This window comes from Acrocarpospora macrocephala (assembly GCF_009687865.1).
GTDB lineage: Bacteria > Actinomycetota > Actinomycetes > Streptosporangiales > Streptosporangiaceae > Acrocarpospora > Acrocarpospora macrocephala.
Map to the genome: position 1 here is coordinate 1 of NZ_BLAE01000023.1, position 57,671 is coordinate 57,671.

Consider the following 57,671-nt stretch of genomic DNA (forward strand, 5'->3'; position numbering starts at 1 on the left):
CGGCACCACCGACCTGGACCTTCTCGCCCCCGCCTGCACCTGGCCCAACCGCGACAAAGCAACCCACCCCGACCGCTACCGCACCCGCCGCAACCACGACGGCACCTGGACCCTCCTCTACCACGGCAAAAGCCGCTTCGCCGGACGGTTCCGGCGCTGAAACCGGACCGGCACGAGAGCGCCACCCACCCAGGCCGGGAACCCAGGGGGTTGAGGGAGTTCTCCGATCCTGAGACAGCCGGAGAAGCGTCGATCCTGGCCGCCATGCGTAGCCACGCGATCGGCGCGCCACCATGCGTAGCTACGCGATCGGCGCGCTACGCCTGCTGAACTTCACCAACATCGCCGAAGGCACCCGCTGGGCACGCGACGACTTCCACAACCCGCTCATCGCCCTCGGCCTCACAAGGTGAGAATTCCTTCGACCCTGGGTACCAACCCGAGCTTGTTCCTGAGGCTTTCGGTGGCTGCGAAATACAAGGCGTCCCAGGTCTGGATGGTTTGGAGAGCTGATTTGTTGAAATCGTTGCGGGTTGGCGGTGGACGGTGTATCAACGACGCGGGTGATCACTTTGGTTTCGTATTATGTCGACCTTGCCATCGGTCTCATTCTTGCCTTTCTGTTGCTGTCGCTTCTGGTCAGCGGGCTGAATGAAGGTCTTGTCCGGCTGCTCGGGATCCGTAGTAAATTCCTGTGGGCCTATCTGCGTGACACGCTCGATGGTGGCGAGGTCGTGGAGAAGGTCCCGGGTGTTCTGCGGTGGCTGGATGCCCGGCTCAAGGGCTTCAGCCGGTTCAGCAGAAGGCTGCGCAGCGCGCTCGCCGATCTTCTGCCACCCCCGAAGCTGATCCGCTCACGCTTGCCCGCGACCCTTCTTGGCGTCTTCGCGAAACTCCCCTTCGGCAAGGACCCGCGCCCCGCCTTCAGCCCTTACCCGGCCCCCGTCCACAGCCCACCCCTGGCCGCGGCCGCCGACTCCCTCGTCGCCGCAGAGGTCAAAGCCGCAGAATCATTGGCAGGTTCAGCAGGAACAGCCGGTTCAGCAGGAACAGGAGACCTGGCAGGGACGACGGAGGCACCCGGAGCGACAGGCACCCCAGCAACAGCCGGAACAATGGGGACGCCGGAGCCCACGGTATCGGACGGATCTGCGGGGGCATCTGAAGCGGCGGGAACAGCAGGGGCGACAGGGACGGAAGAGTCCATCAGACCAGCCGTAACGATGGAATCACCCTTAGCGGCTGAAATGGCAGGAACACCAGGAGCGGCAGGCGCCACGGCTGGAACGATAGGAACGGCGGAGTTCACCGGATCGGACGGACCCACGGGCACGCCCGGAGTGGCGGGAACGGCGGAATCCACCAGAGCAGACGCAACGGCGGAATCACCCTTGGCGGCGGGAACGGCGGGGACACCGGACTCCACGGGACTGGACGGAACGGCGGGGGAACACGGGTCGGGAGCGGCAGGGGCAGCTGGATCGGTGGGCATGGGCGGGTCGACAGGCACTGTGCTACCGTCGGAGATCTTGATCGCTAGTTCGCCTGCCGACCAAACGCTCCGTTCCCTTGGGATCGTGGATTCGTCGCAGGCCGCTGGCGGCGGGCTCGCCGGGGCGGTTGTGGGCTCGGCCGTCGATTCGGCGCATGGTGCGGAGCATGCCGATCCGCGGGAGCACGGTGAATCCCTTACCGACCTGCTGCATGAGCGCCTTCAGGAAATCGACGAGGCCAAGCACGGCAAAACGACCATCGCTGAGATCCCGCCGTCACGCTTCTCTGTGGCTCTGCTGGAAATAGCCTCCGACCGTGGGGGCATCGAACCTCTGCTCAGCCAACTCCAAAGACTCAAGAGTCCGCTCTACCGCCCCATGGCCGCCATCTGGGAAAAATCCGGCGGCACCCTCCCATCCCTGACTCCTGTGCCGCCAACACCGGCTGTAATCACACCACCGGCGTCCGCTCGTACCCCTTTCACCGACTCCGGCGTGCCGACGCCCGGCACGGCAACCGCGCCTGGCGAGGTGGCCACTGCCAGCGCGGTCGACATGGAAGCGTTCCGCAAGGGCGTCGAGGACTGGTTCGACGGCGAGATGACACGGCTCACGCTGCTCTACCGCAGATATGTCCGATGGGCGGTCGGCGTCCTCAGCCTGCTGGTCACGCTTCTGTTCAGCATGGACGCCTTGGAATACGGCAAGACCCTGCTCAACGACAACGCCTACCGGAGCGCGGTGGCCGCCTTCGCCGATCAGGGCGAACAGGCTCTCGCCCCCATCAAGGCGCAGTGCGAACCCGACAAGGACATCTACACCTGCGTCACCGAAGTCCTCAGCACCCCCGCCTTCGTCAAGATCTTCGCGCACGCTCCCGTCAGCGCCACCATCCCCCCATCCGGCAGCCCCGCCTGGACCTGGCGCGGCGGCGACTGGTGGGACCGCCTGGTAACCCCCAGCCACTGGCCGGGCTTCCTCCTCACCCTCGTCGCCCTCCTATTCGGCGCCCCTTTCTGGTGGGACATGTTCCGCCGGGTGACAGGCCTGAAATCCCGCTCCACCACCTCCACCACGAAGTAGCCCTCCACGCGGAGGCGGCTCGGCGCGGGCAGACACCGTGGACCAAGGGAGGGCGAGCGCGGGCGGATATCGGAGGCAAGGGGGAGGGTGCAAAGGAGAGGTCATAGGGGGTGAGATCTTCGTGGGGGTCGGTTGTATGGGGGTGTTTGGGGGGTGATATTTCGGGCTGGTGATCCCCTGGCCGCATATTTCGGGGCTGGGGTGCCAAGTAGGGCGGTATGGATGTTGGGGGCGTGCTGCTGGTGGTTGTGGTCGTCACGGCGTTGTCCTTTGACTTCACCAATGGGGTTCATGACACGGCGAACGCCATGGCGACGTCGATCGCGACGGGGGCGTTGCGGCCGAAGGTGGCGGTGGGGTTGTCGGCGGTGTTGAACTTCGCGGGGGCGTTTCTGTCGTTGAAGGTGGCGGCGACGATCGCGACGGGAATCGTGGAGACGGGGGCGATCACGCTTACCGTGGTGTTCGCGGGGTTGATCGGGGGGCTCGCCTGGAATCTGTTGACCTGGTATTTCGGGATTCCGTCGAGCTCGTCGCATGCGCTGATCGGCGGGGTGGTGGGGGCGACGCTGATCGCGGCGGGGGCTTCGGCGGTCAAGGGGAAGGAGCTGGTCTCGCACGTGCTGATCCCGGCCGTGCTCGCCCCGCTGACGGCGATCGTAGTGGCCACCCTCGGCACCTTCCTCGTGTACGTCATCACCAGAAGAGTCCCGGAAGGCATCCGGAGCCGGGGGTTCAGGCTGGGGCAGATCGGATCCGCGTCGCTGGTCTCGCTGGCGCACGGAACCAACGACGCGCAGAAGACCATGGGCGTCATCACGCTCGCGCTGATCACCGGTGGGGTGATCAGGCCGGACGCGGGGGTGCCGTTCTGGGTGATCGTGGCCAGTGCGACCTCGATCTCGCTGGGCACGTATCTGGGTGGCTGGCGAGTGATCCGTACCTTGGGCAAGGGCCTGACGGAGATCGAGACGCCGCAGGGATTCGCGGCCGAGAGCTCCTCGGCGGCGGTGATCTTCTCCTCGTCGCACTTCGGGTTCCCGCTGTCCACCACCCAGGTGTGCGCCGGTTCGGTGATCGGCGCCGGTCTCGGGAAGCGGCTGGCCGAGGTCCGCTGGGGGGTCGCCGCCCGGATGGGCGTGGCCTGGCTGATCACCCTCCCGGCGGCCGCGCTGGTCGGCGCGCTGGCCTGGGCGAGCGCGAACGGCATCGGCGGCAGCCTGGGCGTGCTCACGGTCTTCTGCGTCTCCGCCATGCTGTCCGGCGGCCTCTATCTGTTGTCCCGCCGCGCCCCGGTCAACGCCGGCAACGTCAACGACAAGTGGACCGCGAAGGAGCGGTCGGCATGAACGACTGGCTCGACCTGGCCGCCCTGGGGCGCGTTCTCGTCGCCTCCTTGGTGGCGGGCGCGGGCCTGGTCGCCGTGTTCTCCCTGGCCCTCGTCGGCTTGTCCGCCGGGAAGGTCATCGGCCGTGCCGGAGCGGGCGTGTGCCTGTTGGTGGTCGTGGCGGGTGTCGTCCTCGGCCTGCACGTGATGCTGCAGAAGTGACTCAATCCTCGTAGAACACCCGCTCGACGACGAGGCGGGCGCGGCGGGTGGCGCGGCGGTAGTCGTCGATGAAGTCCTCGGAGCCGTCGGGCGGGTAGCCCAGGGTGCGGGAGATGAGGGCGCGTTCCTTGACCAGGCCGGGGATGCTGTCGGCGGCGCGCCCGCGGACCAGCATGATGGCGTCGCGGACGCGGGAGGCGAAGCGCCAGGCGTCGACGAGGGTGGTCTCGTCGCCGGGGTCGAGCAGGCCGGCGGCGACGGCGGCACGCAGGGTGTTCAGGGTGGTGGTGGTGCGCAGGGCGGGGACGCGCCCGGCGTGCCGGAGCTGGAGCAGCTGGGCGACCCATTCCACGTCGGAGAGGCCGCCGCGGCCGAGTTTGGTGTGCAGGGTGGGGTCGGCGCCGCGCGGGAGACGCTCGGCCTCCATCCGGGCCTTGAGCTTGCGGATCTGGAGCACGGCTTCGGCGGAGATGCCGTCGGCGGGGTAGCGGAGCGGGTCGATGAGGTCGACGAACTCGGCGCCGAGGGCGGGGTCGCCGGCGCAGAAGCGGGCGCGCAGCAGGGCCTGAGCTTCCCAGTGGGAGGACCAGCGGTCGTAGTAGGCGCGGTAGGAGGACAGCGTCCGTACCAGAGGGCCTTGGCGGCCTTCGGGGCGCAGGCCCGCGTCGACGCCGAGGGGCGGGTCGGGGGCGGGGAGGGAGAGCAGGCGGCGCAGTTCCTCGGCTACGGCGCGGGCGGCGTCGGTGGCGTCCTTCTCCTCGGCGCCGGGGATCGGGGAGTGCACGAACATGACGTCGGCGTCGCTGCTGTAGGAGCATTCGAAGCCGCCGAGGCGGCCCATCGCGATGACCGCGATCCGGGTGGGGAACTCGCCGCGGCGTTCCACCGCGACCTTGTTGATGGCGGCGTCCAGGGCGCCCTGGATGGTGACGTCGTTGAGCGCGGACAACGCCTGGCCCACGGTTTCGATGTCGATGTAGCCGGCCAGGTCCGCGCCTGCCGTACGGAAGAGTTCGCGGCGGCGGAGGGCGCGGATGGAGGCGACGGCGGTTTCGGCGTCGGAGCCGTGGCGGGCGACGGTGGCGGCGATCTCGGCGTGCAGCGCCTCGACGGGGCGGACGGCGAGGTCGGTGGCGGAGCCGAGCATGGCGACCGCGTCGGGAGCGTGCAGCAGCAGGCCGGTGATGTAGCGGCTGGTGCCGAGCAGGAGGGCGAGTTGCTCGGCGACGGCGGTCTCGTCGCGGAGCAGGCGCAGATACCACGGCGTGGTGCCGAGTTTGTCGCTGATCTGGCGGAAGCCGAGCAGTCCGGCGTCGGGGTCGGGGGCGTTGGCGAACCAGCCGAGCATGACCGGGAGCAGGGTCCGCTGGATCGCGGCGCGGCGGGAGACGCCGCTGGTCAGCGCGCTGATGTGGCGCAGCGCCCCGGCCGGGTCGGCGTAGCCGAGGGCTTCCAGGCGGGCTTGGGCGGCGGTGGTGGACAGGCGGGTCTCCTCGGAAGGGAGCCGGGCGGCGGCCTGGAGCAGCGGGCGGTAGAAGAGCTTCTCGTGCAGTCGCCGTACTTCGAGGGCGTGCCGCTTCCAGGTGGTCGTGAACTGGCCGACCGGATCGGTCGCCATGCCGAGGCCGCGCCCGATCCGGCGCAGGTCGGCGACGTCCGACGGCACCATGTGGGTACGGCGCAGCCGGTGCAGCTGGATCAGATGCTCGACCTGCCGGAGGAACGTGTACGCCTCCGCCAGCGCCTTCGCATCCTCCCGCCCGACATATCCCCCACGGGACAGCGCGGCCAGCGCCGACAGGGTGGCCCGGCGGCGCAGCAGCGGATCCGAGCGCCCGTGCACGAGCTGCAGCAGCTGCACCGCGAACTCGATGTCCCGCAGCCCGCCGGGCCCGAGCTTGATCTGCCGTTCCGCCTCGCTGACCCGCACGTGCGCCTCGACCCGGCGGCGCATGGCCTGCACGTCCTCGACGAAGTTGTCGCGCGCGGCGGCCTGCCACACCATCGCGTTGACGGCCTCGACGTAGACGCCGCCGAGCTCCAGGTCACCCGCGACCGGGCGGGCCTTCAGCAGCGCCTGGAACTCCCACGTCTTGGCCCAGCGGCGGTAGTACGCGAGATGGCTGTCCAGCGTCCGGACCAGGGGTCCCAGCTTGCCCTCGGGGCGCAGGTTGGCGTCCACCTCCCAGAGCGCGCCCTCGGGCGTGGTGGTGGAGCAGGCCCGCATCATGCTCTGGGCCAGCCGGGTGGCGACCTGGAGGGCGCGGGTCTCCTCGACGCCCTCCTTCGGCTCGGCCACGAAGATCACGTCCACGTCGGAGATGTAGTTGAGCTCGCGCGCGCCGCACTTGCCCATCCCGATCACCGCGAGCCGCACGTCGAGCGCCTCGGGCACCTCGGCCCTGGCGATGGCCAGCCCGGCCTCCAGCGCGGCGCCGGCCAGGTCGGCCAGCTCGGCGGCGGTCCCGGCCAGGGTGATCTCGCCGGTCACGTCCCGCCCGGCCAGGTCCAGCAGCCTGCCCCGGTAGGCGGCGCGCAGCGCGTCCATGGCGGCGGTCCCCGGCAGTCCTGCGACCGGTTCCGGCAGGTACGCGTCCGCCCCGACCGCGAACAGCAGCTCGTCGCGGGCGCTCAACGGGTCCTCGTGCTCGTGGCGGCGCAGCTGCTCCGGGTGGCGGACCGCGTGGTCGCCGAGGGCTGCGCTGAGGCCGAAGACGGCGATCATGCGGTGCCGGAGCGCGGGGTCGGCGCGGAAGCTTCCGAGCACGCTCGGATCGCGCTCGACCAGCCGGTTCAGGGCGGTCAGCGCCAGATCCGGGTCGGCCGCGGCGATCAGATCCGCGAGCAGGTCGAGATCGCCGACCGCCTCCGGTCCGAGTTCGTCCAGCAGCCGTTCGGCCCTGGCCCCGTCGGCGAAGCCGAGTCGGGCCAGGCGCCCGGCCGTGGTCTGCATCCGGGACGCGGTGTTCACCGCCCCTTCCTCCGCCTCGATGTCCGCGACGTCAACTCGCAACTAATCTTCCTTCTCGGAGAGAACCACTCCAACATGGCGCGCCCCGTTAACGCCATGTCGTTGACTTCGCACACGGTAACTCGCCGCCTTGTGCGCGTCGTTAGCGGTTTCTGTCCGTAATCAGGTCATCACGCGGTTTGGCCACGCACCCGCGTGGCGTGCTCGGCCACGACGGCGGCGAATGCCTCCGCGAGCGGGCGCCAATGGGCCTGCAATCGTGACCTGGCGGCGTCGACCTGGGAATTCAACTCGCTGACTGGATGACCGGTCAAGCCGGTCGTCCATTCGCGGAAAATGTCCGGAGTGGCCTCCGGGTGGAACTGGACCGCCCACGCATTGTCGCCGAGGCGATATGCCTGATTCGGGTAGGCGTCGCCGGTCGCCAGTAATACCGCTTGTTCCGGCAATGTGGTCATCGCGTCGTAGTGGTATTGCACCGCGACCGACTCGGGCGCTGCCACGCCCGCGAAGAGCCGGTCGGCGCGGGCCTCCGGCAGCAGGTGAATCGTGCCCGCGCCGATCTCCAGGCCGGGTGCGCCGCGGCGCACCTCGCCGCCGCAGGCGAGCGTCATGAGCTGGGCGCCGAGGCAGATGCCGAGCACGGGCGCGCCGTCGTCGACGGTGGTCTTGATCAGGTCGCGGGTGGCAGGCAGCCAGGGATACTCCTCGTCGTCCCACGCGGAGGCCGCGCCGCCGAGCACGAGCAGCCCGTCCCGCGCTCGATCGGGTACGGGTTCCCCCAGGTAGGGCCGTACGACCAGGGTTTCCACCCCGGCCAGCCACGCCGCGAAATAGCCGAGCCCGGCTTCTGCTTCATGCTCAATCACGACAACGCGCGCATCCATGGACAGATCATAAGGAAAGGCTCGACCCAGGGTCAGGGGCGGTGTCCTTTAGGTTGTCCGGGAATGCCCAGTATCGTCGAACGGACGATCGATCGTGAGGAGACGGCCATGGAGTTCGACCGCGTACCCGTGCCCGGTGGCGACCTGCGGATCGCGCGGTTCGGGAGCGGGCCCCGGCTGATCATCGCGGTGCACGGGATCACCGCGTCGCTGATGGCCTGGCAGCGGGTCGGGTCGTCGTTGCCGGCGGAGTGGTCCATGGTGGCCATGGATCTGCGCGGGCGGGGGCACAGCGCGGGCGTTTCCGGGCCGTACGGGCTGCGCCGGCATGCCGAGGATGTCGAGCGGGTGGCGGAGTATGTGGGGGCGGATGAGACGAGCGTGCTCACCGGGCATTCGATGGGGGCGTATGTGGCGGTGCTGCACGCGGTCGAGCGGCAGTATGCCCGGACTGTTCTGGTCGATGGTGGCCTGCCGTTGCCGCTTCCGCCGGATATTTCGGCAGATGATCTGCTGGAGCTGAGTCTGGGTCCGGCGATCGCCCGGTTGAGCCAGACGTTCGCCGATGTCGAGGCGTATGTCGGGTTCTTTAAGGAGCATCCCGCGCTGGCGGACTGGACCGCGGCGATGGAGGACTATGTGCGTTATGACGCGCTCGAGATCGAGGGTGGGGTGCGGTCGCGCGTGCGGGAGGACGCGGTTCGCACCGACGGGCGTCAGCTGCTCACCGAAGGGGAGGCGATCGGCGCGGCGCTGCGTGCGATCAAGTCGCCGCTGCATCTGCTCAGGGCTCCGCGCGGGCTGCTGAACCAGGAGATCGGGCTGATCCCCGACGCGCTGGCCGAATCCTGGACCGCCCAGCTGCCGGGGCTGCGCGACGAGGTGGTTCCGGACTGCAATCACTACACGATCGCGTTCCATGACCGGTGTGTCCGGGTTGTGGTCGATCGGTTGACTCTTGACCCAGCTATATAATTCCGGAATTGATATTGTTTATCTGGTATAAGTTCTGGTGTGGCGAGTGATCCGGAACTCATCAGCCTGTTGCTCGATCATCTGGAGGATGTCCGCGGCCGGTTGAGCGCTCCCCGGCGGGCGCGCCTCGACGGGCTCATCAAGGACCTTCAGGACGCGGGCGGCGATACCGCCGCCATCGGCGAACTGGCCGTCGAGCTGCGGATCGAGCTCCAGCTGGCCGGGCTGCCCGAAGACCATCCGGTACGGCGTGCGCTCCCCACCGGGTCCCGGCTGAATCCGGCGTTTCCGGTTGTCGACTGGGGCGATGTGATCGCGCGGCTGCAGCCGGAAGATCTGCGCAGGGTGATTCATCGAAAGCTGCTGGCGGCTCCGGCGTATCGGCTGGATGAGGTGGAGGGACACGACGATCCCGATCTCATCCGGCTGGAGCGGGCGGATGGGGTTGTGCAGGTGCCCGCCTTCCAGTTCAGGGAGCGGCGGCCGCGGGCGCTGGTGTTGCGGATCAATCGGTTGCTGGAGGCTGATGAGGATCCGTGGGGGGTCGCGGGGTGGTGGCTGGGGCCGAACGCCTGGCTGGGGAGTGTTCCGGCTGAACTGCTGGATCAGCCGAGGGAGCCGGATCTGATGCTGGCGGCCCGCGCGCTCGTGGAGGGGCCGTGATGCCGGTTCCGGCGCCGCCGGCGCGTTGCGCTGAACCGCTGGATCAGCTCAGGGAGCCAGATCTGATGCTGGCGGCCCGCGCGCTCGCCGAGGGGCCCTGATGCCGGTTCCGGCGCCGCCGGCGCGTTGTCCGAATTCGCCGCGATCTCAGGTGATTCCGGCGGGTACCCGGCTGTGGCGGGTGCATGGCGCCGAGCTTTCCGCGGCGTCGTTCAATCCCACGCAGACCGATCCGCATTGGGGTGGTGGCCGCTTCGACAGTACGAAGCTTTGCGAACCGCCCTATTCCTACCTTTACGCGGCGCATGATCCGGGCACCGCGCTCGCTGAGACGGTGATGCGGGACATTCCGTTCTCCGATCGTGGCCACTGTTCCGTGCCACGTAAGGCGATCAAGGGGCGGATGTTGTCGCAGATCGAGCTTGTCCGGGATGTCACCGTGCTTGAGCTGGTCAAACCTGATGATTTCACGGGGGTGTGCGCGAAGATCTCACTGATTCGGGCCGATGCCGCGGAGTATGGGCTGACTCGACGCTGGGCGGACTGGCTGCGCCGGAACCAGGCGTGGGCGGAGGGGTTTCGCTGGCAGTCCAATCCGAGCACGACCAATTTGGTGTTGGTCTTCTTCGGCGATCGCTGCGACAACGGCGACGCCGTTCGCCACGTGGCTGGGAGCGGTGTCCTCCTGGATGACCCTGGCTACCTGGACGAACTGAACAAATCTCTTCGTCCGTATGGTGGCTACGTGCATCCCCTCAGGAAACGCCCTGGTGGGTGAACGCGGCCCAGATCGCCGGATCCGCGAAGTCCAGCTCCCCGATCACCTCGACAAGCTCCTGGGCAAGGTCGTCCGGCACCCGCCGCCCCGGATCCAACATCCACCGCTGCGCCCGGGCAAGGGCCATGCTCGGCTCCCCCTCACCCAGGAAACGATGAAATATCACCATAAAGACAGCTGTGCGGACATTGTCATCGATTGCCCATCTTGATCCGACAACTCCCCGGGCACCCGCCGCGAGGAACGCCGTGGCCAGGGTCAATGCCTCATCGTGATCCCCGTCCGACAAGTCACTAGTACAAGCGGACAGCACCACAAGCCCACCCCCCACCCCACCACCCCGGCCAAGCACCCGCTGCACCGGAACCTTCTCCCCATCAGCCACTTCCAACGCCGAATCCGCCGAAATCACCGAAGACCGGGCATGCCCCGCGAAGTGCACCACCGAATACCCACCCCCGACAACATCGAGCACCGCCTCCGCCGTAGCGGCCGGCACATCGCGACTACGCAACCACTTCCCCAGCCGAACGGCTCCGGGGTATTCGTGTTCAAAGAGCCGCGCACACTCCCACATGGCCCAGGCAAGATCAGGACTAGAAATCAACACAGGCGCCTGACGCGGCGGCAACACCGGCCGAGCCGCAGCCGCGACCAACTGCCTGGCGGACGCCACATACGAGATCGTCGCCCGCTGACACGCATACACCCGCCCGACATTTGCCGAAATTTCCCCAATCGGCTTGGGAGCGGGATCTCTACGCGAGTGGGGTGCAGATGCGCGACCAGCAAAGTGGGCTGGATCCGGAGAGACAAGATCGGCATTCCCCCCAGACAGATGCCCAGCATCTTCGGACACGGCACCGGCAATCCCACCGGGCACGCGCACCGCATCCCCCGACGCAACACCGGCGGCCCCGCCTGACAAAAGCCCGGCATCGCCAGACACAGCACCGGCAATCCCACCAGGCACGCGGGCCGCATGCCAAGGGACGATTCCGAGGGTTCCTCCTGGGACCAGGACGATGGACGGTTCGTCTTCGTTGATTTCCTTGAGGATTGTCGTCATCGCTGCTTCGCCGGCCCAGTCGCAGAGGTCGGTCAGTGCCTGGCGCCACCTGAGTTCGGCCCCGGAAACCCCGTTGACCAGCTCGTTCTGGGCGCGCTGGTAACGGTCAACGGGGCTGTTGCGGCCAGCGTCGAGTTGCGGCAGAACGGTCGTCGTGACCGTTCCGTTCGCCAGGACGGTCAGTGCCCTGCCTGGTCCGAATTCGCTGCGAGGGAGGAGATAGACCAAGGCGTGGCGGTTGGCTTCGCGGAGGGTTTGCGCGATTTCCGCTGGGCCTGGTGGGGTGAGGAGCGCGGCCAGAGAGGTGTCTTCGATGGCGGCGAGGACGCGGTGCCGGAGGTCGCCGGGAATCATCAGGCCGGGGGTTCTGATCCGGCCTTCGGGGCCGAGTTCGACGGCGGCGGTTTCCCAGGGGCACGTGGACGTCTCGGTGCTCAGGTGGGCTTGCCATTCTTCGGCCAGGGAGTCGTGGCCTTGGTCGCGGAGTAGAGCGGGAAGGGCGTCCGCGGCGGTGGCGGAGTGCAGGACCATGGCGCGGCCGAGTTCGAGGGCCTCGATCGCCGCTTCCGGCCAGCCATCGGCGAGAGCCCAGTGCACGGTTTCCAGGGTGTCGTCGCGGGCGGCCTTGGACATGGCCAAGCCACGTTCCGCGCCGGTCTGCAGGAGCACGTCGGCGAGGCGTTCACGGAGCGCGCGCAACCCGGTGTCGACAGCGCGAGGGTCGCCTTTGAGGCGGTATGCCTGGGCGAGGTCCACGAGCAGGATGGGGTAGACGCCATCCAGCGGACCGGTTCTCCGGTCCCGGATGACCGCTTCCAGATGAGCGATGCCCTGGTCCAGATCCCCTCGCTGCCCTCGAATACGGGACCGCTGGATGAGCGCGCTGCCCAGAACGTAGCGATGCGCCCCGGTTTCTCCCACGTAGCTGTCCGGGGCGGCGACAACCTCGGTGAGGGTCTGGATGCCCTGATCGAGCAGACGCCGATCACCAGCGGTCAGGCCCTTCATGACGGCAGCCAGCCCAGCCTGCCCACGCAACGCTCGCCCATAAAGCCCATCAGCACCAAATCCAGAACCAAACACTGACCCAGAACCGGAGCCCAACCCGGCCCACGAACCAACCGACCCCGATTCCAAGCCAACCGACCCCGGCTGAGCCGATCCCAACCCAGAACTGGACTCCGACCGAGCCGACCCCGACCCCGAACTGGACTCCGACCGAGCCGACTCCGACCCCGAACCAACCGACCTCCACCCCGACGAAGCCGCCCCCAGCCCGGAATCGGAGCCCGAGCCAACCGAACCCGAGTGAGCCGACCCCGACCCAGAACCAACCGAACCCGAGTGAGCCGGTCCCGACCCAGAACCGGACTGCGACCGAGCCGACCCTGACCCCGAACCAACCGACCTCCACCCCGACGAAGCCGCCCCCAGCCCGGAATCGGAGCCCGAGCCAACCGAACCCGAACGAGCCGACCCGAGCCCAGATCCGAGCCCGGACCCGGCTGCCATCAATTGGTCGAGGGCGGTCGAGATCGTTCGGGGATCGCCGCTGGTCAGGCCGTGTACTCCATGGGCCCAGGCTCGGAGGGAATTGACCATGGGCAGTTCCGGATGTCCGGGTGGTGTCAGTGCGCCGATTCGGTCCAGGTCGGCGATCATTTGGGCGGCGGTTCGCGGGTTCTGTCGTTGGAGGTAGTGGTTGAAGCGCACCAGGACGCGTAGTAGCCACGCCGCCCGGCGGTCGAGCGTGCCTGGGGCGTACTCGGGGGTGTTCATGGCCGCCAGGATGGTGTCGACCTCGTCGAGGTAGTGCCCGGCCGCGTCGAGGAGTGCGAGGTCGCGGGTCGTGCCGTACCGGTCGGTCATGGCGGACGCGGCGATGAAGAGGAGCGGGACCCGCAGGGGATCTTCGGGGCGGTAGGCGTCGATGGCCTGGCGGAGGTGGGTGATGCCCTGGTCGTAGTCGGGGCCGGAGCTGTTCCTGGCCGCGCGGGCCACGTGGGCGCTGCCGAGCACGACGTGCACGGAGGCGGCGTCGATCCCGAGGCCGGCGGGGTCGATCATGGCGGGCAGGTCGGTGAGCACACGGTCGAGGTCGGCGCCCATGGGATCCACGCGCAATGTGGTCAGCACCGCGCCGGACAGCAGCACGAAGGTGCGGGCCCGGAGCGGGTTGCCTTCGGGCATCTCGGTGATGGCGGTCACCAGCAGCTCCACGGCCTCCTCGCAGTCACGCTTCACCGCGAAGGCCGCTCCCCGCTGCCCGATGGCCGCGCCGAGCCGGCTGAGCAGCCACGGCCGCAGCATGTGCCCTTCGGGCAGTTCCGCCAGAGCGACCCTCAGCTCCTCGATGCGCGCGTCCAGCTTCTCGCCCGCCCCCAGAACCGGATCCATCTCCTCCTGAAGCACGGCCGACAAGCCGACCATCTCGGTCCGCCGCGGATCATCGGCCGGAAGCCGATCCGCCATGGCTCGCACGGTGGCCGTGGCCTGAAGCGAATCCCCGCCGTTGATCCCGGCCTCGGCGAGCACGACCATCGACAACAACGCCGCGACGTCCTGATTGCCGGGACTCAGCTCGGCGGCACGTTCCAAATGCACCCGCGCCTCCACGATCCGGTCAACGTTGGCCGGCAGATTCATCGCCTCCGTCGCCCGCACCGCCATCCCTAGATCGAACTCCCCAGGCGGCGGCGCGAACCCACGTAATAGCAGCTCCCCCAGATACCCGTGCGCCCGGGCCTCCAGCGGCGTCCCGGCCACCTCAGGCTCGGCGAGCGTGCGCCGCACCCAGTCGGCGGCGGTGTCGGCGTCGCCGCGGGTGTCGTACGACAAAGCCAGGTTGCGCCCCAGCTCGACCCGCAAGCCGTCATCCTCGACGAGCCCGTGCGCCGAAGCCATCAGTTCGATGGCCCGATCGATCTCTCCGGGGGAGGACGTCAACGCCCGGAACCCGACCGCAAGCCCGAGCCTGGCCCGGACCTCCGGATCGTCCTGAAGATCGAGAAGCTCCTCCAGGCAGGCGATGATCCGGCCCAGCGGCCGGGGCGCGGGCTGGTCGCCCTCCTGCGTCAGATACTCGATCGCCAGCTGATACAGCAACTCCCCCCGGCCCTCGTCGCCGGGCGGCAGCAGCGTGAGCGCCTCCTCCAGGTAGCCGGTCGCGTGCGCCCCATCGGCCGGATCCTGGGTGAGCGCGAACGAGCACGACCGCGCCAGCCCGGCCAGTTGCAGCGCGCCCGCGTCCCGATCCCGCGCCAGGATCCATTCGGCGTGCTCCAGCAACTCCCGCACATCCGCCGGTTCCAGGTCCTCGGTCTCGGCGAGCAGATCCACCAGCGCCCAGGCCAGCTCCCACCGCCACACACCCTCGTCGGCCGTCCCCCGCCGCACCCGCAGAGCCGCGACCCGCGCCGCGAATTCACTCACCGTTCCGCCCTCCCGAGATAGAGCGAACTCTAGTCCTCCCTCCCCCCAAAGGCATGGGTAACTAAAATTGACCTATCCGCTATATGCCACTAATCCGGATTTATATTGCGCGAGGTTGGAAAATTGCTGACACTTGCGCCGTGGTGTCCCCAAGGATCAGGACCCGGCATGCTGCCTGAGCAGGACGAGGAAGTTGATCTAGAGAACGGCTTGGCACGGCTCACCGAGCAGGTGTCCCGCGAGCACGAGCGGGCCGCGCACCGCGAGCAGATCATCGACCGCCTGCACGCCGAGAACCAGGACCTGCGCCGCGGCCTGCTCCAGGAGGCCCTCACCCCGGTCCGCTCCGGCCTCTACCGCCTGTACGACTCGGTCACCCGCGAAGCCACCCGGCGAGAAGGAGCCGACCCCGTCGTCCCCCTGCTGGAGGCGATCGCCGAGGAGGTGGCCGAAGTCCTCGCCCGTACCGGCGCGGAACGCCTGGAGGTCTCCCCCGGCGACCCGTACGACCCGGCCCTGCACCGCCCGCTCCGCACCGAACCCGGCGAGGACGGCCTGGTCATCGCCGTGATCTCGGACGGGTTCAGGCTGGCCGAGCAGGACCGTGTACTCCGCAAGGCCGGTGTGGTCATCGGCAGGAACGTCAACGAGGAGAACGATTGATGGCTGTGCACGGGATCGACCTCGGCACCACCTACTCCTGCATCGCCAGTGTGGACGACGTGAGCCGCCCGACGGTGCACCGCAACCAGGAGGACACCGACACCACGCCCTCGGTCGTCTTCTTCGAGACCCCCGACAACGTGGTGGTCGGCCAGACAGCTAAGGACAGCGCGGTCATCGAACCCGATCTGGTGGTGAGCCGGATCAAGCGCGACATGGGCCACGAGGTCACCCGGACCATGCACGGCCGGCCGTACACGCCGGAGGAGATCTCCGCGTTCGTGCTGCGCAAGCTGGCCGAGGACGCGCGGACGGCGACCGGGATCACGGTCGGCGACGTGGTCATCACCGTCCCGGCGTACTTCGGGGCGGCCGAGCGGGACGCGACCCGCAAGGCGGGGCAGATCGCCGGGCTGAACGTGATCGACATCATCTCCGAGCCGATCGCCGCCGCGATCACCTACGGCGTGCTCAACCCGGGCCAGGACGCCCGCATCCTCGTGTACGACCTGGGTGGCGGCACCTTCGACACCACCGTCATCGCCCTGGTGGACGGCGACATCGAGGTCGTCTGCACCGACGGCGACCACGAGCTGGGCGGCGCCGACTGGGACGACCGGCTGGTGGAGCACTTAGCCGAGCGGTTCCGGCAGGAGCACCCGGACGTGGCCGACCCGTTGGACGACAAGCAGACCGAGCAGCAGCTGCGCCGCGACGCCGAGGAGCTGAAGAAGACGCTCACCACCCGGACCAAGCACGTGGTCCGGGTCATGCACGAGGGCCGGGTGGCCAAGGTCGAGATCACCCGGGAGGAGTTCGAGGGCCTCACCCGCGACCTGCTGGACCGCACGATCGACATCACCCGCAAGACGCTGAACACCGCGCGGGCCAAGGGCGTGGACGGCTTCGACCACCTGGTGCTGGTCGGCGGCTCGGCCAAGATGCCCGCGGTGACCGAGGCGCTGACCAAGGAGCTCGGGGTCGCGCCGCGGCTGCAGGACCCGGATCTGGCCGTGGCGAAGGGCGCCGCGCTGTACGCGTTCGAGGAGACCTACCGGCGGCTGCTCAGCGCCGGTGACCGGGGCAGGGCCGAGGAGATGGCCGCGCGGGCGGGCCTGTCCGACGGCCAGCGGCAGCAGATCGCCGGGCGCACCATCAAGACGGTCGCGTCCCGCGCGTTCGGCATCAAGGCGACCGCCAGCAACACCCGCCGCGAGTACGTGGCGCACCTGGTCAACGCCAACGACCCGCTGCCCGCCGACGTCACCGAGGGCTTCGCCACCCTGGACGACTTCCAGACCCGGGTGGCCATCGAGGTCATGGAGCAGGCGGGCGCGGTCGCCTCGGACGCCATCGAGGACAACAACAAGATCGCCGAAGGGGATCTGAAGATCCCGCCGGGCAAGCCGGCCGGATTCCCGATCGAGGTCACCTTCTCCCTGGACACCTCCGGCCTGCTGCACGTCACCGCCAGGGAGGACGAGAGCGGGGAACGGCTGGAGCTGAGCGTGCGGATCGGCGGCATGTCCGAGGAGGAAGTGGCGGAGTCGCGGGCGGCGCTGGCCCGCGTCCAGGTGAGCTGAGCCATGCCCTTCGACGAGCGACGGTATCTCCAGGAGGTGCTCGACCCGGCCCGCGAGGCCGGTTCACCCCCCGAGGATCTGCGGCTGCGCTACCAGCTCCGCCAGGACATGTCCCCGGCCGAGGTGGCCGAGACCGTCCGCCAGGTACGGCAATGCTGGCGTCGCCAGCGCCAGCTGCTGAAGTTCCGCAAGCTCGTCGACCGGCTTGAATCCGACCATGCCGGGTATGCCCCCATCTTCGAGGCCGCCGCGAACGGCGACACCGGGCCGCTGATCGCGGCGCTGCGCCAGGCCGGGGAGCGGGATCGGCGGCGCGTCACCGACCTGCGCAGGCGGCTGGACGACGCGGCCGGGCGGCTGCGGCTGCTGGCGCCGGACGTGGTGGCGGGGATCGCCCGTTCGGCGGGGGTCGAACGGCGGGAGGCCGACGCCCTGGCAGGTCAGCTCGGCATCGAGATCCGCGAACCCGATCAGCTCCCCGATATCCCGCCTTATCCGGGTTACGCCCGGGCGCGGGAGGCCCTGGACACGCTGCGGAAGCGGCATCTGGCGGAGTTCGTCCTCGGCGAATCCCAGTTCCGGATATTTACCCCGGCGGGGGATTTGGGGGAGCGGATTCGGGAGGTGGAGGCGGACTGGCAGCGGCGTACCCGGGGGTCGTGGACGATCTCGGCGGACACGGTGCTGGCGGCGTTGCGGGGGGTCGACGATCCTGGCGCGTTGCTGCGGTACGATCTGGTCGCCCGGGTGCGGGAGCGGGTGCGCGAGCATCCCGGCGACGAGACGCTGGTGCGGTTCGCGGTGGAGGATCTCGGGCTCGATCCCGGTGAGGCGCGGCGGCTGGTCTTCGCGGTGCGCCAGGAGGGCGGCGGGCCGAGCGGGCCGCGGGCGCGGCTGCGGGAGCTGGTGGACGCGGGCGAGATCCAGGCCGCCGCCGACCTCGCGGCGACCCTGCCCGAGGGCACCGAGCTGGGGAACGAGATCGCGGCGCGGCTCGCGGCGGCGCTGAAGCTCCGGGATCAGGCGCTGACCGCCACCGACCCGGACGAGGCGTGGATCCTGCTGGCCGACGCGCTGCGCCGGGTCCCCGACCTGCCGGGCGCGGCGGGACTGCTGGCCCGCCTGGCCCCCCACCCCGCCCGCGACGTCCACGCCGAACCCCGCGACGACGCGGTCACGATCACGTGGCAGCCGTCCCCGTCCCGGGCGGGTGAGATCACCTACGAGATCCGGCGCGACGGCGTCCCGCTCCGGGCCGGGCCGGTCGCCGGCCGGTTCGTGGACGAGACGCCGCCGATCAACGTTCCGCTCCGGTACGCGGTGGCCGCCCGCAGGGGCGAGGCCACCGCAACCCCGGCCTCCGCCGCCGTGGTCGTGGTCCGGCCCGAGCCGCGCGACCTGCGCGTCACCGCCGGGGACGGCGTCGTCACCGGCCGCTGGATCACCCCGCCCGAGGCCGTCGGCGTCGTGGTGCTCCGCGACGGCCAGCCGGTGATCGTGGACGGCTCCGCCTTCCGCGACCGGGCCGTACGCAACGGCACCGGGCACCACTACCACGTCTACGCGGTCTACCCGACGCCGGACGGAGCCGGGGCGAGCACGCCCGGCCTGCACCGCACGGTCACCCCGCACGCCCGGCCGGAACCGGTGCCCGAGTTGTCGATCACGCCCGCTTCGCAGGGGATGCTCCTGCTCTCCTGCGCGGAACCGGCCAGCGGCGTGCTGGAGTTCCTGCTGTTGAAGGGCGTGCCGCCCTGGCCGTACGGGACGACGCTGGCGCTGGCCGAGATCGAGGGCACAGGCAGGGCGCTGGCGACGACGCCGGTGGCCGAGGGGCATCTGATCAAGCCGGAGACCGGGGTGGTGCTGGCGCTCACGATCGCGGGGGATCTGGTCACCGTCGGGGCGTACCGGGAGCATGTCAACCTGACCGCGCCCGCCTCGGTCACCGCCGAGCGGCGCGGGGGCACCGTGCTGGTCGGACTTGACTGGCCGCCCGAGGTGCCCGAGGTCGAGGTCGGGTGGGCGGCGGAGCGGCTGCTGGTGAGCGCGGCGGCCTATCGCGCGCAGGGCGGGATCCGGCTGGACGCGCCCGAGGACGAGGCGATCACGATCGAGGTCGTGCCGAGCGCGCTGCTGCGGGGGGAGCGGGCGCGTGGCCCGGCCGTCCGGGTCGAGCTGCCCGCTGCGGTCCCTGTCCGGTATGACCTGATCGCTGAGGGTCCGCCGTGGAAGCGGACCTTGACCGTCGAGGTGTCCGCCGACCGTCCGGCCCGGGTGCCGCGCCTGGTGCTGGTGCTCAAGCCGGGGCTCGTGCAGCCGCTCACCGCCGCGGACGGCCGCGTGCTCGGCGAGTGGACCGACCTCACCACCCCGGCCCGCCTGACGCTGCCCGCGCCCCGGCAGGCCAAGCCGTACTGGCTGCGATGTTTCGCCGAAGGGGACGTCGCGCTGCTCGACCCACCGGTCCGCCGCATGAAAATGGGGTAAACCTTGATCACATGCCCGTACTGCTTCGCGCGCGTCGCGGAGAACCGCATCATGTTCCGGTGTTCCGGTGGCCGGGGAGGGTGCGAGGCACGGGCGGACGAGGTGCTGGGACGGCATCGCGGCGGGGTGCCGCCGGCCCTGCCTCCGGTGTTCTCGGTGCGCCGGCCGGGGCGGCGGGCGAGCTGCCCGGAATGCGGCCGGGAGACCAGCCGCCGGGCGTGCCCGGAATGCCATAGCAGGCTGGCCGCCGAGTACTGCGCCAATCCCGGCAAGATCGTGGCGCTGGTGGGGGCGAAGGGGTCAGGGAAGAGCACGTACATCGCGGTCCTGCTGCACGAGCTGATGAACCGGGTCGGCGCGGAGCTGGACGCCTCGCTGACCCCCTGCGACGACCGGACCATCGAACGGTACCGCCAGGAGTTCGCCCGCCCGCTGTACGGCGAGCATAGCCTGCTGCGCGCCACCCAGTCGGCGGTCACCGACCTCAACCGGGATCCGCTCGTCTACCTGCTCACCCGGACGATCCGGGGGCGGCTGCGCACCCGCGCCGAGTCGCTCACGCTGGTGCTGTTCGACACGGCGGGCGAGGATCTGCGCAGCCGGGACGTGAGCGAGCTGCACCTGCGCTACCTGCGGGCGGCGGACGCGGTCATCTTCCTGGTGGATCCGCTGGAGCTGCCGGGGGCGCGGGCCGCGCTGAACGGGACCGCGCTGGCCCGCAGCGGCGGGCTCGACGACGATCCGGACAGCGATCCGCTGAACGTGATAACCCGGGTGACCGAGCTGCTGCGGCAGTCCCGCGGGCCGCTGACCGTGCCGGTGGCCGTGGCGCTGAGCAAGATCGACGCGCTGCGTCCTTCGCTGGCGCGGCAGTCGGCGCTGCACCGGGCCAGGGTTCCGTCCGGGGCCCTGGACCTGGACGATCGGGAGGCCGTGCACGAGCAGGTGCTGGCGCTGCTGGAGGAGTGGCAGGCCGGGGTGGTCGGGCGGTACCTGCGGCAGAACTACACCGACCACGCGCTGTTCGGCCTCTCCGCGCTGGGCGCGGTCCCGGAGGTCGAATCGGTCGGCACGGGCGGGATCCGGCCCTATCGGGTCGAGGATCCGCTGTTGTGGTTGCTCTACCGGTTCAAGATGCTCGACGGAGTCCGGGGGTAATCGAATGGCCTGGCAGCTCCACTACACCTCGGCCGAGTCCGGCCCGACCGGCCGCTCGGGCTTCCAGTTCGTCGCGGAGACGGCGGATATCGCGCCGCTTCCCGGCAGGGGTGATTTCGCGGTAAATCACGACCCGGCACGGCCGCATGACCCGGCGGGAGCTTCCGACCCGGCACAGCCTCGCCATCGGACCAGATCTCCGGGACCGTCTCACGACCAGGCGGGAGTTCATGGACGAGCCGGAATGCCGGACCGTGCGAGGCTTCGTGACCTCGCGGCGCCGCATATGAGCTATCGGCCGCCGCCCAGCGCTCCGCTGACCCCCACTCCTGCCGAAATCACGAAATTTCCGGTTTCGTTGACGTATGAGCCGGGGGTTTTGTCGAGGTGTGTTTATCTCGGGCGAGATTACTCGGGGCGGTATGGCAACTTTCTCGGGCATGCGCTGGTTCTGCGGGAAGAGGACCTGGTCGGGTCGCGGCCGATCGAGTTCTGGGGGGCGCCGTTCTGGGCGGATGTTCCCGCTGAAGGGGAACTGGAGGAACTGACCGAGCTCGCTCCGGGGTCGGCTGTGGATCCAGAGGCGCTGGGCGGGTGGCTGGCCGCCGGTGGGACCGACGCCTATGAGCGGCTTCGCGAGTTGCTGGAGAGCGTGCGGAAGGTGCTGACCCGGGGGCACGGGCGGCTGGTGCTCGTCGCGGCGGACGCCGGGGACATCGAGGACATCGTCCGGTGGATCGCGGTGATCTCGTTCTCGCTGCCGTGGGCGGCGGCGGCGCGGCTGTCGTTCTCGACCTACAGCGCCGATCCGGCCGCGACCCATCAGATGATCGTCGGGACTACGCCGGATGTGTGGATTCCCTCGGATATCGATGCGAGTGTGGTCCGGTTGGATGAGCCGCCCGCCCCGGTGCGTACCGGGCGGTTCGCGGCGACGGCGGTGGGGTTCTGGCGCCGTACCGATCTGGACGGGCTGGACGCGCTGGGTGAGCTCGGGGACGCGGAGCCGGAGACGGCGGCGGCGCTGATCGCGCTCTGCCGGGGGGACGGCACGGTGGCGTCGGAGGAGCAGGACGCCATCATCGCGCTGGTCGAGAACGGGTTGCCGGACTGGGCGTGGCGCATGCTCGGCCGCCGGGCGGGGTTGATCGACCGGCCGCTGGCGGCGGCCATCGCCGAACACGGACCGCCGGAGGCGGCCGACCCGTGTGCCGCCCGGTGCGCGGCTTTGGCCATGCGCGATCCTGAGCTGCCGATTCCGGCGCGGGTGATGCGGGCGCCGTACCTGGCCGCCCTGACGGCGGCGGCGGGCACCGCGCTGGGCGAGGCGCGCGCGCCGCTCCTGGTGGTCGCGGTGCTCCGCGTCGCCGACGTGTACGGCCTGCGCCTCGACCCCGAAGCCGTGGAACACGCGGCGGCGGCTACGATCCATGCGCGTTCCTCCGACCCAGCGGACGCCACAAACCCGGCAGTCCCAACGGGAGCCACGAACCCGACGGGACGTACTAACCCGGCGGAAACCACGGCCCTGGGGCAAGCCGCAGACCTGGCGGGAGCCATCCAGCGCACCCCATCCGAATGGCGCGAAACCCTCATAGCCGGATTTATCACCGGATTGGAGGACACGTCCGTTGAGGTACGCGACCGGCTACTCACCCCCGAGGTCAGCGCGCTGATCGCGGACCACGACTGGCGGCCCGCGCCACGAACCGGCGCCCTCGTGCTGCGGCGGGAAGTCGGCGCAGGACGCCGGGACCGCGTGGATGCAACCATCGAACTTCTCGGCTTCACCGACGACCGGGAGGAAACCCTCAAATCCCTCTGGGAGAAGCAGCCCACCGCCGCGGAATGCGCCCGACTGATCGAGGCGCTCGGCCCGGAGATGGACGCGTCCCCCCAGCTCAGCGAGCTCCCGGCGCGCGCCTTCCTGACCGGCGGCCTGAAAGGCCCTGAGGTGCTGAAACTCGCCGAAAAGGTGCGGGACGGCCTATCCGGCTACCCCGCCGACGACGCCGAAGCCACGCTCATCGCCGCCCGCCTCACCGAGGCACCCACCCCGGTCGAAGCCGCCCGCGCGATCGACGCGCTGACCGAGCTCACCCGGGAGGGCCACCCCGACCTGATGCCGATGACCAGAGCCGCCGCCGCCAAAGCCCTCGCCGGAAAGGACCCCCGGTTCCGTACCACGGTGGTGAAATCCGTGACCGAGCCCGCACGGCGCTGGCTGATCAACGCCTGGCTCACCGCCAACCGCAACCGCGACCAGCAGATCGCCCTGCTGGAGATCGCGATCCGGCTCCGGATGGCCGGAGTGATCATCCCCCGCCTGGACCAGTGGGCCCGCTCCCAGGTCATCAACTGGTCGATGTTCAGCTCGGTCGAAGCCCATTTCAAACGGGACGCCGAACTCGCCGCCGGCCTCCGCGAACTCACCGGCCAGAAACGCCGCCGCATCTTCGGCCGAGGCGACGGCTGATGCCCACACCGATCCCGACGAAAAGCCACTTCGCGGAGATAAGCCGCTTAACGGTGATAAGCCGCTTCACGACGGGCAATCGCTTCGCAGTAAGCCGCTTCGTGGCGAGCAGTCGCCTCGCGGTGAGCCGCTTCGCGGTGCGCAGTCGCCTCGCGGTGAGCCGCTTCGCGGTGCGCAGTCGCCTCGCGGTGAGAAGTCGCTGATGTGGTTCTTCGCGATTCTGGTGTGGATCGTCGTGATATGGGTGGCGTTCCCGATCGCGTTCGCGCTCACCCTGGCCGCCACCACCCTGGGCGCGGTAGGGATCTATTTCCGGCAGGCGGGCGCGGTACTGCTGCCGGACGTGGCCGAAGGGCACTCCCCCGTCGAGCGTCCCCGCCAGGATCGTGATCCCGCCTACCGCCACTATCTGGTGACCCAGGTCTGGCGGGACTGGTGGGCGATCACGCGTACCGCGCTCCCGCAGATCATCGTCACCGCCGCCGACGCCATCCGCGTCGCCACCGGCGCCCTCATGGGCGAATCGCGCGGCTTCTTCCTGTTCCCCCTCTGGCTGGCCATCTGGGCCGGAGTGCTCCTGGCCGCGCTACCCCTGGCCGCGCTCGGCCTGCTGATCACCGCCGTGTACGCGCTGACGGTCGCCGCGGGCATGCTCGCCTGGCTGGCCTGCGTCACCGTGCTGCGCGCCTTGGAACAGCTGTTCATGCTGGTCCGGCGCATCCTGCAGGCCTGCCCGTACCCGGGGTGCTACGCGAAGATCACGCTGCCGGCGTACGCGTGCCCGTCCTGCGGGGAACGGCACCGCGCGCTCACCCCGAACCTGAACGGCGCGGTCCGGCACGCCTGCCGCTGCGGCGCCCGGCTGCCGACCACGATCATGCTCGGCCGGCACCGGCTGCAGGCGCACTGCCCGGACTGCGACCGGCAATTACCGGCCCGGATCGGCCGGGTCCGGGTCGAACCCGTGCCCTTCGTGGGCGGGCCGGACGCCGGAAAGACCACCTTCATGGCGCTGGCCGTGGACGCGCTGCTCACCGGCCTGCGCACCGAGTTCGTCGACCAGGGCGACGAGCTCACCTTCCTCCAGCTCAAACGCCAGCTCGCCACCGGCCACATGATCAAGACGGGCACGCAGCTGCCGAAGGCGGTCATGCTCGACGTCACCCTGCCCCGCGAGGGCAGCCGCATCCTCTACCTGTTCGATCCGTCCGGCGAGCACTACACCGGCGCGAGCAAGGTCGAGGCGATGAGCTACCTGGCGCACGGGGAGGCGCTGCTCATCGTGGTCGATCCGTTCGCGCTGCCCGCCGTACAGGACAGCCTGGTGAGCGGTGATCGTGAGCTGCTGGCCGCCGGTGGTCTCACGCTCGCGCGGGAGGATCCGGCCGACACCGTCCATCGCGTACGCAACGAGCTCGCGGGCCGCGCGGACGGCGGGCGGCAGCGCCGGATCGCGGTCGTCGTCACCAAAGCCGACCTGCTCCGCCAGACCGCCACCGGCGAAGGCGCGGCGGACGACCCCGCGAGCTGGCTGGCCGCCATGGGCATGGGCAACCTGACCCGCGCCCTGGCGGCCTCCGGAGCCAAGGTCCGCTACTTCCTCTCCGGCATCCCGGCGAACCCGGCGGAGATCCTCACCCTGCTCACCTGGCTGATCGGCCTGCGCCCGCCCGGGAGAACCCCGTCCAAACCGGCCCGCCCGCAGCGGGCCTGGCTCCCGTCGACCCGCCCCCCGGACCGCCCGCCGCTCAGCTACACCCTCGCCCGCCGTCTCATCTTCACCGTCACGATCGTGCTCTCGCTGACGGCTGTTTCTCTGCTCGGTTTTGCCGGTTGGACGGCCTGGTCGGGATGATTCGCACTACGACGACGGCCAGCCGATCTCGACGGTGAAGACGGTCGTGACGTTGGCGGCGGGGATGACGCCGACGGGGGTGCGCGCGGTCACGACGACCTCGTAGGTGCCGTGCGGGGCATTCGGTTGCGCGACGAGCGTCAGCGTGGCGGTGTCCCCCGCCGTTACGATCTTCGGGCTGACGGTGGCGCCGACGCCGGACTGGGGCAAGGCGGCGATGCTGGGCGGGGGCTCGCTGACCACGGCGGTCAGATCGATCTGCTGCGCCGATCCGTTGAGCGCGGTGGTGACCACCTGGGCGGTGAGCGAGCCGCCCGGCTCCAGCCGGGGCAGCTTGGAGACGATCTCGACCGTGTACGCGGGCTTGGGCACCTCACGCACCGCCAGCGAGTGACGGAAGCCCGCGCTGATCCCGGAGACCGCCGCCAGCCCGGGCACCTGCACGGGGATCAGCGTGCCCGCCGGGCTGCCGGTGCCCAGCTGCCCGAACTCGTTGTCGCCCGAGGCCCACGCCGTGCCGTCGGCGAGCAGCGCCAGGCTGTGGAGGTACCCGGCGGAGACCACCCGCACGTTGAGGCCCAGGTCGCGCACCTTGGCCGGGCGCAACTTGCCCTCGGTCGTGCCGATGCCCAGCTGGCCGTGGGTGTTGTCACCCCAGGCGAACAGCCTGCCGTCGCTGCGGATGGCCAGGCTGTGCAGGCCTCCGGCGGACAGGTCGAGGGCGTTTCCGGAGAACACCAGGACCGGCAGCGGCCGCGAAATCTGGGTGCCGTCGCCGACCTGGCCGTCCCAGTTGTAGCCCCACCCCCATACGGTCCCGTCCGTACGCCGCGCCAGCGCGTGGTAGTAACCGGCGTCGACCTTGTCGACCCCGGTCAGGGTGGGCAGCTGGGCGGGGAACGGCTGGTCGGTCCAGGTGCCGAGGCCGAGCTGGCCGATGCTGTTCTCGCCCCAGCCCCAGACGGTGCCGTCGGCGCGCAGCGCCAAGCCGAAGTCCATGCCGGCCGAGACCTGCGTGACGCCGCTCAGCGCGGTCGCCTGGACGGGGCTGAACCGCCGCTGGGTGGTGCCGTCGCCCAGCTGGCCCGCGTAGTTGTTGCCCCAGGCCCAGACCGCCCCGTTGGAGGTCACGGCAAGCGTGAAGTCCTCCCCGGCGGCGACGTCCACGACGCCGATGAGCCCTTGCACCCTGACCGGGGACAGCCGCCGCTGGGTGGTACCGTCACCCAGCTGGCCCACGTTGTTGTTGCCCCAGGTCCACACGGTGCCGAAGGTGCCGATGGCGACGCTGTGCCCGTTCCCTGCGGACACCTTCGTGAAGCCGTGCCCGGCGCCGTCCACCGCCACGGGGGTGGACGCCTGGGGCGCGGTGGCGCCGCCGTCGCCGACCTCACCGAACTGGTTCTGGCCCCACCCGGCGGCGTGGCTCCACCCTGTTCCGGTGACTGCCTGGGCGCTGACGGCGGGCCCCACCACGGAGGCCGCCACCACGGTGCCGACGGCTAACCGTGCGAGCCAACTCCTGCGGAGGATACTAGACATCTGACATCCGATCATTGCGATTGCGTATGAGTCGGTACAGCATCCAGGCCGCCGCTAGCGAGTCGCTTGCAAACCCCTTATTCGTCAGGCAGCAGGTACCGCCAGGAGACCACGAAGACCGCCCCCGACCCGCTCTTGAAGAGCGACTGCCTGTTCTCGAACCCCGCCGGGATCGCCTTGACGATCGCACCCGCCGCGTCCCCGTCAAGATCCTTCTTCCAGATGGGATCCACCGCACCGGACGGCTCCGGCACCCCGGCGGGCCACGCCAGCACCGTGCCCTCCGCTCCCGGCGCGGTCTCGGCGACCATGCGAACCCGGGTGGCGACGTAGTCCGTACCCTCCGAGGTGCCCCGGGTCGCCAGCCCATCCATCAGCTTCTTCGCCTCTACCAGTTCCTTCGGATAGAAGAGGGCCACCTGATCCAGCGCCGGAACCCGCACCTCCTGCATTTTCCCGTCCTTCGCCCGTACGCCGAGGACGGTGTCCGGGATATCCGTCACCATGGGCGCGTCCGGCTTGGGCGTCGCGGTCGGCGGCTGCCCCTTCAGGAACCTCTCCATCGACGCGACCGTCTCCCCCAGCTGCGCCTCGGTGAGCTTGAACGTCTTCCCGGCGTCAACGATCACCTGCCCATCGCTGTACACCACCACCCGCGGCGGCCGAAGCGTATTCGTCGTCGGAGTGACGAACCCACCCTCCGCCCCCCACAAGGCGACCGCCTGCACCTCCTCAACCGCTACCGCCGTAGTCTCCGACCCAGCCCCACCACAGGCCGCGACCAGCGACAACCCCGCCAAGACCAACGCCACTCCGTATCTCATGCCCCAGAAACGTAAGCCCGGCTCATGTGGTTCAACCCCCTGACCAGTCGTTATCGCCCCCGAGCCATCCCCACGCCGCGTGACGCGTCGAATCGGCATCGTGATGAAAGCAGGGCCATGGAGGCAGCTCAAGTGAGAGCTGCCCACACGGAGACCGACTGGGCTGCTTTACAGCACGGGAAGGTAGCGGCCGAGTTCGAATTCGGTGACCTGGCGGCGGTAGTCGCGCCACTCGGCGCGCTTGTTGCGGAGGAAGAAGTCGAAGACGTGTTCGCCCAGGGTTTCGGCGGCCAGTTCGCTGTGTTCCATGACGGAGATGGCTTCGTCGAGGGATTGCGGCAGCGGCTGGATGCCGAGGGCGCGGCGTTCGCCGCTGGTGAGGGCCCAGACGTCGTCTTCGGCGCCGGGGGGCATCTCGTAGCCCTGTTCGATGCCGCGCAGGCCGGCGGCGAGGATGAGGGCGTAGGCGAGGTAGGGGTTGCAGGCGGAGTCGAGGGAGCGGAACTCGATGCGGGTCGAGCCGCCCTTGTGGGGCTTGTACATGGGGACGCGGACCAGGGCGGAGCGGTTGTTGTGGCCCCAGCAGATGTAGGAGGGGGCTTCGCCGCCGGCGCCCGCGATGGCTTCCGCGCCGCCCCACAGGCGCTTGTAGGAGTTGACCCACTGGTTGCAGACGGCGGTGATCTCGGCGGCGTGCTTGAGCAGGCCTCCGATGAAAGAACGGCCGATCTTGGAGAGCTGGTAGTCGGAGCCGGGCTCGTAGAAGGCGTTGCGGTCGCCTTCGAACAGGGACATGTGGGTGTGCATGCCGGAGCCGGGGTATTCGGTGAACGGCTTGGGCATGAACGACGCCCAGACGCCCTGCTCCAGCGCGACCTCCTTCATGACCAGCCGGAACGTCATGATGTTGTCGGCGGTGCTGAGCGCGTCCGCGTAGCGGAGGTCGATCTCCTGCTGGCCGGGCGCGCCCTCGTGGTGGCTGAACTCGACGGAGATGCCCATCGACTCCAGCATCATGATCGCGTTGCGCCGGAAGTCGTGGCCCGCGCTGTGCGGGGTGTGGTCGAAGTAGCCGCCCTCGTCGATCGGCTCGGGGCGCACGCCCTTCTCCGGCTTCTCCCTGAGCAGGAAGAACTCGATCTCCGGGTGGGTGTAGAAGGTGAAGCCCATGTCGGCGCACTTGGCCAGGGCGCGCTTGAGCACCCAGCGCGGGTCGGCGTGCGACGGGGAGCCGTCGGGCATCAGGATGTCGCAGAACATCCGGGCCGCCCCGGGCGTCTCGCTGCGCCACGGCAGGATCTGGAAGGTCGACGGGTCGGGCTTGGCGAGCATGTCCGACTCGTACACGCGGGAGAAGCCTTCGATGGCGGAGCCGTCGAAGCCGATGCCTTCGGCGAAGGCGCCTTCGAGCTCGGCGGGGGCGATCGCCACTGATTTGAGGAAGCCGAGGACGTCCGTAAACCAGAGTCGGATGAACCGTATATCGCGCTCTTCTAGCGTGCGGAGGACGAATTCCTGCTGGCGGTCCAAGGCGCTACCTCACGGAATGGACATCTCTGGGCATCTACCAGTGTGCCCTTTCTGTGTTTCACATGCGTTACGCGCCCGCCGTGCGGACTCTCCGTCGCGCCTCGCGGACAACGCGTGAACATTGTCCTAGCGTGTGATCACATGAGCGCTGAGCTGCGGATACCGTCCGCTGCGGCCATTCTTGTCCCGCTTGCCGAGCTGTTCCCGCCGTTGGGGTGTTCGTCCCGGCCGTGCGACGGGACCGCGCTCCGCGCCTGGGCCGCCCCGTACGGCCTGCCCACCGATGCCGGATTCCACCGACTCGCGGCCCGCCTGATGCCCGAGGACCGCCTGCTGTCCCGCTGGCTGACCTGGACATTCGCGTACGACGACTGGTGCGACGAGGGCACCGGCAGCAGGGACGGCCGGGTGCTCGACCGGATGCAGGCCCGGCTGCGGGAGACCATGCGCACGGGGCACGGGTCCGCCGAGCCGCTGGTCGCGTCCTTCGCCGACCTCTGGCGGTCGACGGCGCCCCGGATGAGCCCGGCCTGGGCGCGCAGGTTCGCCAACCGCCTGGATCTCCATGCGGACGCCTGCCGGGTGCAGGCCGTCAACCGGACGTACGGGCGGGTGCCGACGGCGGGCGAGTATCCGGCGCTGCGCCGCCACGCGTTCTGCGGGTTCGTCACCGACTTGCTGGAGCCGTGCCTGCGGATCGACGTGCCGGGACGGCTGCACACCTCGCCGCCGTGGCGCACGCTGGTGGACGCGTCCTCGGACGTGATCGCCTGGTGCAACGACATCGCGTCGCTGGCGAAGGAGCAGGGCGATCCGCACAACTACGTACGGGTGGCGGCCGAGCGGATCGGGGTGCGGGATCCGGCGGCGTGGGTGGCCGACCGGATCGCGGAGCGGGTGGAGGATCTGCGGGACGCGGCGCTGGCGCTGCCGGGGACGTGCGCGGAGCTGGGCGTGCCCGCCACGGTGGCGCCGGTGGCGGTGTGCCTGCTGGCCGGGCCGCGGGCGCATGTGGAGTGGCTGCTGGAGTCGGCGCGATATAGATCTACGTAACGTAATCGATTGCTCGCTCTATGTACATATATGAGGCACGCGAAGCGGGGAAACAGGCGGAAGGTCGTCGTGGGGTGCGCCGTGGTGGTGGCGGTGGCGGTCGCCGTACAGGTGACCAGGACGGTGGCGTGCGCGGACGGGGCGGAGAACGGGTGGGCCTACTTCTACGAGCCGCCGGCGGGGCCGGGTAACTGCTCGCTGCCGGCGGCGGGGCAGTTGTTCGTGTCGGTGTCGGCCGGGGAGTACGCGGGTTCGCAGGCCTGCGGCGGCTACCTGGACGTGACCGGTCCGCGCGGGACGGTCCGGGTGCAGGTCGTGGACCAGTGCGTGAAGTGCGGGAAGGGCGAGCTGGACCTGAGCCGCCCGGCCTTCGCGAAGATCGCCCAACCGGGCGCGGGCGTGACCAGGGTCGTCTACAGCCGGGTGCGCAACCCCAAGGTGGACAATCCGCTCGGATTCCGCGTCAAGGCGGGGTCGTCGGTCTACTGGCTGGCCGTCCAGGTTCTCGATCACGGCAACCCGCTGCGCAGCGTCCGGATCAGGGAGGGCGGGCACTGGCGCGACCTGCGGCGCGGCGGCGACAACTACTGGGTCTTCGAGCACGGGCCTGGCGCGGGCCCGTTCACCCTGCGGGTCACCGACGTGTTCGGCCAGCGCGCCACCGCCGGCGGCGTCGTCCTCGCCCCCGGCCGCGTCCAGCGCAGCACCGAACGCCTGTACGGCCAGAGCGCCGTCACCCCCATCACACAGCGAGCCCTCCCGAAAGCCCCCGCCCCCGAAAGCCCCATGTTCTGCTGAACCACCCCAGCACAACCTCCGTCATACGGAGGAAAGCGTGGCAATCCGTCTTTGATCGGGCATCTACCCGAACGCGATACGGTCCGCGCGACCGTATGACCGACCGGGGGACGACCGAGATGGCGGCGTATGCCGACGCGCTGACACTTACCGCGCCAAGAATCACGCCGGAGACAACCTGGCCGCAGCCGCCGTACACCGCAGGACCGGTGAAGCCCCGCTGGATGAAGGTGCCGGAATCCTGGGCGAAAGCCGCCGCCGTCGCCACCGCCGTGGCCTCCATCGCGCTGGAGCTCGCCGACATCTGGATCACCGCCCAGCTCCCCCAGCCGACCTACACCCCGCTCCCCTTCGCCCCCGAAGACGTGGCCGGAACCGCGTTCCCCGTCTTCGGCGCGCTGCTCGTGATCCGCCGCCCGCGCCTGGTGATCGGCTGGCTGCTCTGCCTGGGCGGCCTCGGCTCGGCCACCAACATCACGGTCTCGAACCTGGCGACGCTGATCGTGCAGGAGGGCGGCCACCCGGCGGTGTTCCTGCTCTGGCTGTTCGCCTCGGCCGTCTGGAGCCTCACCACCTACGCGCTGGGCATCCTGCTCCCGATGCTCTACCCGACCGGCCGCCTGCTCTCCAACCGCTGGTGCGTGCCCGGCGGCTTCGCGGCGCTGGTCCTGATCGCGGACTGGGCGCGGGTGCTGATCGGCCCGTCCACCCCCAGAACCGGCCACAACCCGTTCGCGGTGGCGGCGTTCGCGCCGTACTACCACGACGCCAGGCTGCTGCTCTCCGCGCTGATCAAGGTGGCCCTGGTGCTGGCCTTCTCCTCGCTGGTCGTCCGGTTCCGCCAGGCCGGTCCGGACGAGCGGCGGCAGATCCTGTGGCCGTCGCTGGCCATCTCCGGCCTGATCGTGCCGTGGGTGATCGGCGACCCGGTCTGGTGGACGGTGTCGCTGACGATCCCGCTGATCCCGGCCGCGGTCACCGTGGCGGTGCTGCGTTACCGCCTGTTCGGCATCGACACCCTGGTCACCCGGGCGCTGGTGGGCGCGGGCCTGGTCGGCGTGATCGCGGGCGTCTACGTGCTGGCGACCGGCGTCTCCAGCTTCTTCCTGGCCGGGGTGGACCAGCTGTTCGGCCTGGGGGCCGCGCTGGTGGCGGGCGCGTTCTTCCATCCGACACGGCGCGCCCTGCAACGCCTGGCCGACCGCGCCCTGTACGGCACCCGCGGCGACCCCATCGCCCTGGCCGACGGCCTCAAGGCCCGCCTCCAGCAGACCGACCCCGTGCACGGCCTGCTGGCGGCCCTGGAAACCCTCAAGGACGGCCTCGCGGTGACCGGCGCCGGGGCAGAGGTCGACGGCGCGACCACCGCCGCCGGAGAGCTCCGCCAGGTCGCCCGCGCGGTCCCGCTGATCTGGCACGGCCAGCCGGTAGGCACCCTGCTGATCGGGCCGCCCGGCCGCCGCGTGTTCCCGGCCGCCCACGACGAGCGCGTGATCACCGCGCTCACCCCGTACGTGGCGGACGCGGCCCACACCATGCGCCTCACCACCGCCCTGCAACGTTCCCGGGAGCGCATCCTGACCGCGCGCGAGGAGGAGCGCCGCCGCCTGCGCCGCGACCTGCACGACGGCCTCGGCCAGACGCTGACGATGATGGCGATGACCCTCAACATGGCCAGGGTCAGCCTGCCCCGCTCCCCCGACGTGGCCGACACCCTGCTGAAGGAGCTCCGCTCCGGCATGGACGCCGTCTCCGGCGACATCCGCGAACTCGTGTACGGCCTGCGCCCGCCCGCCCTGGACGATCTCGGCCTGGCCGGCGCCGTGCGGCAACTGGCGGTCGACGGCCCGATCGTGGAGATCGCCGACGACCTGGAAGGACTGCCCGCCGCCGTGGAGGTGGCCGCCTACCGGATCGTCCAGGAAGGCCTCACCAACATCCGCAAACACGCCCAGGCGACCTGGGCCAAGGTCACCCTCCGCCGCGAGAGCGCCCTGATCGTGGAGATCAGCGACGACGGCGTCGGCCTGCCGGAGACCGTCAACCCGGGCGTCGGCCTCGGCTCGATGCGCGAACGCGCCGCCGAACTCGGCGGCACCTGCACGATCACTTCATCCGCGTCGGGCACCACGGTCATCGCGAGGTTGCCCCTCTGACAGGATGAGGCGGGGTTGCTCGCCGTTATCCGGCGCCGTTTACGTCAGCGATGGTTCTCGCCGCACCGGCGCCAACAACGGCAGCGGCGTTCTGTTGGGTATTCCAAGTTCCAACCACCGGCTAGACCCGTTTTCCGCGCATGGCGCTTCGTCGCAGGCCAGCCGCTATAGCCGATCCGATACCGGCTGTAATCAGAGCTGATCAAGCGTGGTGACGTGCGGAAAACGGGGCTAGACCCCGGATACCAGGGCATCCCCAACCGCGGTGCGGCGGTAGAGGACCTCGCGGCCGATTCGCTGGCGGGTGACTAGGCCGCCGTCGGATAACACGGTCAGGTGCTGGCTGACCGCGCCCGCCGTCAGTTCCATGCGCCGGGCCAGGGCCGATGTGGACGCCGGGTCGACCAGCGCGGTCAGGATCTGCGCTCGGGTTCTTCCGATCAGCGCCGACAGGGCGCCCGGCGTGCACGGGACCCCCGCCGACCAGAGATTCCCCGACCCCCGCGCCGGATATATCAGCATCGGCTGGTACGGCTCACACAACACCGCCACATCCGGCCACCGGAACACGCTCGGCACCAGCACCAGCCCGTCCCCCGCGATGTCCCCCGAGTATTGATACGGCCGCGAGGTCACCAGCCGATCCCCGTGCCAGACCACGGCGGGATGCAGGTCCGCGAACAGCTCCCGCACCCCGCCGCTCGCCAACCGCCTGGTGCGCCACATGACGTCGGCTTCCAGCAGCCCGTGCACCCGGGGCCAGAACTCGGCCAGCGCCAGCGTCCAGAACGCCTCCAGCGTGTCCGTCACCCGCCGCACCCCTTCGGCCGGATCCCGCAGGAAGCGCTGGATCGCGACCGGGTCGACGGGTTCCACCCAGCCGACCTCCTCGGCGGCCTTGTCCGGCGGCGTGAGCCGTACGCGCTGGAGTTCGGCCGCGAAGTCGGGCAGCGGCGTATCCGGCGGCGGAGTCAGGAAATCAGGGAAATATCCGTCGGGCGGGACCAGGGCCAGCAGGTCGGTGAGGTCGAAGGAGCGCAGGCGGGGCCGTACGATCCGCAGCCAGGGCAGGTGGATGGAGTGCCGGGCCGGAGTGCGGAGCACGCGCAGGCTGGACACCAGCTCCCAGAGCGGCGAGAACGCGAACCTGAGCCGCGCCACGTCGTCGGGGCGAAATCGCCATTCGATGGCCATCTTTTAGCCTCCGCTAAAAGATTCGCATCCCTAAGCGCCGGTTGTCCAAGGTTGACGGGTGACCACCACCGCGCCTCCCAGCTTCCTGCAATCCAAGATCGGCGGCTTCCCCCGGCCGTTCTGGGTGCTGTTCGGCGGCACCGTCGTGAACCGGCTCGGCACCATGGTGGAGCCGTTCTTCGGGATCTACCTGACCCAGGCCCGCGGCATGTCCCTGGCCGTGACCGGCCTGGTGCTGTCGGTGTTCGGCGCGGGGTCGCTGCTGTCGCAGCCGCTCGCGGGCTGGTTAGCCGACCGGTTCGGCCGCCGGGTCACGCTGACCGGCGGCATGCTGGCCTCCGCCGCCACCATGCTGGCGCTCGGCTACAGCACCAGCGTGCAGGGCATCGTGGCCGGGATGTTCGTGCTGGGCGTGGTGGTGGACGCCTACCGCCCGGCCTCCCAGGCGCTGGTCGCCGACTTAGTCTCACCGGAGGACCGGCCACGCGCGTTCGGCTTGCTGTTCTGGGGTCTCAACCTGGGCTTCTCGGTCGCGATGATCACCGGCGGCTGGCTGGCCGAGGCTGGTTTCCTCTGGCTGTTCTGGATCAACGCCGTCACCTGCACGATCTTCGGTGTGCTGGTCTGGCGGGCGATCCCGGAGACCCGCCCGGCCGCGTCGCAGCGCCAGGCCGGCTTCCGCGAGGTGTTCCGCGACCGGCTGATGGTCGCCTTCGTGATCATGAACCTGGCCTACACCTGCGTCTACCTGCAGGCGTTCTACACCCTCCCGCTGGCCATGAAGGACCTCGGCACCAGCGCGTACGGCTGGGCGATGGCCGTCAACGGCCTGCTGATCGTCTTCGTGCAGCCGCTGACCAACACGTGGCTGGCCCGGCGCGACCACAGCACCGTGCTGGCGGCCGGCTTCGCCATCGTCGGCCTGGGTTTCGCCCTGACCGTATTCGCCTCCACCGCGTTCGGATTCTCGCTCACCGTGGCCGTCTGGACGCTCGGCGAGATCCTCACCTCGGGCATGGCCGGAGCGATCGTCGCCGCGCTCGCCCCGGCCCACCTGCGCGGCCGCTACTCCGGCCTGTACGGTTTCTCCTGGTCAGTGGGCGCGCTGATCACCCCGCTCATCGGCACCCGGCTCCTTGAAGTAGGCCCGGCGGTCCTGTGGTCGAGCGCGGGCGCGCTCGGACTGGTAGCCGCCCTCGGCCAACTGGCCCTGGCCCCCGCCATCCGCCGCAGGTCCCGGCTGGTGACCGCACCATAATCGGGCCATAATCTCTCCCCAACGGGTGATTTACGGGGAGAACATGCGACGGGCACGGCTGGCGTGGGCGATGGCGGCCGTGGGGCTGATCATCGTGCCGACGGCCGTGGTCATCCAGATCGGCCTGCCGCCGGAGTGGATGCCCAACCTGCCCGCCACCCCCGATTACGCCGCCGGATTCGCCTTCCCGGTGGTCGGCGCGTTCCTGCTGGCGCACCAGCCGAAACTGAAGATCGCCTGGCTGATGTGCATCGGCGGGATGTGCTCGGCGATCTGCGTGCTCCTGTCGGTCCTGATGTTCCGCGCGGCGGCCGACGGCGATCTCGCGCTGGCGGGCGTGCTCCGCGACCTGGCCGCGTTACCGTGGACGCTGGGCGGCTGCCTGCTGGCCGTCCTCGTCCCGCTCTTCGCCCCGGACGGGCGGCTCCCGTCCCGGCGCTGGCGCCCGCTGGTGCCGATCGCCCTGACCGGCGCCGTAGTACAGGCGTTTCTGGCCATCACCCGCCCCATCCCCGCCCCGACCGGGAAGCCGCGGCCGGCGGTGATCCCCAACCCGCTGGCGATCGATCTTTTCGGCTCCTTCCACGCCGAGCTGTACATGCTCGTCTACGTGCTCATGGAGCTGTGCATCGTGGCCGCGCTGGTGTCGTTCACCCTCCGGCTGCGCCGCGCCGACGCCGTGACCCGGCGGCAGATCGCGTGGCCGCTGTTCACCTTCGCCATCTATGTCGTGTGCCTGCTGCTGGGCCCGGGCTTCTGGCTGATCGGCGGCCTCTGGACCGGCCTCATCCCCATCGCGATCATGGTGTCGGTGCTGCGCTACCGGCTGTTCGGCATCGACACGGTGATCAGCCACACCATCGTCGCCGCCGGGCTGATCGCCGTGGTCAGCGCCGTCTACTTCAGCGTCGGCGCGCTCTCCAGCCTGCTGGTCTCCAGCTACCACCAGGTCGCCGGCCTGGCCGCCGCCCTGTTCGCCGGGGCGTTCTTCCAGCCGCTCAGGCGAGCCCTGCAACGTTTCTCCGACCGCGTGCTCTACGGCAGGGTCGGCGACCCCCGTCTGCTCGCCGACCGGCTCATCCAGGAAGTGCGGCAGGCCGACCCCGCCGAAGCCCTCGGCGCGGTGGTGGCCGTGGTCCGGGACGGCCTGGCCGTGGCGGGCGCGGCCATCGAGGTGATCGACGGCCTGCGGGTGGAGAGCGGCACGGTCGGCGAGCAGCCCCGCGCGATCGACCTGGTCTGGCACGGCGAGCCCGTCGGCCGCCTGCTGCTCGGGCCCCTCGGCACCCGCCGGTTCGCCGTCTCCCACGACGAGCGGGTGATCGCCACGCTGCTGCCGTACGTGGCGGACGTGGCGCACGCCGCCCGCATGGCCGCCGACCTGCAACGTTCCCGCGAGCGCATCCTGGCCGCCCGGGAGGAGGAGCGCCGCCGCCTGCGCCGCGACCTGCACGACGGCCTCGGCCAGACGCTCGGCGCCATGGCCATGACCATCAACATGGCCAGGATCAGCATCAACCGCTCCCCCGGCACCGCCGACGACCTGCTCCAGGACCTGCGCACCGGCATGGACGCCGTGGCCGGCGACATCCGCGACCTGGTGTACGGGCTGCGCCCGCCCGCGCTCGACGATCTCGGCCTGACCGGCGCGGTGACCTCGCTGGGCGCCGAGACGCTGCCCCCGGCGATCAAGGTGGCGGTGGTGGCCGACGAGCTGGGCGAGCTGCCCGCCGCCGTCGAGGTCGCCGCGTACCGGATCGTGCAGGAGGCGCTCACCAACGTGCGGCGGCACGCCCAGGCGGGCCAGGTGCGGATCGTGCTGGCCCGGGAGGAGGAGCAGCTGGTGGTGCGGATCGAGGACGACGGCGTCGGGCTGCCGGCACACCGGCGCGCCGGGGTGGGCACCGCCTCGATGCGGGAGCGCGCCGCCGAGCTGGGCGGCACCTGCGCGATCACCTCGCCGGACAGCGGCGGAACCCTGGTCGAGGCCCGGCTGCCGGCCGTCGCCGACCGCCTGGAACCCGTCCCCGGCCAGCCCTCCTGAACAGGACATTGTGTTCCGAGCCGAAGCCTTTACGCTTACCCATGCGATGGTGATATTTCGTGCGCTGGGCCCGTTCCAAGCGGTCTCCGGCGATCAGGTGCTCGATCTTGGCGGGCAGCGGCAGCAGGCTGTGCTCGCCCGGCTGCTCGTGGCGGGCGGGCGGGCCATTCCGGTGAGCACGCTCATCGACGAGCTCTGGCCGGGCGCGCCCCCGGCCCAGGCGCTGTCCACGATCCAGGGGTACGTGTCGCGGCTGCGCCGCGCCCTGGAGCCGGACCGGGCGCCGCGCGAGGAGGCCGGGATCCTGATCTCCGCGCCGCCCGGCTACGCGCTCCGCGCCGACGTGGAACGGGTCGACGCCTGGCATTTCGAGAGCCTGGTCAAGCGGGACGGCGACGATCTGGAGGAGATCACCAGGCGGCTGGACACCGCGCTGGCGTTGTGGCGGGGCCCCGCGCTGGCCGAGTTCGCCGACCTGCCGTGGGCCCAGGCCGAGTCGCTCCGCCTGGACGAGCTGCGGCTGATCGCCGTCGAGCGCCGCGCCGACGCCGCCGTACGGCTCGGCAAGACCGCCGCCCTCATCCCCGACCTGGAGGCGCACGCCTCGGGCTACCCGCTGCGGGAGGAGGCGTGGCGGCTGCTCGCGGTCGCGCTCTACCGGTCCGGGCGGCAGGCCGACGCGCTGGGCGCGCTCCGCCGGGCCAGGCAGGTGCTCAGGGACGAGCTGGGCCTGGATCTCGGGCCCACGCTGCAGCGGCTCGAGCAGGACATCCTCGCCCAGGCGTCCCATCTGGACGTGTCACCGGCCGCCACGGTCACGGTCAGGCCCGCCGCGCCCGGGACGGCGTTGCGGGTCGTGGTGGCCGACGATCAGGCGCTCGTCCGCACCGGCCTGCGGGTGGTGCTGGACAGCGAGCCGGAGCTCGAGCTGGTGGCCGAGGCGGAGAACGGCGAGCAGGCCATCGCGGCCGTACGGCTGGCCAGGCCGGACGTGGTGCTGATGGACATCCAGATGCCCCGTCTTGACGGGCTGGCCGCGGCCCGGCGGATCCTGGCCGGGGAGGACCCGCCGAAGGTGATCATGATGACCACGTTCGGCACCGACGACAACCTGTATTCGGCGCTGCGGGCCGGGGTGAGCGGGTTCGTGCTCAAGACCTCGCCGCCGGAGCAGCTGATCGCGGCGATCCGGGCGGCCGTGGCCGGGGACGCGCTGATCGACCCGGCGGTGACCACGCACCTGATCGCGGCCTTCGCGGGCCGCCACGATCCGGCCGCCCCGGCGGGGTTGTCCGACCCGGACATCGATCTGGTCCGGCTGGTCGCGCGCGGCTTCACCAACCGGCAGATCGCGGTCACCCTCGCGGTGCCGGAGCAGGTGGTCGCGGAGGAGGTGAACCGGCTGCTGAAACGTCTCGAACTGCTGGACCGGGCGCAGCTGGTGGTGCTGGCCTACGAATCCGGTCTGGTCAGCCCGGGATCCTGAACTTATCGTCAGGTTGACGACAATAAATCGGGGGCCGTACCCTGGTCGCGTGGCCCAACTCCGTATTGCCCTCGCCCAGACCAACCCTGTCGTCGGCGACCTCGCCGGAAACGCCGACAAGCTGATCGGGTGGACCCGCCGAGCCGCCGACCGCGGCGCGCACCTGGTGGTGTTCACCGAGATGTTCCTCACCGGGTATCCGGTGGAGGATCTCGTGCTGCGGACCTCGTTCGTGGACGCGTCCATCGCCGGGCTCGAGGCGGTCGCCGCCCGGCTCGCCGCCGAGGGACTCGGCGAGCTGCCGGTCGTGGTGGGTTACGTCGACCGGGCCGGGCTGACGCATCGGGTGGGGCAGCCGAAGGGCGCGCCGCTGGACGCCGCCGCGCTGCTGCACCAGGGGCGGGTGGTGCTGCGGACGGCCAAGCATCACCTGCCGAACTACGGCGTCTTCGATGAATACCGCTATTTCGTGCGCGGGGATCGGCTGCCCGTGTTCCGGTTGCACGGGGTGGATGTGGCCGTGGCCATCTGCGAGGACCTGTGGCAGGAAGGGGGTCCCGTCTCGGTGGCGCGGGAGGCGGGGGCGGGGCTGCTGGTGGTGCCGAACGCCTCGCCGTACGAGATGAACAAGGACGACGTGCGGTTCGCACTGTGCGCCCGCCGGGCCAGGGAGGCGGGGTGCGCGCTCGCCTACGCCAACCAGGTGGGCGGGCAGGATGAGCTGATCTTCGATGGGGACTCGCTGATCGTGTCGGCCGAGGGGGAGCTGATCGCGCGGGCCGGGCAGTTCACCGAGGAGCTGCTGGTCACCGATCTGGAGCTGCCGCTGGGCTCGGGCGCGCCCGGGGAGTTCCAGGTGGACGCCGCGGACGGGACGACGATCACCGTGGAGCGGGTCGTGCTGTCGGAGGAGCCGCTGGCGTATCCGGCCGAGCCGCCGGTGATCGAGGAGCGGCTCGACGACCGGGCCGAGGTGTATCAGGCGCTGGTGCTCGGGGTGCGCGACTACGTGGCCAAGAACGGGTTCCAGTCGGTCATCCTCGGGCTGTCCGGCGGCATCGACTCGGCGCTCACCGCGACCATCGCGGCCGACGCGATCGGGCCGGACCGGGTGCACGTGGTGCTGATGCCGTCGCGCTACTCCTCCGACCACTCCGTCGAGGACGCCGAGGAGCTGGTCCGCCGCCAGGGGCTCCAGGCTCAGGTGGTGCCGATCGCCGACGTGGTCAACGCGTTCGAGAAGGAGATCGAGCTGACCGGCCTGGCGGCCGAGAACCTGCAGGCGCGGGTGCGCGGCATGCTGCTGATGTCGCTGTCCAACCAGCACGGCCACCTGGTGCTCACCACCGGCAACAAGAGCGAGCTGGCGACCGGCTACTCCACCCTGTACGGCGACTCCGCCGGCGGCTTCGCCCCGATCAAGGACGTGCCCAAGAGCCTGGTGTGGGAGCTGTCGAAGTGGCGGAACACGCGGTCCACGCCGCCGCCCATCCCGGAGAACTCGATCACCAAGGAGCCGAGCGCGGAACTGCGGCCCGAACAGCGGGACACCGACTCGCTCCCGCCGTACGAGGTGCTCGACCGGCTCCTGGACGACTACGTGGAGCAGGATCTGGGGCGGGAGGAGCTGATCGCGGCCGGGCACGATCCCGAGCTGGTGACCCGGGTGATCCGGCTGGTGGACACGGCGGAGTACAAGCGCCGCCAGTACCCGCCGGGTCCGAAGATCAGCCCCAAGAACTTCGGACGCGACCGGCGCCTTCCCATCACCAACCGGTGGCGGGAAGGCTAGCGGGACAGGAAGCCGCGTAGGGCCTCGTCGACGATTCTGGCCGCCAGGTCGTCGGCGAGGGGCGTGTTGTTGTGGGCCGCCCCCTTGGTGTACCAGAGCATGGTGCCGCTGAGCATGCCGATGGCCAGCTCGATGTCCAGGTCGGGGCGGAGCTCCCCGGTGGCCACACCGCGTTCCAGCACGGCACGCATCGCGGCTCTGCGGGGCTCGATGGCGGTCTTGTGGAAACGTTCGTACAGGTTCGGGTGGCGGTCGGGTTCGCTCATCGCGATGTTCATGATGCAGCGGGTGCGCAGGGTGAGCGTGTCCTGCCGCATCACGTCCAGGTAGGCGACCAGGTCCTCCCGCACCGTCCGGCCCTCGACCACCGGCAGCGGGGCCTTGAGGGTGGCCAGGGCGTCCCCGACCAGCTCCTCCTTGTTGGCCCAGCGCCGGTAGATCGTCGTCTTGCCGACTCCGGCGCGGGCCGCCACGGCCTCGATCGACAGCTCGGACACCGAGGTGCCCTCGCCGATCAGATCGAGCGTGGCGTCCACGATCGCCTTCTCCGCCCGCTCACTCCGGGGACGCCCCGCGGGCCTGGCGGTTCCCATCACGGTCATCTCGGAGCCTCCTCTCGCGTTTGTGAAGGTTAAACTACCGCCGATTCCCGCTCCACGTCGGCGGCGTGGGCCGGGGCGTACTTCACGCTCTTGCCCGGCATCCAGCGAGCGACCACGAGCGCGCCGATCAGGGCGACCAGGGCCGAACCCGCCGCCGCCCAGTGAATGCCGGTCACGAACGCGTCGTTGGCCGCGTCCATCAGCGCCGCGCCCTGGGCGCCCATGCGCTCGGTCACGGCGGCGGCCCCGGCGATGGACTCGGTCACCGCGTGCGCGGCCTCCGGCGGCAGGCCGGTGACCTGGCCCTCCATGTTCCCCCGGTAGCTGGCCGAGAGCGCGGCGCCCAGCACGGCGATGCCGAGCGTGCCGCCGACCTGGCGGACCACGTTGCTCATCGAGGAGCCTACCCCGGCCTTCTCCCGCGGCAGCGCGTTCATGATCGCCGTGGTCGAGGTGGGCAGGATGTTGGCCATGGCCGCGCCCTGCACGAACCCGAGCACCAGCAGGATCCACAGCGGCGTGTCAGCCTCGGCGAACACGTATCCGGCCAGCGCGACGGCGATCACCAGCATCGAGACCGTGCCGACCACCTTGGCGCCGAACCGCTCCACCATCCGGGCGCTCTGCGGCGAGAACAGCAGCTGCGCCACCGCGAACGGCAGCACCAGCGCGCCCGACTCCAGCGGCGAGAAGCCGCGGACGATCTGCCAGTAGAACGCCAGGAAGAACAGCACGCCCATGGCCGCGAAGAACACCAGGCCGACGGTGATGATCGCGGTGGAGAAGCCCGCGTTGCGGAAGTTGCGCACGTCGAAGGCCGGGTGGTCGATGCGGCTCTCGTACCAGACGAAGGCGGCCAGGATGGCCAGGCCGATCGCGGACGGCACGATGACCGTGGCGTCGGCGGCGGTGCCCAGTTCGGTGATCCTGACGATGCCGTAGACCAGAGAGACCAGGCCCAGGATGGACAGCAGCACGCCGACCGGGTCGAGCGCGGCCTTGTGCGGGTCCTTGGAGTCGGGCACCAGCGAGGCGATCAGCACGATCGCGAGCAGCACGATCGGCACGTTGATCAGGAAGACCGAGCCCCACCAGAAGTGCTCGAGCAGCAGGCCGCCGGTGATCGGGCCGATCGCGACGGCGATGCCGACGCCGCCCGCCCAGACGCCGATCGCCCGGCCGCGCTCGTGGATCGGGAAGACGTTGGAGATGATCGCCAGGGTGGCGGGCATGATCGCCGCGCCGCCGATGCCCATCAGCGATCTGGCCACGATGAGCTGCATCGGATCCTGGGCGTACGCGCTGGCCAGCGAGGACAGGCCGAACAGGATCATGCCGATCAGCAGCATGCGCTTGCGGCCGTAGCGGTCGCCGAGCACGCCGAAGGTGAACAGCAGCCCGGCGAACACGAGCGTGTAGGAGTTCATGGCCCACTCCAGCTCGCTCTGGGTGGCGCCCAGGCCGTGGACCGGGTCGGCGATCGTCTTGATCGCCACGTTCAGGATGGTGTTGTCGAGCACCACCGCGAGCAGGCTGAACACCATCACGCCGAGGATCTGCCAGCGGCGCGGGTGACCAGTGTCTGGTTCCACGATTTCCCCCCAATTACGATACGATCTAGTTTCGCAACGACACCGTATCGTATGATCTTTACGATACGCAACGGTTCCGTAAAGCAATCTTCAAGGGCAGGGCATTCCCCTAGATCAGACAAGCACCGGCTTGGGCGCCTTTCGCCAGATCGGAGCGGCCGCGGCGACCACGGCCAGGCCGATCAGGCCGGCCCCGGCGAACGCCCAGGCCGGACCGGCCCCGTCGATGATGGCTCCGGCGATCGGGCCCGCGACGGCGATGCCGATGGTCAGGAAGGTGCCGTGCAGGCCCATCACCTCGCCGCGCACCGCCGTGGGCGCCCACCTGTTGACCATGTTGACGGTGGCGGACTGGGAGGGCGCGCAGAGCAGGCCGCTGGGGATGAGCGCCAGGCAGAGCCACCACCAGCCGCCGCCCACCAGCCCGACCGGAATGGTCAGCGCGCTGAGCACGGCGATCATGGCCAGGGGTGAGAAGCCGCGCGAAAGGCCGCCGTAGACGAACCCGCCGACCAGAGAGGAGAGGCACCAGATGCTGATGACCGGGCCGATCCACCCGGTGGCGCCGCTGTCCTCCAGCGTCGCCACGATGGCCAGGTCGGTGGCGGTCAGCACGAAACAGAGCGTGGACCCCATCGCGAGCACGGTGAGCAGCCGGGGCGTCAGCCACTGCCGCCGGGGAATGTGCTCGCCGGTCTCGGCCGCGAGTTCGGCGGCCGACCGGGTGGGCGGGTTCAGCGCGAATAAGGCGAGACCCGAGCAGAGGAAGCCGACACCGATCACCGCCATCGCGGTGGTGCTGGACAGCGCGCTCACCCCGGCGGCCGCCACCGCCGGGCCGATCATGAACGACGTCTCGGTGGCCATCGAGTCCAGCGCGAACCCGGTCCGATGGCTCTCGGCGGGCACCATCGCCGCCAGGCACTGCCGGATCACCCCGAACACCGGCAACATCAGCAGCCCGCTCACTCCCGCCAGGACCAGCAACGCCGGGTACGGCAACGCCCACGCGGTCACCCAGAACAGGAACTGCGCCAGCATGGTGACCACCACCACCGGCCGCACCCCGCGCCGGTCGATGAACCGGCCCGTGATGGGCGAGCCGAGCGCCATGCCGATCGTGGCCGAGGCGCCGACCAAGCCGGCCTGGGTCCAGGTCATCCCGAGCGACTTCACCGTGTGCAACGTCAGCACCAGGCTGGTGGCCGTGTGGGGGATCCGGGCGAGGAGCCCGACGAGGAGCAGGTTCCGCACGCCGGGCTCGGCCAGGACCCGGCGGTAAGGTTCAATTTCCATTTTTGCGACTTACCTCCGCATGGCATTGTGCCGTGCGGCACCGACAGGTTCGCCACTGGATTACTGGGGTGGCGTGGGGTGTTCCCCGCTGGTGACGGCATGCAATGATCTGACTGTCCGGGGACGCCACTGGGGCGCCACGAGACCATGGAGGTAGCCATGTCCTCTGCTAGTTCTGTAAGCGCGCTCTATGGCGGTAACGCCGGGCGCAGGGTCACCGTCCGCGATATCGGCGCCGCCAAGGCGCGGCGCGAACGCTGGCCGATGGTCACCGCGTACGACGCGATGACCGCGCGGGTCTTCGACGAGGCGGGCATCCCCGTCATGCTCGTCGGCGACTCGGCCGCGATGGTGGTCTTCGGTTACGACTCGACGCTCCCGGTGACCGTCGACGACCTCATCTCCCTCACGGCCGCCGTCGTCCGGGGTTCGTCCCGGGCCATGGTCGTGGCCGACCTCCCGTTCGGCTCCTACCAGGCCTCACCCCAGCAGGCCCTGGAGTCGGCGACCCGGTTCATGAAGGAAGCCGGAGCCCACGCCGTCAAACTGGAGGGCGGCACCCGGGTTCTCCCCCAGATCGAAACCCTCGTCTCGGCCGGCATCCCCGTCATGGGCCACCTCGGCCTCACCCCCCAGTCGGTGAACGTCTTCGGTGGGTATCGCGTGCAGGGCCGTGGCCAGTCCGGTGAGGAACTCATGGCCGACGCCAAGGCCCTCGAGCACGCGGGCGCTTTCTCCCTCGTCCTCGAATGTGTCCCCACCGACCTGGCCAACCGTGTCACCGCCGCCCTCTCCATCCCCACCATCGGGATCGGCGCGGGCCCGGGCACGGACGCGCAGGTCCTCGTCTGGCAGGACCTCATGGGCCTGACCGAGCACCCCGCGAAGTTCGTCAAGAAGTACTCGGACCTGGCGGGCGAGATGCACCGCGCGGTCCGAACCTTCGCCGACGAGGTCGTCAACGGCGCGTTCCCCACCGCCGAGCACAGCTACAGCTGACAAGCAGCGCCGTGGCCCGGAACACCTCTGGGCCACGGCCTACTGCGACGCGCCGATCAGCCACTCCGCGATCTCGTCCGGGGCGACGACCTGATGGAGGTGCTCGCCCGGGATGCGCGTGACCGGCCACCCACGCTCGTCGGCCTCCTTGGCGGCCCTCGCGTAGGGCTCGCCGAACCACAGGTACGCGCCGCGCACATGATCCCACTTGGCCGGTACGGGAATCTCCTGGTCGTAATACGCCAGCGGAAGCCGCGGCTGTTCGGCGACGATCTGACGGCGAGCCGCCTCATCGGGCACCAGTTCGGCGACCGCCTCTTCAGGCCACCAGTCGGTCCAGCGCGGCAGGATGCCGTCCGGATCGGCCATCGAACCGAGGAAGACCAGGTGCTCCGGCTCGGCCGCCCGGGTGGAGCCGGTCCGGGGCGGCAGGGCCGCGTCCACGAACAGGCAGATCGTGATCTGCCCGCGCAGGGCCTCCACCACCAGCGGCACGAACAGGCCCGCGTTGCTGTGCGCCACGATCGCCAGCGGCCCGAGCGGCGCCGAGGCCACCACCTCGTCCACCACCCTCGGCCAGTACGGCGGAGCCCCTACCCCGACATCCACCAGCGAGGGCACGACCGCCGCCCGCCCCCGGGCCCGTAACGCGGCGGCGACCGGCGTCCACGTCGAAGGCCCGACGGAGGGACTGTGCACCAGCACGAAGGTCGCGTCCATTACCCCAGCATTCACCCGAGATCGTCCCTCTAGCGCGGACATCCTCTTAGCGCGAACGGCTTACACGGAACGAACAAGATCACCGCTAGCGTTGCGCACCGAATTGGCTACGTATCGTATAAGCGGAAGGTAAAATCCGTGTTTGACAGCAAGCGCTTAGCCGTCCTCGGCCTGGGTCTGATTCTGGCGCTCGTGACCGCCTGCAGCGGCTCCGACGCGACCGCCCCGGTCGCGGCCGAGTCCGGCGCTCCCTCATCGCTGCCCCCCTCGGCGGTCCCCTCCGCGGTCCCGTCGGAGATCCAGGAGGCGAGCCCCGCGCCGCCGGTCAACCCGGCCAAGGCCACCTGCGACTACCGCAAGGACGACACCGGCAGCCCGGAGCGCTTCGTCGGCTTCCCGCCCAAGAAGCCCACCAAGGCCGCGTTGAACGCCAAGACCATGACGATGCGCACCAACCACGGGGACATCGTGATCGAGCTCACCCAGAACACGCCGTGCACGGTGAACTCCTTCGCGTTCCTGGCCGGCAAGAAGTACTTCGACAACACCGTCTGCCATCGCCTGGTCACCGCCGAGACCAACGGCGTGGACATGCTCCAGTGCGGCGATCCGCAGGCCAAGGGCGACGGGAAGAACCCGACCGACGGCACCGGCGGGCCCGGCTACCTGTTCCCGGATGAGAACCTCGGCCCGCAGTACGTGCGCGGCGTGGTCTTCATGGCGCAGGGCGGGGACGCGGCCAACTCCAACGGCAGCCAGTTCGCGATCTCCACCGCCAATGAGACCGCGCAGCTGCCCGCCGCCTACACGCCCTTCGGCGTGGTCGTGAAGGGCATGGAAATCGTTGACAAGATCGTCGCCGGGGGCGTGCAGACCACCCAGAGCGACATCCTCAGCGACGACGGCGGCTCCAACGCGCCGAAGATCCCCGTCAAGATCAAGACGATCGTGCTCGCGTAGCGCTTACACCACCAAAGGGTGGAGCGAGGCGCGGCGGCGGGTGCCGTCGTACTCGGCCCAGGCGGCGGCGAGCCGGGTGACCGATTCGGTGAGTTCGGCCTCCGGGTGCACGAACGGCAGCCGGAGGCGGTCCACGTGCTCGCCCGCCGGGTCGAAGGACGGGCCCGGCGGGACGGCGACGCCGTGGCGGGCCGTCAGCTGGGCGAAGGCGCCGGCGTCGCCGCGCGGGAGCCGTACCCACAGGGTCTGGCCGCCCAGGGCGGGCTGGTGGGACCAGGTGGGGAGCTGAGCGGCGAGCTGGGTGCGCAGGTGGTCGTGGCGGTGTTTGAGGGTGGCCACGCGGGCTTGGCGTATCTCGTCCAGGTCCCTCAGGAGGGCGACGGCGGCGAGTTGGGCGAGGACATCGCCGCCCAGGTCGTGGATGGCGCGCAGGCGGGCCAGCCGGGAGATCACGGGGGTGGCGGCGCGAATCCAGCCGACCCGGATGCCACCCCAGATCAGCTTGCTGAGGGAAGCGACGGTGATGAGCTGCTCGCCCTTCGCGTACGCGGCGAGGGGGAGGGGCAGCTCGCCGTCGAAGCAGAGCTCGGCGGGGACCTCGTCGTCGATCACCGGGACGTCGGCGCCGGCCGCCCATCCGGCCAGGCGGCGCCGGGCCAGCGGGGGCATGATCAGGCCGGTCGGGTTGTGAGCGGTCGGGATCACGTACGCGAGGGCGGGCTTGCCCACCTCCGGCTCGCGCGGGGACAGCACGCCCCGGTCGTGGGCTTCGGCCAGGTCGCAGGGGGAGAGCAAGGCCCCGGCGTCGCGGAAGATCTCGATGGCGCTCGGGTAGGTCGGGCTTTCGATCCTGACCGTGTCCCCCGGCGCCACCAGCAGCGCGGTGATCAACGAGATGGCCTGCTGGCCGCCGTTGGTGACCAGGATCTGGTCCGGGCCGGTGGGCAGGCCGCGGCGGCTGTAGTACGCCGCCAGCGCCCGCCGCAGATCCGGATATCCAGCCGGATGGTAGCCAATATCGTGGCGGACCCCGCTTAACCGCGCGATCGCCTCCTGGTACGCCTCGATCAGCTCCGGCGGCGGCTCGATCGGCGCGGCGCAGGTCAGCAGCGTCACCCCGTCCGGCGGGTCGAGCACGTGCAGCAGCAGCGGGTTCGACACCCCGTCCGCCGCCCGGGTGGCGGGCAGCTCCGCCTCGGCGACCCTGGTTCCGCTGCCCTGCCGCCGGATCAGCCGCCCTTCCTGCTGCAGCAGGTCGTAGGCCGCCACGACCGTCCCCCGGCCGACCGCCAGCCGCCGCGCCAGCACCCGGTCGGGGGGCAACGCCGACCCCGGCGGCAGCAGCCCGTCGTCGATCAGCGCCCGGAGCCGGATCGCGAGCAGCAGATACAGCGGCCCCCGCCCGGACGCCCAGCGCCCCAGCCACCCGACGATCCGCTCGACGTCCATCCACGCACTCCCCTTCATTGGTTCGAGAAGCGGACCAATTCGGAGCCATTGGATCTGACATCGGACGGGGTTTCAAGTAATCCTTGGCGTTATGAGTGCTTTTCGACCGGAAACGCGGCTTGTTCACCTGCCGAAGCCGGTGCTGACCGGAAGTTCGCCGATCTCAGTGCCGATCTACCAGACCTCGGGATTCGAGTTCGAGGATCCCGCGGTGTTCGCGGACGGGATGACCCGCCCGGACGGCGCGTTCGTCTACGCGCGGTACTCCAACCCGACCGTACGGTCCCTGGAGGACGCCGTCGCCGGCCTCGAAGGAGGCGTGGCGGCGGTGGCCGCGGCCTCCGGGATGGGCGCGATCAACATGGTGCTGCTCGGGTTACTGCAGCCGGGCGACCACGTCATCGCGCAGCACGCGCTCTACGGCGGCACCGCGCACATGCTCGACGATCTCGTCGAGCGGTTCGGCATCCAGGTCAGCTACGTGCCGGAACACGACCCGGCGGCGGTCCGCGCGGCCATCCGGCCGCGGACCAAGCTGCTCTACCTGGAGACCATCGCCAACCCGATGACCCAGGTCGCGGACCTGCCCGCGATGTGCGCCGCCGCGCGCGAGGCGGGCATCCTCACGGCGGTGGACAACACCTTCGCCTCGCCGATCCTGTGCCGCCCGATCGAGCACGGCGCCGACATCGTCCTGCACTCGACCACCAAGTACCTGGGCGGCCACGCCGACATCATCGGCGGCCTGGCGGTCTTCGCCGACGACGCGCTCTACCGGAAGATCTGGTCCTACGCCTGCACGCTCGGCGCCACCCCCGACCCGTTCGCGGCCTGGCTGACCCTGCGCGGCATGCAGACGCTCGCGCTGCGGATGGAACGCCACTGCGCCAACGCCCGCGTGCTGGCCACCCGCCTGGCCGGGCACCCGGCGGTCGCCGCCGTGCACTGGCCCGGCCTGGCGAGCCACCCCTCCCACGAGATCGCCGCCAAGCTCCTCCCCGACTTCAGCGGCGTGCTCTCCTTCGACCTGCTCGGCGGGCGCGCGGCCGGGGAGAAATTCATGAGCTCGGTACGGCTCGCGCTTCTCGCCCCTTCCCTGGGCGGGGTCGAAACCCTGATCCTCCACCCCGCCAGCACCTCCCACCGCCACCTGGACGAGGAGCAGTTGGCCCAGGCGGGGATCGGCGCGGGAACCGTCCGCGTGGCGGTCGGCATCGAGCACGCCGAGGACCTCTGGGCCGACATCGCGCAAGCCCTGGACTAGAGTTCCCCGATGGCGGTCACACGGGCGGACGTGGAGCGGGCGGCAGATCGGATCGGCGGGTATGTGCTGCGCACGCCCGTCATCGAGGTCGAACCCGGGCGATGGCTCAAGCTGGAATGCCTCCAGCACGCGGGCTCCTTCAAGGTCAGGGGAGCCTTCAACCGGCTCCTCGGCGCCACCCCGCCCGCCGCCGGGGTACTCTCGGCCAGCGGCGGCAACCACGGCCTCGCGGTCGCCTTCGCGGCCCGTCGCCTGGGCGTACGCGCGGAGATCTTCGTCCCCGAGGTGTGCGCGCCCGTGAAGATCGCGGGCCTGCGCGCCCTGGGCGCGGAGGTCGTCGTCGGCGGGGCGATCTACCAGGAAGCCCTCGAAGCCTCCTGGAAACGCGCCGCCGAGACGGGCGCCGTCGAGATCCACGCCTACGACCAGCTCGACGTCGCCGCCGGTCAGGGCACGGTGGCCCTGGAACTCCTGGACCAGCTCGGCCAGGTGGACACGGTCGTGGTGGCCGTCGGCGGAGGCGGCCTGGTGGCCGGAATCGTCGCCGGTCTGGACGGCCGGGCCCAGGTGATCGCCGTGGAACCGGAACGTATCCCCACCCTGCACCGGGCCCTGGCCGCGGGCGAGCCCGTCCGCGTCGAGGTCAGCGGCGTCGGCGCGGACGCCCTCGGCGCGAGCATGCTCGGCCGCATCCCGTACGAGACCGTGGCCGGACGCGTCACCAGCGTCCTGGTCTCCGACGAAGCCATCGTCGAAGCCCGCCACGCGCTCTGGCACGAGCACCACATCGCGGTCGAGCACGCGGGCGCGGCGGCCCTGGCCGCCCTCCGCGGCGGGGCCTACACCCCCGCGCCGGGCGAGCGGGTGGCCGTGATCGTCTGCGGTTCCAACACCGATCCCGCCACCCTGGCCGTCACACGTCGGTGACGCGGAGCCCGGCGTGAGCCTTGTACCGGCGGTTGATCGAGATCAGGTTGGCGGTGAAGGCCTCGATCTGGTGGGCGTTGCGGAGGCGTCCGCCGTAGATGCCGCGGACGCCGGGGATGCGGGCGGCCAGGGCCTGGACCAGATCCGTGGCCTCGCGGTCGTCGCCCAGGACCAGGACGTCCAGGTCGATGGTGGCGACGGCGGGATCCAGGAGCAGGACCGCGGACACGTGGTGGAAGGCGGCCACCACCCGGCTTTCCGGCAGCAGCGCCGCCGCCTGCTGGGCCGCGCTGCCCTCCTCGACCGCCAGCGGGTACGCGCCCTGCTTGTCGAAACCGAGCGGGTTCACGCAGTCCACCACGATCTTCCCGGCCAGCTCCCCGGCCAGGGCCGACACGGTCGCCGCGTGCCCCTCCCAGGGCACCGCCACGATCACCACGTCGGCCGCCGCCGCGACCGCCGCGTTCTCGCCGCCCTCCACGAGTCCCGCGCCGCTCAGCTCGGCGGCGGCCGCGTGCGCCCGGTCGGCGTGGCGCGAGCCGATCAGCACCCGGTGCCCGGCCAGGGCGAACCGGTGCGCCAGGCCCTTGCCCTGGTCACCGGTGCCGCCCAGGATCGCGATCGTCAGTTCCGAAATATCATTCCGCTCAGCCATGGGCTAGATCATGCCAGGCCCCCCACCGGGACCTGTCAGCCGTCCCCTCAGCAGTTGCTGATCGCCGGGAGCCCGAGCACCCGGGAGGCCAGCCAGGCGATCGCGAGCGGGCCGCCCTCGACCGCGCCCAGCACGTGGCTGCTCGCCGGGACCGACGTCCACAGCACGTTGGCGCCCTTGGCGCAGTACTCGCGCCGCAGCGTGCGGCTGACCGCGATCGGGATGATCTCGTCCCCGGTGCCGTGGTAGACGAACATGGGCACGGACGGCTTGCTCGCGCCGAGCCGGTTCTCGGCCAGCCTGGCCTGCCAGTCGGGGCGGTGCATCACGTCGGTCGTGGTCAGGTCGGCCAGGTGGCGGCCGGCCAGCTTGGCTCTGATCTCGTCCACGCAGTCGTCGCGGGCGTCGTCGAACAGGGCCGCGCCCTCGGGGGTGAGGTAGCTCTCCAGGGCGAGCTCGGGGTAGGCCGCGTCCAGGCCGACGCCCGCCGCCGCGGCCAGGCCGAAGTCGGGGCCGCCGTCCACGTTGTCGGCCACCGCCTGGAGGTCGGCCGGGACTCCGCCGGCGGCGACGCCCTTGAGTTTGAGCTCAGGGGCGTACGAGGAGTGCAGCTGGGCCGCCCACCCGGCCGACGAGCCGCCCTGCGAGTAGCCCATGATCACGACGGGACCGCCCGCCGCCAGGTTCGCGCCCGGGGTTCTGGTCGCCGCCCGGATCGAGTCGAGCACGGCCTGCCCCTGCGAGCGGCCCGCCATGTACGTGTGATCGCCCGGCGTGCCGAGCCCTTCGTAGTCGGTCACCGCGACCGCCCAGCCCTTGAGCAGCAGCAGGCTCATGAACGCGAGCTCCAGCTCCGTCCCGTTGGCCATCGCCTGCGAGGGGGCGCACTGGTCGCCGAGGCCGTGGGTGCCGACCGCGTACCCGGCGACGGGACGTTTCCCGAACGGATAAGACGCCTTCGGCACCAGCAGCGTGCCGGACACGATGGTGGCGGCGCCGGTCGCGGAGGTCGAGCGGTAGCGCAGGTGCCAGGCCTTGACGGGAACTTCCAGCAGCCGGCCCGGCGCGAGGTAGACGGTGGTCGGAGTGGCCTCGACGACGTCGCCGGGGGCGGCCGCGGAGGCGGGGGCGGGGACCACGGTTAATAACAGGAGGGAGCCGATGGCGAGCACGGCGGATCTGACTCGAACGTGCATGGTGAGGCCGCCCTTCGTGGCGTCACTACTCGGTGGACGGCGCCGTGAGCTCGATAGTTACCCGGCAGTAGCCCATGGTCAAGGGGGCACGACCGGGAAAAATGTGACACGTGCCACCGGCAATGTGGCCGAACCCCGCCGCGCGGCCGTGACCTGGGGCACGATGGAACGCATGGACGCCGCCGCGGTCAGATTCCTGCGGGAGGCCCTCGCCTCCACCGACTGGGTGGCCCGCACCCGCGAATTCGGCCGCACGCTCCGCGCCACCCGCTCCCCCGGCGGCCTGCTCCTGGTCGGCACCCCCGACGAGGAACCCTGGCACCTGACCGCGCACCTCAGCGACGAAGCGCGCCTGTCCGGCCTGGGCCAGCTCGCCCCCACCCTGCTCCGCTGGTCCCCTCCCCTGGACGCCCCCGCCCACCTTCGCGTCGGCCTGGACCGCCTGACCGCCGCCACCCGGGGCGAAACCCTCTTGGTCGTGGCCGAGGATCAGGCCCCCGTCCCCCTGCTGGAACGCGTCGACGACGCCCGCAGAACCGGCGCCACCATCCTGGCCCTGGACGGCGGCGACCCCGATCTCGCGTCCCTGGCCCACGACGCCCTCTCCGTCCCCGAGATCGGCGCCCCGCTCTCCTTCGACGGCGCCCAGCACCTGATCAGCATGGCCGCCGCCGAACTCCCGCACCGCGCGTCCCTGCGCGAACGCCTCGCCCGCCTCGCCGACCGGGTGACCGGGCCGCGGACCGCCGACTGACCTCAGGCGTCGCTCAGATCGGTGACCCGCTTGGTCAGCCGCGCCGCGGCCTCCCTGAGGGATTCGATGACCACGGCCTGCACGGGGTCGGGCTCGCCGGATTTGGTACGGCTCACGCGGGTGAGCGCCTCGATCCGCCGCGACCCGACACCGTGGATGCCGGTGATCACGACATGCCCCTCGGGGACGTCCAGCAGCGCCAGCGAAGGCACGATCGCGACCCCGTGACCTGCCGAGACCAGGTCCAGGGTGGGCGGGAACTCCGAGATCACGTGCACCCGGCGCGGGGTGAAACCGTGGAACTGGGCGAGCCGGTCCAGGGCCTGGCCGCAGGCCTGGTGCGGGACACCCGCCACCCAGGGCAGATCGGCCAGGTCGGACACCTCGCCGGGCGGGGCGATGCCCGGCGGGGCGACGATGCGGTACTCGTCGTCGTAGAGGCGGTGGCGGATCATGGACGGGAGGGCCGGGGTGGGCTGGCTCATGTCGCGCTCGGTGACCATCAGGTCGACGCCGCCCAGGCGGAGTTCCTGGAGGGCGGGCTGACCGTACAGCTCGTGGATCACGGGGGTGATGAGCGGGTGGCTGCCGGCCAGCTCGGCCAGGGCGGGGACGAGCAGGTGGCGGATGACGGTGGGGAAGGCGGCGATCGTGACCGGGCCCGCCAGGCGTTCGGTGAAACGGTTGAGCTCGTGCCGGGCCTCGGCGAGCTGTTCCTCGATGCGCTCGCCGTAGGCGGAGAGCACCCGCCCGGCCGGGGTGACCGAGATCCGGCGCTGGGAGCGGTCGATCAGGGCGATGCCGACCTCGCGTTCCAGCTGGGCGAGCTGCTGGGAGATCGCCGACGGGGTCAGGTGCAGGGCTTCGGCGGCCTTCATGACGCCGCCCCTGCGGGCGACCTCGTGCAGAATGCGCAGCCGGCGGGGGTCGATCTCCATACAGTAGAGCTTACGCTGGACTTAAGTTTTCTTCACTTGCGCTACAGCACTGCACTCCCAGATGATTGACACAAATGTCTACATTTATCACCATTCTTGGCACGGCCGGGGCGATTGCCCTGCTGATCGCATACGGCATGGTCTCCTCGTCGCGGTTGTCCGGCGACGGCGTCGCGTACCAGGCGATCAATCTGGGCGGGGCGCTCACGCTGGCGATCAACAGCGGGTATCACGGCGCCTGGCCGTCCGCGATCCTCAACGTGATCTGGACCGCCATCGGAGCGCTGGCCATCGGAAAGTTCATCGCGAAGCGCGCGGCCGCCCGCGCGGCGAAGGGAGCCTGACGCGAAAGGAGCCTGACGCGAAAGGAGCCTGACATGGTCACGGTCAGACGTGGGGCGCCGCGGACATCGCGTTGATGTCGTAGCCGTCCCCGACCACCCGCCAGCCGCGCAGGTCACGGCTGTGCGGCACGGCCTGAAAGCGGCGGATGCCCTCATGGGCGGCGACGACGGCCAGCCCGGAACCGCGCGCGTCGATCACGGCCTGCTCGGCGTGCCTGGCGGCGCGGCTCAGGGCCATGGCCACGGCGGCGCCGGTGTCGCCGGTGGCGAGCACCACGAAATCGGTGGGCACACCGTCGACCAGGGCGTCGGGGCGGTTTCCCAGCCGCCCGCGCGCCCCGGGATCCGCGGCCCCGACGGCGATCACCTCGTGACCGGCCGAGACCAGGAATTCGGCGACCCGTCGTTCGGCGTCGGAAAAACGACGAGCCCGCTCGTCCACCTGGCTCAGCCCGCTCTCCCCCACCCATCCAGCTTGGCAGTTAACCGATGGGAATGTCCCCTATTTCCGGTCAAGGATCAGTCGTCGTCATCGTCCTGGTCCTGGGCCTGCCACGCCTTGTTCCGCTCGGCCGCCGTCTTCAGGGCGTCCGCCGCCTCCACCTCCGAGGCGTACGGACCCATCCGGTCCTTGTTCGGGCAGCCCTGATCGGGCTCGACGCGCATGTGCTTCAGACAGAACCACCATTGCTCGCTCACGACCTCATCTTGCCCCGTCAGGGCACAACTAGACTTGCCCCATGACGACGCTGCTGCGCCCGGGGCGGATCTCACCCACCCGGAAGGTTCCCGCCCACATCGAGCGCCCGGAATATGTGGGCAAGCCGGAGCCCAAGCGCGGCGAATCAGACGTGCAGACCGCGGAGACCATCGAGCGCATGCGGATCGCGGGCCGGCTCGCGGCGCAGGCCCTGGCCGAAGTCGGCAAGCACGTGGCGCCCGGGATCACCACCGACGAACTCGACCGGATCGGCCACGAGTTCCTCTGCGACCACGACGCCTACCCGTCCACCCTGGGCTACCGCGGCTACCCGAAGTCCCTGTGCACCTCGATCAACGAGGTCATCTGCCACGGCATCCCCGACGACACGGTGCTGCGGGACGGCGACATCGTCAACGTGGACATCACCGCCTACATCGGCGGCGTGCACGGGGACACCGACGCCACCTACCTGGTCGGCGACGTGGACGAGGAGTCCCGCCTGCTGGTCGAGCGCACCCGCGAGGCCACCAACCGCGCGATCAAGGCCGTCGCCCCCGGCCGCCAGCTCAACATCGTCGGCCGCGTCATCGAGGCCTACGCCAAACGTTTCGGCTACGGCGTGGTCCGCGACTTCACCGGCCACGGCATCGCCCGTTCCTTCCACTCCGGCCTGATCGTCCCCCACTACGACGACCCCTCCCTGGCCGTCACCCTGGTCCCCGGCATGACCTTCACCATCGAGCCCATGCTCACCCTCGGCACCATCGACTACGAGATCTGGCCCGACCGCTGGACCGCCGTCACCAAGGACGGCAAACGCACCGCCCAGTTCGAGCACACCATCCTGGTCACCGAAACCGGCCACGAGATCCTGACCCTGCCGTAGTCCGGCCGCCGGAATTCAACAGCCGGCCTCCTTCGCGCGTGTTCCATGCGACAGATCAAGGAGGCTCGGCTGGTGAATGATGATCACCTTTTCGCGAAGTTCGTCGCGGAATCGGGCGACGCGCTCCTGCGCTACGGCTTCGTGCTGAGTGGCAACCCCCACGACGCGGCCGACCTGACCCAGGAGGCGCTGATCCGGCTGCACCGCGTCTGGCCCCGGGTCCAGCGGACCCGCGACCCGGTGAGCTACAGCCGGATGATCATGACACGGCTGCACATCAGCGCATGGCGCCGGCGCCGGCGCGAACACCTGGCCTGGGACCCGCCCGAACGCGGCGTCCTCGACACGTTGCCCTCCGATTCGGAACGGGAGCTGTGGCACGCGCTCGCGGGCCTGCCCCGCAAACAGCGAGCCGTGCTCGTGCTGCGCTTCTACGAGGACCTGACCGACCCGGAGATCGCCCAGCTGCTGGGCATCTCCCGGGGCACCGTCCGCAGCCACGCCTCGCTCGGCCTGAGCAGGCTTCGCTCCGCCGTAGACCTTCGCCCCGCCACGAATGGAGATCGCTCATGAGCGACGAACTCGAAACCGGGCTGCGCGCGACACTCGGGCACGCGGCCCAAGGCGCGCCGATGCTGCCGAGCGGCCTGGCGGCCCAGCTGATCACCCGTTCGCGGCGGCGCAGGACGCACGCGCGAGCGGTGGTCGCGGGCCTGGCCCTCGCCGCGGTGGCCGTGCCGGTGGGTCTGGTGGCGGGGGACCGCCCCGGCGGAGACGTCAGCACCGCCACCGCCGCCACGACGCCGCCCGAGACCGCTCCCCGGCGTCAGGACCTCTACGAGCTGGCCATGAAGGACCTCACGCCGCTGGGTGACCGGCTGGCCGTCCAGGACCCCGGAGAGGGCCTCGCGATGCTGCTGTGGTTCGCCAGGAACGAGAAGGGCGACACGCTCTTCTGCACGGCCAGCCAGTCCCGGTCCGGCGCAGGCGCCTACGGCTGCAATGAGCCGGACGAGGAGAGCATGCCGACGGTCGTGGGCTCGACCAACCTGATCGCGGAGAAGGTGCTGTACTACGGCCTCACCAAGAGCGAGGTGACAGCCGTCACCACGCTCGTCGCCGGCGGCGACAAGATCCCCGGCAAGGTCGAACATCCGGCGGGCACGCCATGGGCCATCTGGACCGCGACCATCCCCCGCACGACCAGAATCGACGCTTTCGAATTCACCGATGCCCAGGGCCAGGTGACGGAGCGAAAAAAGGAGTACGGCCGCCTGAGCGAAGAGTTCACCGCCGAGCCGGTGGGCCCCGCCGCGACGCTGCCGCACGACCTGGTGGCCACCCTCGTGAAAACCCCCGATGAGACGCTGATCTGGCGGCTCGACGGCAACGTGATCGGCCAGCACCTGGTCAGGGCGAAGGACCTGCTGACGAACATGGGCGGCGACCGGTACCCGGTGTCGATGCAGGACCGAGGCGCCCACTGGTTCGGCATCACCGAGTCGCGGACGGCCCGGGTGGACATGATCGCCCCCGACGGCACGGCCTCGACCGCCGCCACCCGGCCCAACCCGTGGAACATCG

General features: G+C 70.3%; 46 protein-coding genes (1 of these 46 running past the window's edge). 29 read left to right on the forward strand and 17 right to left on the reverse strand.

From position 1 onward, the window contains the following. Nucleotides 1–1,577 precede the first annotated feature (1,577 nt). The 3 genes from Amac_RS20600 (at nucleotide 1,578) to Amac_RS20610 (ending at nucleotide 4,125) form a co-directional block, all read left to right on the forward strand. Nucleotides 1,578–2,576, forward strand: coding sequence for a hypothetical protein (locus tag Amac_RS20600; protein ID WP_155356015.1), 999 nt, complete (start codon nucleotides 1,578–1,580; stop codon nucleotides 2,574–2,576). A gap of 233 nt (nucleotides 2,577–2,809) precedes the next feature. Next, entirely contained in the window at nucleotides 2,810–3,925 is a 1,116-nt protein-coding gene (locus Amac_RS20605) for an inorganic phosphate transporter (protein ID WP_246268524.1), read from the forward strand. Continuing rightward, nucleotides 3,922–4,125 (forward strand): hypothetical protein, encoded by a 204-nt coding sequence (locus tag Amac_RS20610; RefSeq protein WP_155356017.1) that lies wholly within the window; start codon nucleotides 3,922–3,924, stop codon nucleotides 4,123–4,125. Before Amac_RS20605 ends, Amac_RS20610 begins: the two co-directional genes overlap by 4 nt. A 1-nt stretch (nucleotide 4,126) precedes the next feature. Here Amac_RS20610 and Amac_RS20615 read toward each other — a convergent pair whose 3' ends face one another. Both Amac_RS20615 and Amac_RS20620 read right to left on the reverse strand, forming a co-directional pair. Beyond that, nucleotides 4,127–7,078: a bifunctional [glutamine synthetase] adenylyltransferase/[glutamine synthetase]-adenylyl-L-tyrosine phosphorylase gene (locus Amac_RS20615; RefSeq protein ID WP_155356128.1), complete on the reverse strand. Its 2,952-nt coding sequence runs from the start codon at nucleotides 7,076–7,078 to the stop codon at nucleotides 4,127–4,129. 188 nt (nucleotides 7,079–7,266) lie between these two features. Then, nucleotides 7,267–7,983 carry a type 1 glutamine amidotransferase gene (locus tag Amac_RS20620; RefSeq protein ID WP_155356018.1) on the reverse strand — a complete coding sequence of 239 codons (717 nt, stop codon included), beginning with the start codon at nucleotides 7,981–7,983 and terminating at the stop codon, nucleotides 7,267–7,269. A gap of 63 nt (nucleotides 7,984–8,046) precedes the next feature. On the opposite strand from Amac_RS20620, the gene Amac_RS20625 reads away from it, so the two are divergent. The 3 genes from Amac_RS20625 (at nucleotide 8,047) to Amac_RS20635 (ending at nucleotide 10,399) form a co-directional block, all read left to right on the forward strand. Next, nucleotides 8,047–8,958 (forward strand): alpha/beta fold hydrolase, encoded by a 912-nt coding sequence (locus Amac_RS20625; RefSeq protein WP_246268525.1) that lies wholly within the window; start codon nucleotides 8,047–8,049, stop codon nucleotides 8,956–8,958. Nucleotides 8,959–8,997: 39 nt separating this feature from the next. Beyond that, the gene (locus Amac_RS20630; protein WP_155356019.1) at nucleotides 8,998–9,621 is read left to right on the forward strand and encodes a hypothetical protein; all 624 of its coding nucleotides are present in this window, start codon (nucleotides 8,998–9,000) and stop codon (nucleotides 9,619–9,621) included. Between the two features lie 100 nt (nucleotides 9,622–9,721). After that, nucleotides 9,722–10,399 carry an RES family NAD+ phosphorylase gene (locus Amac_RS20635; protein ID WP_155356020.1) on the forward strand — a complete coding sequence of 226 codons (678 nt, stop codon included), beginning with the start codon at nucleotides 9,722–9,724 and terminating at the stop codon, nucleotides 10,397–10,399. On the opposite strand, the gene Amac_RS20640 is transcribed toward Amac_RS20635, so the two are convergent. Continuing rightward, nucleotides 10,377–14,900, reverse strand: coding sequence for a CHAT domain-containing tetratricopeptide repeat protein (locus Amac_RS20640; protein WP_155356021.1), 4,524 nt, complete (start codon nucleotides 14,898–14,900; stop codon nucleotides 10,377–10,379). The genes Amac_RS20635 and Amac_RS20640 overlap by 23 nt on opposite strands. 168 nt (nucleotides 14,901–15,068) lie before the next feature. Here Amac_RS20640 and grpE point away from each other — a divergent pair, with 168 nt between their 5' ends. The 7 genes from grpE to Amac_RS20675 are packed head-to-tail and all read left to right on the forward strand — an operon-like array spanning nucleotide 15,069 to nucleotide 25,125. After that, nucleotides 15,069–15,563, forward strand: coding sequence for a nucleotide exchange factor GrpE (grpE, locus tag Amac_RS20645; RefSeq protein WP_155356022.1), 495 nt, complete (start codon nucleotides 15,069–15,071; stop codon nucleotides 15,561–15,563). Beyond that, on the forward strand, nucleotides 15,563–17,146 hold the full coding sequence (locus Amac_RS20650; RefSeq protein WP_155356023.1) for an Hsp70 family protein: 1,584 nt from the start codon (nucleotides 15,563–15,565) through the stop codon (nucleotides 17,144–17,146). Before grpE ends, Amac_RS20650 begins: the two co-directional genes overlap by 1 nt. A gap of 3 nt (nucleotides 17,147–17,149) precedes the next feature. Continuing rightward, complete coding sequence (locus Amac_RS20655; protein ID WP_155356024.1) at nucleotides 17,150–19,636, forward strand: hypothetical protein; 2,487 nt, start codon at nucleotides 17,150–17,152, stop codon at nucleotides 19,634–19,636. A gap of 3 nt (nucleotides 19,637–19,639) precedes the next feature. Next, the gene (locus Amac_RS20660; RefSeq protein ID WP_170322578.1) at nucleotides 19,640–20,794 is read left to right on the forward strand and encodes a TRAFAC clade GTPase domain-containing protein; all 1,155 of its coding nucleotides are present in this window, start codon (nucleotides 19,640–19,642) and stop codon (nucleotides 20,792–20,794) included. Nucleotides 20,795–20,798: 4 nt separating this feature from the next. Next, on the forward strand, nucleotides 20,799–23,270 hold the full coding sequence (locus tag Amac_RS20665; protein WP_344447921.1) for a GAP1-N2 domain-containing protein: 2,472 nt from the start codon (nucleotides 20,799–20,801) through the stop codon (nucleotides 23,268–23,270). Beyond that, nucleotides 23,270–23,473, forward strand: coding sequence for a hypothetical protein (locus tag Amac_RS20670; RefSeq protein WP_155356026.1), 204 nt, complete (start codon nucleotides 23,270–23,272; stop codon nucleotides 23,471–23,473). Before Amac_RS20665 ends, Amac_RS20670 begins: the two co-directional genes overlap by 1 nt. Beyond that, a complete protein-coding gene (locus Amac_RS20675) occupies nucleotides 23,473–25,125 on the forward strand; it encodes a TRAFAC clade GTPase domain-containing protein (RefSeq protein ID WP_155356027.1) in 1,653 nt (550 codons plus the stop codon). Before Amac_RS20670 ends, Amac_RS20675 begins: the two co-directional genes overlap by 1 nt. A gap of 6 nt (nucleotides 25,126–25,131) precedes the next feature. On the opposite strand, the gene Amac_RS20680 is transcribed toward Amac_RS20675, so the two are convergent. The 3 genes from Amac_RS20680 to glnA2 form a co-directional block, all read right to left on the reverse strand. Further along, nucleotides 25,132–26,667 carry an RCC1 domain-containing protein gene (locus tag Amac_RS20680; RefSeq protein WP_170322580.1) on the reverse strand — a complete coding sequence of 512 codons (1,536 nt, stop codon included), beginning with the start codon at nucleotides 26,665–26,667 and terminating at the stop codon, nucleotides 25,132–25,134. A gap of 77 nt (nucleotides 26,668–26,744) precedes the next feature. Then, a complete protein-coding gene (locus Amac_RS20685; RefSeq protein WP_155356029.1) occupies nucleotides 26,745–27,491 on the reverse strand; it encodes a hypothetical protein in 747 nt (248 codons plus the stop codon). A gap of 168 nt (nucleotides 27,492–27,659) precedes the next feature. Continuing rightward, nucleotides 27,660–29,021 carry a gamma-glutamylpolyamine synthetase GlnA2 gene (gene glnA2, locus Amac_RS20690; protein WP_155356030.1) on the reverse strand — a complete coding sequence of 454 codons (1,362 nt, stop codon included), beginning with the start codon at nucleotides 29,019–29,021 and terminating at the stop codon, nucleotides 27,660–27,662. 141 nt (nucleotides 29,022–29,162) lie between these two features. On the opposite strand from glnA2, the gene Amac_RS20695 reads away from it, so the two are divergent. From Amac_RS20695 to Amac_RS20705, 3 genes are all read left to right on the forward strand, one after another. After that, nucleotides 29,163–30,074, forward strand: a complete 912-nt coding sequence (locus Amac_RS20695; protein ID WP_155356031.1) for a terpene synthase family protein — start codon at nucleotides 29,163–29,165, stop codon at nucleotides 30,072–30,074. 30 nt (nucleotides 30,075–30,104) lie between these two features. Further along, nucleotides 30,105–30,872, forward strand: a complete 768-nt coding sequence (locus Amac_RS20700) for an expansin EXLX1 family cellulose-binding protein (RefSeq protein WP_155356032.1) — start codon at nucleotides 30,105–30,107, stop codon at nucleotides 30,870–30,872. A 95-nt stretch (nucleotides 30,873–30,967) separates the two neighbouring features. Beyond that, nucleotides 30,968–33,028: a sensor histidine kinase gene (locus tag Amac_RS20705; RefSeq protein ID WP_155356033.1), complete on the forward strand. Its 2,061-nt coding sequence runs from the start codon at nucleotides 30,968–30,970 to the stop codon at nucleotides 33,026–33,028. Nucleotides 33,029–33,259: 231 nt separating this feature from the next. On the opposite strand, the gene Amac_RS20710 is transcribed toward Amac_RS20705, so the two are convergent. Then, nucleotides 33,260–34,222, reverse strand: coding sequence for an ArsR/SmtB family transcription factor (locus Amac_RS20710; protein ID WP_155356034.1), 963 nt, complete (start codon nucleotides 34,220–34,222; stop codon nucleotides 33,260–33,262). Between the two features lie 58 nt (nucleotides 34,223–34,280). Here Amac_RS20710 and Amac_RS20715 point away from each other — a divergent pair, with 58 nt between their 5' ends. From Amac_RS20715 to Amac_RS20730, 4 genes are read left to right on the forward strand one after another with little or no spacing between them, the layout of a single operon-like run. After that, nucleotides 34,281–35,480, forward strand: a complete 1,200-nt coding sequence (locus Amac_RS20715) for an MDR family MFS transporter (protein ID WP_155356035.1) — start codon at nucleotides 34,281–34,283, stop codon at nucleotides 35,478–35,480. 43 nt (nucleotides 35,481–35,523) lie between these two features. Then, on the forward strand, nucleotides 35,524–37,524 hold the full coding sequence (locus tag Amac_RS20720; RefSeq protein ID WP_155356036.1) for a sensor histidine kinase: 2,001 nt from the start codon (nucleotides 35,524–35,526) through the stop codon (nucleotides 37,522–37,524). Between the two features lie 46 nt (nucleotides 37,525–37,570). Continuing rightward, entirely contained in the window at nucleotides 37,571–39,010 is a 1,440-nt protein-coding gene (locus Amac_RS57710) for a BTAD domain-containing putative transcriptional regulator (protein ID WP_155356037.1), read from the forward strand. 49 nt (nucleotides 39,011–39,059) lie between these two features. Further along, nucleotides 39,060–40,802 (forward strand): NAD+ synthase, encoded by a 1,743-nt coding sequence (locus Amac_RS20730; protein ID WP_155356038.1) that lies wholly within the window; start codon nucleotides 39,060–39,062, stop codon nucleotides 40,800–40,802. On the opposite strand, the gene Amac_RS20735 is transcribed toward Amac_RS20730, so the two are convergent. From Amac_RS20735 to Amac_RS20745, 3 genes are all read right to left on the reverse strand, one after another. Next, nucleotides 40,799–41,404 (reverse strand): TetR/AcrR family transcriptional regulator, encoded by a 606-nt coding sequence (locus Amac_RS20735; RefSeq protein ID WP_155356039.1) that lies wholly within the window; start codon nucleotides 41,402–41,404, stop codon nucleotides 40,799–40,801. The two genes, Amac_RS20730 and Amac_RS20735, sit on opposite strands and share 4 nt — an antisense overlap. A 29-nt stretch (nucleotides 41,405–41,433) precedes the next feature. Then, entirely contained in the window at nucleotides 41,434–42,996 is a 1,563-nt protein-coding gene (locus Amac_RS20740) for an MFS transporter (RefSeq protein ID WP_155356040.1), read from the reverse strand. Nucleotides 42,997–43,110: 114 nt separating this feature from the next. Continuing rightward, entirely contained in the window at nucleotides 43,111–44,292 is a 1,182-nt protein-coding gene (locus tag Amac_RS20745; RefSeq protein WP_155356041.1) for an MFS transporter, read from the reverse strand. A 159-nt stretch (nucleotides 44,293–44,451) separates the two neighbouring features. Between Amac_RS20745 and panB the strand changes: the two genes are divergently transcribed. Continuing rightward, complete coding sequence (panB, locus tag Amac_RS20750) at nucleotides 44,452–45,291, forward strand: 3-methyl-2-oxobutanoate hydroxymethyltransferase (RefSeq protein ID WP_155356042.1); 840 nt, start codon at nucleotides 44,452–44,454, stop codon at nucleotides 45,289–45,291. Nucleotides 45,292–45,330: 39 nt separating this feature from the next. On the opposite strand, the gene Amac_RS20755 is transcribed toward panB, so the two are convergent. Beyond that, on the reverse strand, nucleotides 45,331–46,011 hold the full coding sequence (locus Amac_RS20755; RefSeq protein WP_155356043.1) for an alpha/beta hydrolase: 681 nt from the start codon (nucleotides 46,009–46,011) through the stop codon (nucleotides 45,331–45,333). Nucleotides 46,012–46,149: 138 nt separating this feature from the next. On the opposite strand from Amac_RS20755, the gene Amac_RS20760 reads away from it, so the two are divergent. Continuing rightward, complete coding sequence (locus Amac_RS20760; RefSeq protein ID WP_246268526.1) at nucleotides 46,150–46,971, forward strand: peptidylprolyl isomerase; 822 nt, start codon at nucleotides 46,150–46,152, stop codon at nucleotides 46,969–46,971. A gap of 3 nt (nucleotides 46,972–46,974) precedes the next feature. Here the strand turns inward: Amac_RS20760 and Amac_RS20765 are convergent, their stop codons facing one another. Next, on the reverse strand, nucleotides 46,975–48,420 hold the full coding sequence (locus Amac_RS20765; protein WP_246268527.1) for an aminotransferase-like domain-containing protein: 1,446 nt from the start codon (nucleotides 48,418–48,420) through the stop codon (nucleotides 46,975–46,977). A gap of 91 nt (nucleotides 48,421–48,511) precedes the next feature. On the opposite strand from Amac_RS20765, the gene Amac_RS20770 reads away from it, so the two are divergent. Then, the gene (locus Amac_RS20770; protein ID WP_155356046.1) at nucleotides 48,512–49,684 is read left to right on the forward strand and encodes a trans-sulfuration enzyme family protein; all 1,173 of its coding nucleotides are present in this window, start codon (nucleotides 48,512–48,514) and stop codon (nucleotides 49,682–49,684) included. 9 nt (nucleotides 49,685–49,693) lie between these two features. Then, nucleotides 49,694–50,611, forward strand: a complete 918-nt coding sequence (locus Amac_RS20775; protein ID WP_155356047.1) for a threonine/serine dehydratase — start codon at nucleotides 49,694–49,696, stop codon at nucleotides 50,609–50,611. Here Amac_RS20775 and npdG read toward each other — a convergent pair. Together npdG and Amac_RS20785 are read right to left on the reverse strand one after the other, a co-directional pair. Next, complete coding sequence (gene npdG / locus Amac_RS20780; RefSeq protein ID WP_155356048.1) at nucleotides 50,598–51,266, reverse strand: NADPH-dependent F420 reductase; 669 nt, start codon at nucleotides 51,264–51,266, stop codon at nucleotides 50,598–50,600. The two genes, Amac_RS20775 and npdG, sit on opposite strands and share 14 nt — an antisense overlap. 47 nt (nucleotides 51,267–51,313) lie before the next feature. After that, nucleotides 51,314–52,462, reverse strand: a complete 1,149-nt coding sequence (locus Amac_RS20785) for a lipase family protein (RefSeq protein ID WP_218041198.1) — start codon at nucleotides 52,460–52,462, stop codon at nucleotides 51,314–51,316. Between the two features lie 172 nt (nucleotides 52,463–52,634). Here Amac_RS20785 and Amac_RS20790 point away from each other — a divergent pair, with 172 nt between their 5' ends. Next, a complete protein-coding gene (locus Amac_RS20790; protein WP_174900203.1) occupies nucleotides 52,635–53,216 on the forward strand; it encodes a hypothetical protein in 582 nt (193 codons plus the stop codon). 2 nt (nucleotides 53,217–53,218) lie between these two features. Here the strand turns inward: Amac_RS20790 and Amac_RS20795 are convergent, their stop codons facing one another. Beyond that, a complete protein-coding gene (locus Amac_RS20795; protein ID WP_155356049.1) occupies nucleotides 53,219–54,154 on the reverse strand; it encodes a LysR family transcriptional regulator in 936 nt (311 codons plus the stop codon). A 74-nt stretch (nucleotides 54,155–54,228) separates the two neighbouring features. Between Amac_RS20795 and Amac_RS20800 the strand changes: the two genes are divergently transcribed. Further along, a complete protein-coding gene (locus Amac_RS20800; RefSeq protein ID WP_155356050.1) occupies nucleotides 54,229–54,498 on the forward strand; it encodes a CBU_0592 family membrane protein in 270 nt (89 codons plus the stop codon). Between the two features lie 43 nt (nucleotides 54,499–54,541). On the opposite strand, the gene Amac_RS20805 is transcribed toward Amac_RS20800, so the two are convergent. Then, a complete protein-coding gene (locus tag Amac_RS20805) occupies nucleotides 54,542–54,964 on the reverse strand; it encodes a CdiA C-terminal domain-containing protein (RefSeq protein ID WP_155356051.1) in 423 nt (140 codons plus the stop codon). 53 nt (nucleotides 54,965–55,017) lie between these two features. After that, on the reverse strand, nucleotides 55,018–55,197 hold the full coding sequence (locus tag Amac_RS20810) for a hypothetical protein (protein ID WP_155356052.1): 180 nt from the start codon (nucleotides 55,195–55,197) through the stop codon (nucleotides 55,018–55,020). 41 nt (nucleotides 55,198–55,238) lie between these two features. On the opposite strand from Amac_RS20810, the gene map reads away from it, so the two are divergent. From map to Amac_RS20825, 3 genes are all read left to right on the forward strand, one after another. Beyond that, entirely contained in the window at nucleotides 55,239–56,087 is an 849-nt protein-coding gene (gene map, locus Amac_RS20815; RefSeq protein WP_155356053.1) for a type I methionyl aminopeptidase, read from the forward strand. Between the two features lie 72 nt (nucleotides 56,088–56,159). Then, on the forward strand, nucleotides 56,160–56,660 hold the full coding sequence (locus Amac_RS20820; RefSeq protein ID WP_246268528.1) for a SigE family RNA polymerase sigma factor: 501 nt from the start codon (nucleotides 56,160–56,162) through the stop codon (nucleotides 56,658–56,660). Beyond that, on the forward strand, nucleotides 56,657–57,671 hold the 5' portion of the coding sequence (locus tag Amac_RS20825) for a hypothetical protein (protein WP_155356055.1). It continues 137 nt past the right edge of the window; 1,015 of the gene's 1,152 nt are visible here — the first part of the coding sequence; the start codon lies at nucleotides 56,657–56,659; its stop codon lies off the right edge, out of view. The genes Amac_RS20820 and Amac_RS20825 overlap by 4 nt, the downstream gene beginning before the upstream one ends.

Excerpts from the sequence above, each read along its gene's own strand:
- Amac_RS20610 (WP_155356017.1), top strand. The coding sequence starts at position 3,922 with ATGAACGACTGGCTCGACCTGGCCGCCCTGGGGCGCGTTCTCGTCGCC.
- Amac_RS20615 (WP_155356128.1), bottom strand. The coding sequence starts at position 7,078 with ATGCAGACCACGGCCGGGCGCCTGGCCCGACTCGGCTTCGCCGACGGG.
- Amac_RS20620 (WP_155356018.1), bottom strand. The coding sequence starts at position 7,983 with ATGGATGCGCGCGTTGTCGTGATTGAGCATGAAGCAGAAGCCGGGCTC.
- Amac_RS20625 (WP_246268525.1), top strand. The coding sequence starts at position 8,047 with ATGCCCAGTATCGTCGAACGGACGATCGATCGTGAGGAGACGGCCATG.
- Amac_RS20635 (WP_155356020.1), top strand. The coding sequence starts at position 9,722 with ATGCCGGTTCCGGCGCCGCCGGCGCGTTGTCCGAATTCGCCGCGATCT.
- grpE (WP_155356022.1), top strand. The coding sequence starts at position 15,069 with ATGCTGCCTGAGCAGGACGAGGAAGTTGATCTAGAGAACGGCTTGGCA.
- Amac_RS20650 (WP_155356023.1), top strand. The coding sequence starts at position 15,563 with ATGGCTGTGCACGGGATCGACCTCGGCACCACCTACTCCTGCATCGCC.
- Amac_RS20655 (WP_155356024.1), top strand. The coding sequence starts at position 17,150 with ATGCCCTTCGACGAGCGACGGTATCTCCAGGAGGTGCTCGACCCGGCC.
- Amac_RS20665 (WP_344447921.1), top strand. The coding sequence starts at position 20,799 with ATGGCCTGGCAGCTCCACTACACCTCGGCCGAGTCCGGCCCGACCGGC.
- Amac_RS20670 (WP_155356026.1), top strand. The coding sequence starts at position 23,270 with ATGCCCACACCGATCCCGACGAAAAGCCACTTCGCGGAGATAAGCCGC.
- Amac_RS20675 (WP_155356027.1), top strand. The coding sequence starts at position 23,473 with ATGTGGTTCTTCGCGATTCTGGTGTGGATCGTCGTGATATGGGTGGCG.
- Amac_RS20680 (WP_170322580.1), bottom strand. The coding sequence starts at position 26,667 with ATGTCTAGTATCCTCCGCAGGAGTTGGCTCGCACGGTTAGCCGTCGGC.
- Amac_RS20685 (WP_155356029.1), bottom strand. The coding sequence starts at position 27,491 with ATGAGATACGGAGTGGCGTTGGTCTTGGCGGGGTTGTCGCTGGTCGCG.
- Amac_RS20695 (WP_155356031.1), top strand. The coding sequence starts at position 29,163 with ATGAGCGCTGAGCTGCGGATACCGTCCGCTGCGGCCATTCTTGTCCCG.
- Amac_RS20700 (WP_155356032.1), top strand. The coding sequence starts at position 30,105 with ATGAGGCACGCGAAGCGGGGAAACAGGCGGAAGGTCGTCGTGGGGTGC.
- Amac_RS20705 (WP_155356033.1), top strand. The coding sequence starts at position 30,968 with ATGACCGACCGGGGGACGACCGAGATGGCGGCGTATGCCGACGCGCTG.
- Amac_RS20710 (WP_155356034.1), bottom strand. The coding sequence starts at position 34,222 with ATGGCCATCGAATGGCGATTTCGCCCCGACGACGTGGCGCGGCTCAGG.
- Amac_RS20720 (WP_155356036.1), top strand. The coding sequence starts at position 35,524 with ATGCGACGGGCACGGCTGGCGTGGGCGATGGCGGCCGTGGGGCTGATC.
- Amac_RS57710 (WP_155356037.1), top strand. The coding sequence starts at position 37,571 with ATGGTGATATTTCGTGCGCTGGGCCCGTTCCAAGCGGTCTCCGGCGAT.
- Amac_RS20735 (WP_155356039.1), bottom strand. The coding sequence starts at position 41,404 with ATGACCGTGATGGGAACCGCCAGGCCCGCGGGGCGTCCCCGGAGTGAG.
- Amac_RS20745 (WP_155356041.1), bottom strand. The coding sequence starts at position 44,292 with ATGGAAATTGAACCTTACCGCCGGGTCCTGGCCGAGCCCGGCGTGCGG.
- panB (WP_155356042.1), top strand. The coding sequence starts at position 44,452 with ATGTCCTCTGCTAGTTCTGTAAGCGCGCTCTATGGCGGTAACGCCGGG.
- Amac_RS20755 (WP_155356043.1), bottom strand. The coding sequence starts at position 46,011 with ATGGACGCGACCTTCGTGCTGGTGCACAGTCCCTCCGTCGGGCCTTCG.
- Amac_RS20765 (WP_246268527.1), bottom strand. The coding sequence starts at position 48,420 with ATGGACGTCGAGCGGATCGTCGGGTGGCTGGGGCGCTGGGCGTCCGGG.
- Amac_RS20770 (WP_155356046.1), top strand. The coding sequence starts at position 48,512 with ATGAGTGCTTTTCGACCGGAAACGCGGCTTGTTCACCTGCCGAAGCCG.
- Amac_RS20775 (WP_155356047.1), top strand. The coding sequence starts at position 49,694 with ATGGCGGTCACACGGGCGGACGTGGAGCGGGCGGCAGATCGGATCGGC.
- npdG (WP_155356048.1), bottom strand. The coding sequence starts at position 51,266 with ATGGCTGAGCGGAATGATATTTCGGAACTGACGATCGCGATCCTGGGC.
- Amac_RS20785 (WP_218041198.1), bottom strand. The coding sequence starts at position 52,462 with ATGCACGTTCGAGTCAGATCCGCCGTGCTCGCCATCGGCTCCCTCCTG.
- Amac_RS20790 (WP_174900203.1), top strand. The coding sequence starts at position 52,635 with ATGGACGCCGCCGCGGTCAGATTCCTGCGGGAGGCCCTCGCCTCCACC.
- Amac_RS20795 (WP_155356049.1), bottom strand. The coding sequence starts at position 54,154 with ATGGAGATCGACCCCCGCCGGCTGCGCATTCTGCACGAGGTCGCCCGC.
- Amac_RS20800 (WP_155356050.1), top strand. The coding sequence starts at position 54,229 with ATGTCTACATTTATCACCATTCTTGGCACGGCCGGGGCGATTGCCCTG.
- map (WP_155356053.1), top strand. The coding sequence starts at position 55,239 with ATGACGACGCTGCTGCGCCCGGGGCGGATCTCACCCACCCGGAAGGTT.